The following is a 57671-nucleotide window of genomic DNA, read 5'->3' on the forward strand; positions in this document are numbered from 1 at the left end:
CGGCGGACCGCACGGCATTGGCCCGCGGATCCAGCACCAGGCCCAGCGCGGCCAGGCCGTCGATCGCCGCCTCGCGGACCTGGTGGGCGTTCTCGCCCACACCGGCCGTGAAGGTCACCGCGTCCACCCGCCCGAGCACCGCCGCGTAGGCCCCGATGTACTTCTTCAGCCGGTGGACGTACGCGGCGAAGGCGAGGCTCGCCGCCTCGTCGCCCTCGCCCGCGCGCCGCAGCACCGCGCGCATGTCGTTGTCGCCGCACATGCCCAGCAGACCGCTCTTCTTGTTCAGGAGCGAATCGATCTCATCCACCGAGAAGCCGGCCACCCGCGCCAGGTGGAAGACGACCGCCGGATCGACATCGCCCGAACGGGTTCCCATGACCAGCCCCTCCAGCGGGGTCAGGCCCATGGAGGTCTCCACGCACACCCCGCCCCGCACGGCCGAGGCGGAGGCGCCGTTGCCCAGGTGCAGCACGATCACGTTCACGTCCTCCACCGGCCTGCCGAGCAGCCGGGCCGTCGCCCGCGAGACGTAGGCGTGGGAGGTGCCGTGGAAGCCGTACCGCCGGATGGAGTACGCGTCGGCGGTCGCGGCGTCGATCGCGTACCGCGCCACGTGCTCCGGCATCGTCGAGTGGAAGGCCGTGTCGAAGACGGCGACCTGCGGGAGATCCGCGCGCAGCGCGCGCGCCACCTCGATGCCCGTCACGTTCGCCGGGTTGTGCAGCGGGGCCAGCGGGATCAGGCTCCGGATCTCCGCCAGCACCTCGTCGTCGATCACGGTCGGCCGGGTGAAGCGCGTCCCGCCGTGCACCACCCGGTGCCCCACCGCCGCCAGTTCGGGCGAGTCCAGGCCCATCCCGTCCGCGGCGAGCTCGGCGGCCACGGCCTTCAGCGCGGCCCCGTGGTCCGCGATCGGGCCGACCTGCTCGCGCTTGCCGCCGGCCGCGCCCGGACCCACGAGCGGCTCGTGCACCAGCCGGGAGGTCTCCTCGCCGATGCGCTCCACCAGGCCGGAGGCGAGCCGGGACCGGTCCGCCATGTCGAGGAGCTGGTACTTGACCGACGAGGAGCCGGAGTTGAGGACGAGTACGCGCGATGCGGTCACGATGAGGGTCTTTCCTGGTCGCGGGCGGTGGGGGAGGAGGGGCGGGGTGGGGCGGATCAGGCGGTGGGCGCGGTCGCGGGCCCGGGCGAGCCCTGCGCCTGGATCGCGGTGATGGCCACGGTGGTGACGATGTCCTGGACCAGCGCACCGCGCGAGAGGTCGTTGACCGGCTTGCGCAGACCCTGCAGGACCGGGCCGACCGCCACCGCGCCCGCCGAACGCTGCACGGCCTTGTACGTGTTGTTGCCGGTGTTGAGGTCGGGGAAGATCAGCACCGTCGCGCGGCCGGCCACCTGGGACCCGGGCAGCTTGGTCGCCGCGACCGAGGGCTCCACGGCCGCGTCGTACTGGATCGGCCCCTCGATCTGCAGGTCCGGGCGCTGCGCACGGACCAGCTCGGTGGCCTTGCGGACCTTGTCGACGTCCGCGCCGCTGCCGGAGGTGCCGGTCGAGTACGAGAGCATCGCGATCCGCGGCTCGACGCCGAAGGCGGCCGCGGTGGTCGCCGACTGGACGGCGATGTCGGCGAGCTGCTCGGCGTTCGGGTCCGGGTTGACCGCGCAGTCGCCGTAGACGAGGACCCGGTCGGCCAGGCACATGAAGAAGACCGAGGAGACGATGGACGCCTCCGGCTTCGTCTTGATGATCTCGAAGGCCGGGCGGATGGTCGCCGCGGTGGAGTGCACGGCCCCCGAGACCATGCCGTCGGCCAGGCCCCGCTGGACCATCAGGGTGCCGAAGTAGTTGACGTCCGTGACCACGTCGCCCGCCAGCTCGACGGTCATCCCCTTGTGGGCGCGGACCTGGGCGTAGTACTCGGAGAAACCTTCCCGCAGCGGGGAGGTCGCCGGGTCGATCAGCTGCGCGCCCGAGATGTCGACGCCGAGGTCGGCGGCCTTCTTCAGGATCGCCTGCTCGTCGCCCAGCAGGGTCAGGTCGCAGACCCTCCGGCGCAGCACCACGTCCGCGGCGCGCAGCACCCGCTCCTCGGTGCCCTCGGGCAGGACGACGCGGCGGCGGTCCGAGCGGGCCCGCTCCAGCAGCTCGTGCTCGAACATCATGGGGGTGACGCGCTCCGAGCGGGCCACCGACAGCAGGTCGCGCAGCTCGCCGGTGTCCACGTGCCGCTCGAACAGACCGAGCGCGGTCTCCAGCTTGCGCGGGGTCGCGGAGTTCAACCGGCTCTGCAGCGAGAAGAGTTCGGTGGCGGTCGGGAAGCTGTTGCCGGCCACCGACACCACCGGCGTGCCCGGCGCCAGTTTCGAGGCCAGCGTCAGGATGTCCTGGCTCGGGCGCTCGTTCAGGGTCAGCAGCACACCGGCGATCGGCGGGGTGCCGGAGGTGTGCGCGGCCAGCGCGCCGATGACCAGGTCGGAGCGGTCCCCCGGGGTGACGACCAGGCAGCCGGGGGTCAGGGCGTTCAGGAAGTTCGGCAGCATGGCGCCGCCGAAGACGAAGTCCAGGGCGTCGCGGGCCAGCCCGGCCTCGTCGCCGAGGAGGACCTCGCCGCCGAGCGCCCGGGTGATCTGGGCGACGGTCGGGGCGGAGAGCGACTTGTCGTCCGGCAGCACGTAGCAGGGCACGGGCAGCCGGGCGGCCAGCCGCTCGGCTATGACGTCGCGGTCCTCGGCGGCCACCCGGTTCACGACCATCGCGACGACGTGGCAGCCCAGGGTCTCGTAGGCGCGGTAGGCGTTGCGGGCCTCGGCGCGCACGGCCTCGGCCTGGTGCTTGGTGCCGCCCACCACGGGGACGACGACCGCGCCCAGCTCGTTGGCGAGGCGGGCGTTGAGCGCCAGCTCGTCGGGGAGGTTGGTCTCCGCGTAGTCGGTGCCGAGGACGAGCATGACCTCGTAGTCGCGGGCCACCCGGTGGTAGCTGTCGACCAGCCGCGAGACCAGCTCGTCGGTGCCCTTCTCGGCCAGGATCGCCGAGGCCTCCTCGTAGGACATGCCGTAGGCCGCCGCGGCGTCCTGATCGATCCGGTAGCGGGCCTTGAGGAGGTCGAAGAGCTGGTCCGGTGCGTCGTGCAGCAGCGGACGGTAGACGCCGACCCGGCCCGTCTGCCGGGTCAGCAGCTCCATGATGCCCAGCTCGACGACCTGCCGGCCGTCCCCCCGCTCGATACCGGTCACGTACACGCTGCGCGTCACGCCCGCTCTCCGTCCCATGCTGTGAATGTCATTTTGGTCTGGCTCGACCTCTTGACAATACCTCTGTCAATGGTTAGGACGCCCCCCGGGAAAAGGCCTGGCCGGGAGGGCCGAAAGGCCTCCGGGTCCCGGCCGCCGAAAACGTGCGGCCCCCCGGGCCCGTGGAACAATCGGACAGGCTTCACCATTACGCCCTTCATTTGTACGGCAGGAGACACAGCACGATGCGTATCGGAGTTCTCACCGCAGGCGGCGACTGTCCGGGCCTCAACGCTGTCATCCGGTCGGTCGTACACCGTGCCGTGGTCGGGCACGGAGATGAGGTCATCGGCTTCGAGGACGGCTTCAAGGGCCTCCTCGACGGCCACTTCCGCCCCCTCGACATCAATGAAGTCAGTGGCATCCTCGCCCGCGGCGGCACGATCCTCGGTTCGGCGCGCATGGAACGCGCCCGTCTCCACGAAGCCGCCGAGAACGCCCAGGAGCTGGCGACGCGCTACGGCATCGACGCCCTCATCCCGATCGGCGGCGAGGGCACCCTCACCGCCTCGCGGATGCTGTCGGACGCCGGGATGCCGGTCGTCGGCGTACCGAAGACCATCGACAACGACATCTCCTCCACCGACCGCACGTTCGGCTTCGACACCGCCGTCATGGTCGCCACCGAGGCGATCGACCGCCTCAAGACCACCGCCGAATCGCACCAGCGCGTGATGGTCGTCGAGGTCATGGGCCGGCACGCGGGCTGGATCGCCCTGGAGTCCGGCATGGCCGGCGGCGCGCACGGGATCTGCCTGCCGGAACGCCCCTTCGAGGTGGAGGCCCTGGTGAAGATGGTGGAGGAACGCTTCGCCCGCGGTAAGAAGTTCGCCGTGATCTGCGTCGCCGAGGGCGCGCACCCGGCCGAGGGCTCCATGCCGTACGAGAAGGGCGCGATCGACGCCTACGGCCACGAGCGCTTCGCCGGTATCGGCAACCGCCTCGCCATCGAGCTGGAGCACCGCCTGGGCAAGGAGGCCCGTCCGGTCATCCTCGGCCACGTCCAGCGCGGCGGCACCCCCACCGCCTACGACCGCGTCCTCGCGACCCGCTTCGGCTGGCACGCCGTGGAGGCGGTGCACCGCGGCGAATACGGCAACATGACCGCCCTGCGCGGCACCGACATCGTGATGGCCCCGCTCGCCCACGCGGTCACCGAGCTGAAGACCGTTCCCGAGAACCGCATGTACGAGGCCGAATCGGTCTTCTGACCCCGGCCCGGGTGGGAGGTGGGGCCTGCGGCCCGCCCTGCCCGGCCGGTGGGTCTGCGCCCGACGCCGTCGTCCTACGCCGCACCGCCCGCGAGGTCCCAGAACCGGTCCACGATCTCGGCGAGGAATTCCCGGCCCGCGTCCCCGCTGCCGGCCTCGCCCTGGCCGCCGCCCCAGCTGAGCGTCGCCACCATGCGCGACTGGTAGTCGCCGTGCAGCCGCTCCAGCACCGACTCCAGATGGTGCTTGGGGATCGGCAGCAGCTTGCCCAGCGGCTTCACGTACGCCTGCCAGCGCGTGGTCACCGCACTGCGCAGCAGCTCGGCGAGCTCCTCGTGCTTGCCGGTCGCCGTCACGAACTGGGCCAGTGTCAGACCCAGCACCGTGGCCAGGGCGGCGGACTGCCGTTCGTTGCCGCGCCAGCGCCCGGTGTCCTCCATCTTCTGGTACGAACTCGTCTCCAGCCCGATCCGCCGGGCCAGGTCGTCCGCCCCGAGCCCCCGGGCGACCCGGTGCTCCCGCAGGGTGACCGGCTCGGCGAGCAGTTCGCCGGGCGAACACCACAGAACGCCCGCGAGCGCCGTGAGCTCGGCGGAGGAAGGTGATATCTCGCCACGCTCCCAGGCCATCACGGTCTCGGGCGCGACGACGAGTCCGTACTGGGCACGCAGGCCGTAGGCGACATGTCCGGGAGCCATGCCCAGGGCCGCGCGCAGGCGACGCGCGGCGGGGGCATTGAAAGGTGGGCTGGAGTGCACACCGCACACCGTAGAAGTGGCCAGGCTGCGGCGCCTACAGACCAAACAAACAAGCCCATACCTCGTAGGAACGTCCTATGAAGTTAAGGCCTTTCGTCGGGTTTCCGCGCGACTGTCCGGTAATCGGTGAGCCCGAAGATCCTTTCCCTGCATACGGTTCCAGCCAATGCCCGCCGACGCAATACCCCTCACAGTCCCCGCACAATGTGAACCGGAAGGCCATTTTCTGCGTGATCCTTTCCGGGGCCCTCGCGCACGGGGGTGGCGAGGGCCCTGCCCCGCTCTCCCTCCCCTTTTCCTCCCTTGCCTTGACGTCGGCGTCAAGGAATACGGTCGCCCCATGCGCATCGGCGAACTGGCGGAGCGGGCCGGGACCAGCACCCGGACGCTCAGGTACTACGAGTCGCGCGGGCTGCTCCCCGCACGGCGGGACGGCAACGGCCACCGGACCTACGACGAGGACGACCTGCGGCTGCTGCGTCAGATCCGCATGCTCCAGGACTTCGGCTTCGAGCTGGAGGAGACCCGGCCCTTCGTGGACTGCCTGCGGGCCGGCCACCCGGCCGGGGACTCCTGCCCCGCCTCGCTCGCCGTCTACCGGCGCAAGCTCGCCGAGCTGGACGGCCTGATCGGCCGGCTGGCCGACGTGCGCGACCAGCTCGGGCGCCAGCTGGCCGACGCGGAACTGGCGGCCGGCGAAGCGGCCGTGCCGAAGTGCGAGATGACCGGATGACCGGATGGACGAGAGGGACGGCGACATGAAGGCTCATGGTGTGGCACAGGTGACCGACGCCGATTTCGAGGCCGAGGTGCTCGGGGAGCGGGGACGGCCCGTCCTCGTGGAGTTCACGGCGGACTGGTGCGGCCCCTGCCGCCGGCTCGCCCCCGTACTCTCCTCGATCGCCGCCGAGGAGGCCGACCGGCTCAAGGTCGTGCAGATCGACGCGGACGGCAACCCCGGGGCCGTCACCCGGTACGGGGTGCTGTCCATGCCGACCCTGCTCGTCTTCCGTGACGGCGAGCCCGTCCGGCAGATGGTCGGGGCCCGGGCCAAGCGCAAGCTGCTCCAGGAACTGGAGTCGCACCTCGCCACGGCCTGAGCCCCGTCGCTCGGCCCCCGGCGTCAGCCCTGCGGCCGGAACCAGACCGTCGCCAGCGGCGGGAGGGTCATCCGCAGGCTCGCCGGGCGGCCCTGCGCCGGCACCGGCTCCGGCCGCAGCGGCTGGGTGTGGTGGATGCCGCTGCCGCCGTAGACCTCCAGGTCGGTGTTGAGCACCTCCCGCCACAGCGGTACCTCCTCGGGCACCCCGATCCGGTAGCCGTGCCGGACCACGGGCGAGAAGTTCGACACCGCCAGGAGCTGCGAGCCGTCCTGCGCGTACCGCAGGAACGCGAAGACGTTGTCGTCCGCGGCGTCCGCCTCCACCCAGGCGAAGCCCTCCGGCACCGTGTCCCGCTCCCACAGGGCGGGCGCCGCCGTGTACGTGCGGTTCAGGTCGCGCACGAGATCCCGTACACCGCGGTGGTCACCGGCCGCCGCGTAGGAGGAGTCCAGCAGCCACCAGTCCGGCCCGTACACCTCCGACCACTCCGACCCCTGGGCGAACTCCTGCCCCATGAAGAGCAGTTGCTTGCCCGGGTGGGCCCACATGAAGCCGAGGTACGCCCGGTGCGCGGCCCGCCGCTGCCACCAGTCCTCCCCGGGCATCCGCGACACCAGCGAACCCTTGCCGTGCACCACCTCGTCGTGCGAGATCGGCAGCACGTAGTTCTCGCTGAAGGCGTAGATCATCCCGAAGGTCATGTCGTGGTGGTGGTACTTGCGGTGCACCGGCTCCTTCGACATGTAGCGCAGGGTGTCGTGCATCCAGCCCATGTTCCACTTCAGGCCGAAGCCGAGCCCGCCCGAGTCCGTCGGCCGGGTCACGCCCGTCCACGCCGTGGACTCCTCCGCGATGGTCACCACCCCCGGGCAGCGCCGGTACACGGTCGCGTTCATCTCCTGGAGGAAGGCCACCGCGTCCAGGTTCTCCCGCCCGCCGTGCTCGTTGGGCGACCACTCGCCCTCCTTGCGCGAGTAGTCGAGGTAGAGCATCGAGGCCACCGCGTCCACGCGCAGGCCGTCCACGTGGAACTCCTCGCACCAGTACACGGCGTTGGCGACGAGGAAGTTGCGGACCTCCTTGCGGCCGTAGTCGAACTCCAGCGTCCCCCAGTCCGGGTGCGCGGCCCGCCGCGGGTCCTGGTGCTCGTACAGCGACCGCCCGTCGAACTCGGCGAGGGCCCAGTCGTCGCGCGGGAAGTGCGCGGGCACCCAGTCGACGATCACCCCGATCCCGGCCCGGTGCAGCGAGTCCACGAGGAAACGGAAGTCGTCCGGGGTGCCCATCCGCGAGGTCGGCGCGTAGAAACCGGTGACCTGGTAGCCCCACGAACCGCCGAACGGGTGCTCGGCGACCGGCATCAGCTCCACGTGCGTGAAGCCCAGCTCCTTGACGTACGCGGGGAGCTGCTCGGCGAGCTGCCGGTAGGAGAGCCCGGGCCGCCAGGACGCCAGGTGCAGCTCGTACACCGAGAAGGGGGCCTGGTGCGGGGGCCGGGTGCCGCGCTCGGCCATCCACGCCGCGTCCTGCCACTCGTACCGCGAGGCGGTGACCACCGAGGCGTTCGCCGGCGGGACCTCCGCGGAGCGGGCCATCGGGTCGGCGCGCAGGGTGTGGCTGCCGTCCGGGCGGGTGATGTCGTACTTGTAGAGCGTGCCGGCGCCCACCCCGGGCAGGAACAGCTCCCACACGCCCGTGGAGCCGAGCGACCGCATCGGGTAGGCGACGGAGTCCCAGTACGAGAAGTCCCCGGTGACCCGGACCCCCTGGGCGTTCGGCGCCCACACCGTGAACCGGGTCCCGGCCACGCCCTGGTGCTCCATCGGCTGGGCGCCCAGCGCCGTCCACAGCTCCTCGTGGCGGCCCTCGCCGATCAGGTGCAGGTCCAGCTCGCCGAGGGCCGGCAGGAACCGGTACGGGTCGTGGATCTCGATCTCGTCGCTGTCGTAGGTGACCAGCAGCCGGTACTCCGGCACCTCGGCCAGCGGCAGCAGCCCCGAGAACAGGCCGTCCCCGTCGTCGAGGAGCTCGGCCCGCAGCCCCTTGGCGACGACCGTGACCGCCGTGGCGTACGGGCGCAGCACCCGGAAGGCCACCCCGCCCCGCTGGGCACGGGCCCCCAGCACCGCGTGCGGATCGTGGTGGCGGCCCTCCAGCAGCCGGGCCCGTTCGTCGGCCCCGAGTGCGGGCGCCGGCCGGACACCGCGCGGCGGGGTGGCGCGGCGGGCCCGGGGAGCGCGGGCCTTCTTCACCGGCGCCGGGGCGGTTGCGGCTTCGTCGCGGACGGTCGGTGACGGCTGTCGTGCGGCGCTCACGCGAGCGGCCTCCTCGGGGGCTTCGGGTGGGGGTGCGGGGAGATGGATCCGGGGGCGGACGGGGTCGGCGGCACGCGGTGGGCGGGCCGTACGGGCTCCGACAGCCGCCGGATCGCGGCCATCGGGACGTGCAGCCAGTCGGGGCGGTGCCGGGACTCGTAACGGGCCTCGTACACCGCCTTGTCGGTCTCGTACGCCCGCAGCAGCACGGGATCCTCGCGGGGGTCCCGGCCGGTGGTGCGGGCGTAGCCCTCGCAGAAGGCGGCCCGGCAGTCGTCCGCCCAGGCGGGGGCGAACGGCCGGTGCGAACGGGCCGCGTAGTCGAAGGAGCGCAGTATCCCGGCGATGTCGCGCACCGCCGGTTCGGGACGGCGCCGGTCGGCCAACGGCCGGGCCGGCTCGCCCTCGAAATCGATCAACGACCAGCTGCCGTCGAGGGTGCGCAGGGTCTGACCCAGATGGAGGTCCCCATGGATCCGCTGGGCGGGCACCCCCGCCCCCCGGGAGGCGGCCAGCGCGTCGAAGGCGCCCCGCAGCCCCGCCTCGTAGGGCCGCAGCGCCGCCACCTCGCGGGCGGTGGCGGCCAGCCGGGCCGTCATCCCCGCCGCGAGCCGGGCGGTCTGCTCCGGGCCGAGCGCGACCGTGGGCAGCGCCGAGGCCAGCGCGCTGTGCACCTCGGCGGTGGCCCGGCCGAGCGCGTGGGCCTCGGCGGTGAAGTCGGCCCCGGCGCCGAGCCGGCGCAGCGCGAGCTGCCAGCCGTCGTCTGAGCCGCGCAGGTACGGCTGGAGCACGCCCAGGGTCAGCGGTTCGCTGCCGGGCGGCTCGGCCTCGTACCAGGCGACGGGGGCCGGAACCCGGGTGCAGCCGGCGGCGGCCAGCGCCCTGGGCAGTTCCAGGTCCGGGTTGACGCCGGGGCCGACCCGGCGGAAGACCTTCAGGATGAACGAATCTCCGTAGATGAGGGAGGAGTTCGTCTGCTCCCCGGAGATCGGCCGGGGGGTGAGCCCCGCCGGGATCGGCGTGGCCGGGTCCCGGTCGAAGCGCAGCGGGCCGAGCGCCCCGGGGGAGCGCAGCCGTTCGAGCAGCATGGCCGCGAGCCGGGGATCGCCCAGCGCCTCGTAGACCGCCCGGCCCGCGTACGGCCCGTCCTCGGCATGGCCGATCAGGGTGGGTGCGAGGGCGGGTGGCAGGGACGGGCGGATGCCCAGCAGCAGTTGGTAGCAGTCCCCGTCGACGTCGAGGAGCAGGTGGAGCAGTCCGGGGGTGGATCCCGGCGGCAGCAGCTCGGCCGCCGAGACGGTCCTGAGCCTGCTGATGGCGCGGCCCTTGCCCGCGAACCAGCGCTGTGCGGGCAGCCAGGCCCTCAGCATCGGCTCCAGTGGAGCGATCCCGGCGGCCCGGTCGGCCGTCAGCCGGCTCCGGGCGGATGCAGCCTCCGACATGGCGTCGCGTCCTTTCCCCGGGCCGTCACAGAATGCGCAGAGTGTCCCGGATGCGCGGCAGTTGCTTCTCCGGCATGTGCGAGTGTCGGGTCAGGATGGTCCGTACAGGGGCGGGCGATTGACCCATTCGAGCTGCCCGCCCCGTCCTCGGCCCGCTACTTCGCGCGTTTGTCGACGCGCTGTTCGGCCCGCAGTCGGAACCAGTAGAAGCCGTGGCCCGCCAGGGTCAGCAGGTACGGCCACTCGCCGATCGGCGGGAAGCGCACATCACCCGTGAGCTCCACCGGGACCCGTCCGTTGAACGACCGCAGATCGAGCTCGGTGGGCTGCGCGAAGCGCGAGAAGTTGTGCACGCACAGCACCAGGTCGTCCCCGTGCTCCCGCAGGAACGCGAGCACCGCCGGGTTCGACGACGGCAGTTCGGTGTACGAGCCGAGTCCGAAGGCCGGGTTCGCCTTGCGGATCTCGATCAGTCGCCGGGTCCAGTGCAGCAGCGAGGAGGGCGACGCCATGGCCGCCTCGACATTGGTGACCTGGTACCCGTGGACCGGGTCCATGATGACCGGCAGGTTCAGCCTGCCCGGATCGCACGAGGAGAAACCGGCGTTGCGGTCCGGGGTCCACTGCATCGGCGTGCGGACGCCGTCACGGTCGCCCAGCCAGATGTTGTCGCCCATGCCGATCTCGTCGCCGTAGTAGAGCACCGGCGAGCCGGGCAGCGACAGCAGCAGGGCCGTGAACAGCTCCATCTGGTTGCGGTCGTTGTCCAGGAGCGGGGCGAGCCGGCGCCGGATGCCGATGTTGGCCCGCATCCGCGGGTCCTTGGCGTACTCGGCGTACATGTAGTCACGCTCTTCGTCCGTGACCATTTCGAGGGTGAGCTCGTCGTGGTTGCGCAGGAAGATGCCCCACTGGCAGCGGTCCGGGATCGCCGGGGTCTTGGCCAGGATTTCGGAGACGGGGTAGCGGGACTCTCTTCGTACGGCCATGAAGATGCGTGGCATGACGGGGAAGTGGAAGGCCATGTGGCACTCGTCCCCGCCCTTCTCGTAGTCGCCGAAGTAGTCGACGACGTCCTCGGGCCACTGGTTGGCCTCGGCGAGCAGCACGGTGTCCGGGTAGTGCGCGTCGATCTCGGCCCGGACCCGCTTGAGGAGCTGATGGGTGCGGGGCAGGTTCTCGCAGTTGGTGCCCTCCTCGGCGTACAGGTAGGGCACCGCGTCGAGGCGGAAGCCGTCGATGCCGAGGTCGAGCCAGAAGCGCAGCGCGGAGACGATCTCCTCCACCACGGCCGGGTTCTCGTAGTTGAGGTCCGGCTGGTGGGAGAAGAATCTGTGCCAGTAGTACTGCTTGCGTACCGGGTCGTACGTCCAGTTGGAGGTCTCGGTGTCGACGAAGATGATGCGGGCGTCCTGGTACTGCTTGTCGTTGTCGGCCCACATGTAGTAGTCGCCGTACGGACCGTCCGGGTCCTTGCGCGACTGCTGGAACCACTCGTGCTGATCGCTGGTGTGGTTCATGACGAAGTCGATGATCACCCGCATGCCGCGGGTGTGCGCGGCGTCCACGAACTCCACGAAGTCGGCGAGGTCGCCGAACTCGGGGAGCACGGAGGTGTAGTCGGCGACGTCGTAACCCCCGTCGCGCAGGGGTGAGGCGAAGAACGGCGGCAGCCACAGGCAGTCGACACCGAGCCACTGGAGGTAGTCCAGTTTGCTGGTGAGCCCCTTGAGGTCGCCGACGCCGTCGCCGTTGCTGTCGTGGAAGGAGCGGACGAGGACCTCGTAGAAGACCGCTCGCTTGAACCAGTCGGGATCGCGGTCCTTGGCGGGGGTGTCCTCGAAGGTGTCGTGGACGGGATCGTTGATCATCATGTGGTGGGTGACCCTCCGGTGGGCGGGGACGGTCGCAGAGCGGCCAGTACGTGCGCGGGCGTGCGGCCCGGCTCTAGGCGCACGTAGTTCGCCCTGCCCCAGTGATAGGTCTCGCCGGTGAGCTCGTCGCGCACCGCGAGGGACCCGTGCCAGTCGAGGCCGAGTACCGGCATGTCCAACGACACTGTCGCCTCCTGGGTGTGGTGCGGATCGAGGTTGACGACCACCAGTACGGAATTGGCTCCGGCGTGCTTCGAATAGGCGATCACCTGTTCGTTGTCGGTCGAGTGGAAGTGGATGTCGCGCAGCTGCTGGAGCGCGGGGTTGCGGCGGCGCAGCCGGTTCAGGGAGGTGATCAGCGGGGCGATGGTCTCGCCGGTGCGATCGGCGCCGGCCCAGTCGCGCGGCCGGAACTCGTACTTCTCTGAGTTCAGGTACTCCTCGCTGCCCTCGCGCACCGGGGTGTTCTCGCAGAGCTCGTAGCCCGCGTAGACCCCCCAGGCGGGGGAGAGGGTGGCGGCCAGGACGGCCCTGACCTCGAAGGCGGGGCGGCCCCCGTGCTGCAGGTACTCGTGCAGGATGTCCGGGGTGTTGACGAAGAAGTTCGGCCGCATGACCGAGGCGGACGGGGTGTCCGCCAGCTCGGTCAGGTACTCGGTCAGCTCGGCCTTGGTGTTGCGCCAGGTGAAGTAGGTGTACGACTGCTGGAAGCCGACGGCGGCCAGCGCCCGCATCATCGCGGGCCGGGTGAACGCCTCCGCCAGGAAGATCACGTCCGGGTCCGACTTGTTGATGTCCGCGATCACCTTCTGCCAGAAGACGACCGGCTTGGTGTGCGGATTGTCGACCCGGAAGATCCGGACGCCGTGGTCCATCCAGTGCCGCAGGATCCGGCAGGTCTCCTTGACGATGCCGGCCATGTCGGTGTCGAAGTGGATCGGGTAGATGTCCTGGTACTTCTTCGGCGGGTTCTCGGCGTACGCGATCGTCCCGTCCGCCCGGTGGCGGAACCACTCCGGGTGCTTCTCCACCCACGGGTGGTCGGGGGAGCACTGCAGGGCGAAGTCCAGCGCGATCTCCATGCCCAGCTCGCGGGCGCGCCCGACGAAGGCGTCGAAGTCCTCGATGGTGCCGAGCTCCGGGTGGACCGCGTCGTGCCCGCCCTCGGTGGAACCGATGGCCCACGGCACGCCCGGGTCCCAACTACCGGCGGAAAGGGTGTTGTTCGGACCCTTGCGGTAGGTGGACCCGATCGGGTGGATGGGCGGCAGGTAGACCACGTCGAAGCCCATCGCGGCGATCGCGGGCAGCCGCTCGGCGGCGGTCCGGAAGGTCCCGCTGACCGGGGCCTCGTCGGGCTCCAGCACCGCTCCCTCGGAGCGCGGGAACATCTCGTACCAGGAGCCGAAGAGGGCCCGCTTGCGCTCCACCAGGAGCGGCAGGGGCTTGGAGGCGGTGACCAGCTCCCGGTACGGGCGCCTGGCGAACGCGGCGTCCACGGCCGGATCGAGGGCGGCCTCGTACCGTTCGGCGGCGGGCAGGTCCTCGTCGCGCATGGTGCCGGCGGCGGTCAGGACGGCCTCGCGCCCGTCGCGCTTGGGGATCCGGGCCCCGGCCCGCTCGTAGAGCTCCGCGCCCTCCAGCAGCATGAGGCCGGTGTCGATCCCGGCGGGGATCTTGATCGCGGCATGGGCCCGCCAGGTGGCGACCGGATCGCTCCACGCCTCGACGGTGTACGTCCACCTCCCCTCGACGTCGACGGAGATCTTGGTCCCCCACCGGTCGGTGCCGGGGGCGAGTTCGCTCAGCGGCACGGGGGCCCGCAACCGCCCGCCCGGATCACGCAGGACGAGGTGGGCGGCGACGGCGTCGTGTCCTTCGCGGAACACGGTGGCGGAGATCTCGAAGACCTCGTCCACGACCGCCTTTGCGGGTCTGGCGCCGCAGTCGACGGCGGGGCGGACGTCCAGCACGGGAATGCGACCGATCATGATGGGATCACCTGGGGGCAGTTCGCAGGGCTCGGTGACAACAGGCCAGCCGGAATCACGGCTGGTAGTGCACGCTCTGTTCGCTCTGTTTCTAGCCGCTCAGTGGACGGCTGGGCTGCGGGCATGGCCGCTCCTGTCCGCGTTCACTCGGGTGGCGGGGAGAGGGTTTGTGGGCGGAGGCGCCGTGCGTGTACGCGTGTACCCGGGGAGCCCTTCCCACTATCACCCCGCCCAACCCGGGTGCTCGGTTAACTACTCGTACGTAGTGGCACGGGCGATACCAAGCACCCGCTCGACATCCGCCGGGGCTCCGTCAAGTCGGCCGGGACTAGGTGACGTACGGGCTCACGCGGCGTGGAGCCGGGGCGCGGACGGGTCGGGAACCACCCGTCCCACGGGCCCCGCGCGCCCCTTCCTGAGGGTCGGTCACCGGCTGCCCGGGAGGGCGGAACGACCGCGCCCGGGCCTCGGCGGGGCCGCCGGTCCCAGCCGCGCGGCTCGTCGGGTACCCGGTCCGGCGAGCCACCGCTCGCCGGCCTCGGTGTCCCGGACGAGCCGGCTCCGCCCGAAGGCGTCCCCGAGCAACAGTCCCGCGAGGCTTCCCCGGCCGCGTCCACCGTCTCGTCCGTACGGGCGACGATGCCACAAGTGTTCCCGGATGCCGTGCGAATCGATCGGCGCCGGGCGGCACGGGAGGTGGCGGCCGTACCCGGGTGACCTGTCGGAGGAGGACCGTCCTCGCTAGCCTTCCGGGGGTGATGCGCGGGTGCACAGCGTGGTGAGCCCGCTCCGATCCGCAATCCCCTGCGAAGGTGGAACGTGTGAAGGCTATCCGTCGATTCACCGTGCGCCCCGTCCTCCCGGAGCCCCTCCTGCCGCTCACCGACCTCGCGCGCAATCTGCGCTGGTCGTGGCATTCCGAGACCCGTGACCTCTTCCAATCCGTCGACCCCGAGGGCTGGCAGGCCGCCGGCGGCGATCCCGTCCGGCTGCTCGGCGCCGTCTCCGCGGCCCGGCCCGCCGAACTGGCCGCGGCCCGCCGGTTCCTGCGCCGACTCGCCGTCGCCGCCGCCGACCTCGATGACTACGTGAACGGCGGGAGGTGGTACCAGAGCCAGGAGAACGGCGCGGAACTGCCCGCCGCCATCGCCTATTTCTCCCCCGAATTCGGTATCACCGCGGCCCTGCCGCAGTACTCCGGCGGCCTCGGCATCCTCGCCGGGGACCACCTCAAGGCCGCCAGCGACCTCGGCGTCCCGCTCATCGGGGTGGGCCTGCTGTACCGCCACGGCTACTTCCGCCAGTCGCTCTCCCGCGACGGCTGGCAGCAGGAGCACTATCCCGTCCTCGACCCCAACGAACTCCCGCTCGGCCTGCTCCGCCAGGACGACGGCACCCCCGCCCGCGTCTCGCTGACCATGCCCGGCGGACGCACCCTGCACGCCCACATCTGGCAGGCCCGCGTCGGCCGGGTGCCGCTGCTGCTCCTGGACTCCGACGTCGAGGACAACGACGCCGCGGCCCGCGAGGTGACCGACCGGCTCTACGGCGGCGGCAGCGACCACCGGCTGCTCCAGGAGATGCTGCTCGGCATCGGCGGTGTGCGCGCGGTCCGCACGTACTGCCGGATCACCGGTCACCCCGACCCCGAGGTCTTCCACACCAACGAGGGCCATGCCGGCTTCCTCGGGCTCGAACGCATAAGGGAACTGGAGCGGGAGCGGGGCCTCGGCTTCGACGCCGCCGTCGAGGCGGTGCGCGCCGGGACCGTGTTCACCACGCACACCCCCGTCCCGGCCGGGATCGACCGCTTCGAGCGGGCCCTGGTCGCCCGGCACTTCGGGGAGGGCGGGGAACTGGCCGGCGTACCGGTCGAGCGGATCCTGGAACTGGGCGCGGAGACCTATCCCGGCGGCGACCCCGGCGTGTTCAACATGGCCGTGATGGGCCTGCGCCTGGCCCAGCGGGCCAACGGGGTGTCCACCCTGCACGGCGCGGTCAGCCGGGAGATGTTCGCCGGGCTGTGGCCCGGCTTCGACCCGGCCGACGTGCCCATCACCTCCGTGACCAACGGGGTGCACGCCCCCACCTGGGTGGCCCCCGAGGTGGTCCGGCTCGGCGCCCGCCAGATCGGCGCGGGCCGCACCGAGGACGCCCTGTCGGTCGGCGGCTCCCCGCGCTGGGACGCGGTCGCCGAGATCCCGGACCAGGACGTGTGGGACCTGCGGCGGGTGCTGCGCGAGCAGCTGGTGCAGGAGGTACGGGACCGGCTGCGGGCCTCGTGGCGCCAGCGCGGCGCCGCCGCGGCCGAGCTGGGCTGGGTCGACTCCGTACTCGACCCCGACGTGCTGACCATCGGCTTCGCCCGGCGCGTGCCCTCGTACAAGCGGCTGACGCTGATGCTGCGCGACCCGGAGCGGCTGCGCAGGCTGCTGCTGGACCCGGAGCGGCCGGTGCAGATCGTGGTCGCGGGCAAGGCGCATCCGGCCGACGACGGCGGGAAGCGGCTCGTGCAGGAACTGGTGCGCTTCGCAGACGACCCGCGGGTGCGCCACCGGATCGTCTTCCTGCCCGACTACGGCATGGCCATGGCGCAGAAGCTCTACCCGGGCTGTGACGTCTGGCTGAACAACCCGCTGCGGCCCCTGGAGGCCTGCGGCACGAGCGGGATGAAGGCCGCGCTGAACGGCTGCCTCAACCTGTCCGTGCTCGACGGCTGGTGGGACGAGTGGTTCGAGCCGGACTTCGGTTGGGCCATCCCGACCGCCGACGGGCTCGGCGCGGACGAGGACCGGCGCGACCACCTGGAGGCCACCGCCCTCTACGAGCTGATCGAGAACCGGGTCGCGCCCCGCTTCTACGACCGGGTCGGACGCACCGGGCTCCCGGTGCGGTGGATCGAGATGGTCCGGCGCACGCTCGTCTCGCTGGGGCCGAAGGTGCTCGCCGGGCGCATGGTCCGGGAGTACGTGGAGCGGCTGTACACGCCGGCCGCGCTCGCCCACCGGGCCCTGGACGCCGCGGCGGCGCGCGACCTCGCCTGGTGGAAGGGGCGGGTCCGGGCGGCCTGGCCGCGGGTCTCCGTCGAACACGTGGAGACGCTGGCCGCGGCTCCGGTCAACGGCACCGCCGAACTGGGTGCCACCCTCACCCTGCGCGTGCAGGTGGCGCTGGACGCGCTCACCCCCGAGGACGTGGAGGTACAGGCCTTCGGCGGCCGGGTGGACCCGCAGGACGTGATCCGGGACGGGCGGAGCTTCCCGCTCAAGCCGGCCGCGGGGCCCGATCTGGAGGGCCGCTGGGTGTACGAGGGCCCGCTCGCCCTCGACCGTACGGGGCCCTTCGGATACACGGTGCGGATCCTGCCCGCGCACCCGCTGCTGGCGACCCCGGCGGAACTGGGCCTGGTCGCGGCCCCGGTGGAGACGGACGCGGGCGGCGGGGTACTCCTGCGGTAGGCGCCGTGGCGGCAGCGGTTCAGGGGGCGGGCGGTGGATCCACCAGCCGCTCGCCCTCCACGAGCATCCCGGCCCGCTTGACGCTGCGCAGGGCCGGGATCACCTCCACCTGCCCCACGCCGTCCACCGCGCCGATCCTCTCGGTCAGGTACGTGTAGAGCGCGTCGGTGTCCCGGCACACGACCACCGCCATCAGGGAGGCCGCCCCGGTCACGGCCGCCGCGAACGGCACCTCGCGGTGGCTCGCCAGCGCGGCCCCCACCTCCGCCAGCCGGGCGGGCGGGACGGTCAGCACCATCGTCGCCTCGGCCTCGTAGCCGAAGAGCGAGGGGACGAACTCCACGTCGAAGAAGAGCGCCCCGAGATCGCGCAGCCGTTCCACCTTCCGACGCGCGGTCGACTCCGACAGCCCGGTGGCGCGGGCCAGTTCCGGATACCCGGCGCGGCCGTCCCGGCCCAGCACCGCGAGCAGCGCGAACTCCGTCTCGTCCAGGGCGTACCGGTCCGGCCCGGGCGGGGCCGCAGGCCGTTCCAGGGCCGCGATCTGATCCGGGCGCAGCACGTCCACGCCCGCCCACGAGTCGGGCCCGCCGAAGAACTTCCGCAGGATGGTGTGGGCGCTGATGCCGGTCACCCGGCGGGTGCGCGGCAGCTTCTCCAGAAGCAGGGTGTCCCGGTCCCTGCGGGTACGGGCCCGTGTCATGCAGTGGACCTCCGTGCCGCCCGAGTTCAGCGTCACCCATGCGATGTCCGGGCGGCGGGCGAGCGCCTCGGCCACCGGGAGCGCGGCGTCGGGGGCGCACTGCACCCGAAGCCAAGACTCGAACAGTCCGACGCGGCTGCCCTGCGGCAGCCCGACCACCCGGACCAGACCGGCGGTCCGCAGCCGCCGGTAGCGGCGTACGACGGTCTGGTCCGAGACCTCCAGCACCTCGGCGAGCCGGCTGAAGGAGGCCCGGCCGTCGATCACGAGGGCGTGCACCAGGGACTGGTCGAGTGCGTCCAGCTGCGTCTCGTTCATGGTTTCCATCATGGCAGGGGACCTGATGAAGGAAATCCGGCAGGAGCGGGCCGCTGGATGGGGGAAGGGAGGTGGGTGGTGGGACCTTGGGGTCACCGCGGACCCGCCCGCGACCCCGCCCCTGCGCACACCCGAGGAGAACTCCCATGCGCAAATGGCTGCCCCTGACGGCCGTCTGCCTCGGGGCATTCATGCTCCTGGTCGACGTCACGATCGTGACCGTCGCCCTGCCCGACATGTCCGCCGACATGGCCGGCGACTCTTCCTTCGGCGGATTCGCCGGCCTCCAGTGGGTGATGGACGTCTACGCCCTGGCCCTGGCCGCCCTGCTGCTGGGAGCGGGCTCGCTCGCCGACCGGATCGGCCGCCGCCGCGTCTACCTCATCGGGCTCGGGCTCTTCGCCGCCGCCTCGCTCGCCTGCGGGCTGGCTTCCGGCCCGGCCGAGCTGATCGCCTTCCGCGCCGTCCAGGGCATCGGCGGAGCCGCCATGTTCGCCACCACCATGGCCCTGCTCAGCGCGTCCTACCAGGGCCGCGACCGCGGGGTGGCCTTCGGCGTCTGGGGCGCGGTCAACGGCGCCGCTGCCGCGGCCGGGCCGATCATCGGAGGGCTGCTCACCGAGAACTTCGGCTGGCGCTGGATCTTCTTCATCAACCTGCCCGTCAGCGCGCTGGCCGTGTACGTCACCCTCAAGGCGGTGGCGGAGTCGCGCAACCCGCACGCCGAGCGCCTCGACCTGCCCGGCATGGCCACCTTCACCGCGGGCGCCGCGGCCGTCACCTACGCCGTGATCCGCGTCGGCGAGAACGGCTGGGGCTCGTCCGCCACCCTCGGCCTGCTCGGCCTGGGCGTGGCCGCCTTCGCCGCCTTCGTCCTCGTCGAACTGCGCAGCACCCGCCCGATGCTGGACCTCTCGCTCTTCCGCAGCCGAACCTTCGTCGCCGTCATGGCCGCCGGACTGCTGCTGTCGGGCGCCGCGTTCTCGTACCTCATGTACGTCTCCCTCTGGCTGCAGTCCGCCGAGGGGATGACCCCGGTCGGCGCGGGCCTGGTGCTGCTGCCGCTCAGCGCGGCCGGCTTCGTCGTCGCCGCGGTGGCCGGACGGCTGCTGCACGCGGTCCCGCCCCGGCTGACCATCGGCGGCGGACTGCTGCTGATCGGCTTCGGCGCGCTGCTCCAGGCCTGGATGCTCGACGCCGGGGACGGCTGGACCGCCCTGGTGCCGGGGCTGCTCGTGACCGGCGTGGGGGTGGGCGCCGCGACCCCGGCGCTGGCCGCCACCGCGATGGGGGCCGTGGCCCCGGCCCGGGCGGGCATGGCGGGCGGCGCCCTGAACACCGCGCGCCAGCTGGGCACCGCCCTCGGCATCGCCGTGCTCGGCGCGGTCTTCCACGCGGGGCTGCGCTCCGAGCTCGGTGAGGGCGGCCGGGGGCTGGCGGAGCCGCTGGCCGCCGGCGGCGCCGGGCAGGTGCTCGCCGAAGCCCCGGCGGGCGCGGCCCGCGAGGCGCTGACGGGGCTGGTGGAGGCCGCCTTCTCCAGCGGTCTGCGCGAGACGTTCCTGGTCTCGGCCGCGATGGGGCTGGCCGGTGCACTGGCGGTCTTCCTCCTGCTCCGCGGTGGGACGCCGGCCGCCGCAGCTCCGCTCCCGCGGCCCCGCACGCAGTCCACCGGAGCCGAGGACCCGGCGGGGGCACCGGCCGTACGGAACTGAGGCCGTACGCGGCGAGACGGTGCGGAGGGCCGTACGGCTGGGACCTCACGGGTGAACCTTCGAACGTACTGGGCATGCCGAAGCGATTCAGAGGACTTCTCCGCTCCTACGCTGCCCGAGGATGCCACCGGACAGGTATCCGCGGAACCCGAGGAACGGACTCCCCATGCTTCTTCGCTCGACCGCCGCCGTGTTCGTCGGCGCTCTCGCCCTCGCCCTGCCCACCGCCGGGCCGTCGATGGCCGACGACCACGGCGAACGCGCCCTCGGCACCCTGCACTACCGCTACCTGGACGCGGCAAGCGTCGAGAGAGCCGGTCAGATCCGGCCCGCCGACAACGACACCTGCTACCTGCTGACGCGCACCTCCCGCGACGAGCCCGCCATCGAGGTGCACAACGAGACGGAGTCGCTGGCGGTCCTCTTCGACAACCGCAGCTGCGACGGCGAGGCGGAGAAGGTCCTGAAGCCGGGGGAGAAGGCGAAGCGGGTGGAGGTCGTCTCGGTCTACTTCAAGCCGGTGGACGGGGAGGACGCGGGCCGGGGCGACAACGGAGGCAACGGCGGGAACGGCGGTAATGGCGGGAACGGCACCTGGCCGGGCCGGGACGACCAGTCGCGCGACGACGAGGACCAGACCGAGGGCGGCAACGGCGGCAACGGCGGCAACGGCGGGAACGGCGGGAACGGCACCTGGCCGGGCCGGGACGACCAGTCGCGCGACGACCAGACCGACCAGAGCGGCCGGCCGGACCAGAACCAGAACCAGAACCAGAACCGCGACGACGAGGCAGAAGAGGAGGAGGACCTCCTCACCGCCATCTTCCGCTCCCTGGGCCGCCCCGGGGCCTGAGGTCCCGGCCGCGCGGCGGCGCCCATGGAACAGGGCCGCCCGGGGAGGATTCCTCCCGGGCGGCCCCGTGTCTATCTGCTCAGCTGACGTTCACTCTGCCCCGCCGGGGTCAGAAGGTGAGCTTCCAGCTGTTGATGTAGCCGGTGTCCAGGCTGGCGGCGTCCCGGACGCGGAGCTTCCAGGTGCCGTTCGCGACCTCGGAGGAGGCGTTCACGGTGAACTGCTGGACGATGTTGTCCGCGCTGCCGCCGCTGCGGTTGCGCAGGTTGTAGACGCTGCCGTCGGGGGCGACCAGGTCGACGACCAGGTCACCGACGTAGGTGTGGACGATGTTCACGTCCACCTTGAGGGCGCTCGGGGCGTTGCCCGATCGCGTCACGTTGATCGGGGACTCGACGGTCGCGTTGTCCGCGATCTGGTAGTCCGTGGTGTTCTCGAAGACGCTCGGCTGCGTGGTGCCGACCGTCCAGGTGAACGCCGCGGTGCCGGTCTGGTTCTGCGAGTCGGTCACCGTGACGGTCACGTTGGACGTGCCCGCGGTGGTGGCGGTGCCCGAGATCAGGCCGTTGGAGGCGTTGATCGACAGGCCGGCCGGCAGGCCGGTCGCCGCGTAGCTCAGCGCACCCGGGTTCGTGCTGGTGGCCTGGACCTGCAGGCTCACCGCGCCGCCCGTGACGGTGTTCTGGTTGGCGATCGGGGTGACCGAGACGCCGTTGGAGATGCGGGATCCGACGGCGATGCCGGCCCACGCGTTGGCGACGTTGTTGTAGATGGTCGAGCCCTGACCGTAGAGGTCGGCGGCGGCCTTCAGCGTCTGGACGCGGGCGTCGGCGTAGTTGGTGTTCGACTTGAAGTAGCCGACCGTCAGCGCACGGAACCAGATCTTCGAGGCGGCGTCACGGCCGATCGCGGTGACGGGCAGGCCGTCCGCGGTCGGCGAGTTGTAGCTCACGCCGTTGATGACCTTGGCGCCGGAGCCCTCGGAGGCCAGGTAGTACCAGTGGTTGGCCGGACCCGAGGAGTAGTGGACGTCGATGCCACCGAGGCCCGAGTACCAGCTGTCCTTGGACGCGCCGTCCTTGCTGGGCTTGTCCATGTAGCGCAGCGGGGTGCCGTCGCCGTTGATGTCGATCTTCTCGCCGACCAGGTAGTCGCCGACGTCCTGCGGGTTGTTGGCGTAGAACTCGACGGCCGCCGCCATGATGTCGGAGGTCGCCTCGTTCAGACCGCCGGGCTCACCGCTGTAGGTCATGTTGCCGGTGACCGAGGTCAGGCCGTGGGTCATCTCGTGCGCGGCCACGTCGGTGGAGGTGAGCGGCTTGTTGTTGCCCTCACCGTCGCCGTACGTCATGCAGAAGCAGGAGTCGCTCCAGAACGCGTTGACGTAGGCGTTGCCGTAGTGGACCCGGGTGTACGGGGCCACGCCGTCGTTGCGCAGGCCGTTGCGGCCGTGCACGTTCTTGTAGTAGTCCCACGTGGCGGCGGCGCCGTAGTGGGCGTCCGCGCCGGCGGTCTCCAGGTTGGCGGCGGTGCCGTTGCCCCAGATGTCGTCCGGGCCGGAGAACAGGGTGCCGGTGCCGGAGCCGGTGCCGCGGTTGAGGTTGTACGTCTTGTGGTTGCCGCGCGCGGCGTCGGTCAGGTTCCAGGTGCTGCCCGACTGGGTGGTCCCGAGGGTCACCTGGCCGCTGTACATCGTGTTGCCGGTGCCGGTCTCGATGGCCTGCCACTCGGTGATCTTGGCGCCGGTCTTGGCGTTGGTCACCACGTGGAGCTCGTTCGGCGTGCCGTCGTGCTGGAGGCCGCCGACGACGGTCTCGAACGCGAGGACCGGCGCGCCCTCGGCCGCCCAGATCACCTTGCGGGCGTTCTTGGACGGCTTGGCCTCCTTGGAGCCCTCGGCGCTCGCGGCGGAGACGGCCTGGCTCTCGGCGGCCGCCGGCGTCACGGTGGCGCTGGTGTCGGCGACCTTGATCTCGTGGTTGGTCGCCTTCGTCACACTCTTGGTGACGCCGTCCTTGGCGTGGACGGTGAGGTCACCACCGAGGACGGGGAGTCCGTCGTAGGTGCGCTCGTAGGTGGTGTGCGTGGTGCCGTCCGCATCCTGGACCACGTCGCGGACGACGAGCTTCTCGCCACTGCCGAGGCCGAGCGCCTTGGCGGCCTGCACGGTGGTCGAGTTGGCATCGGCCAGGAGCGTCGCACGCTCCGAGGCGCTGAGTGCGCGGTTGGCCGCGCCCGGGTTGGGCTGGGCGGCCTTGGAGGCCTGCGACGCGGTGGCGTCGGCGGTCGCGGTGCCGGTCTGTATACCTACGGCGAGCAGGGCTGCCGCGGCAACGAGCGCGCCGGCAGCGGTGGCACGCCTCTGGGGGGTGGACCTCAACGCAGACTCCTTCTGCAAGGGGGGTTCCGGATGGCTGGGTGGGCCTCCGGGCAGAACAGGGCTGGTGCGATGAACGGTCGAAGATTGCCACTCGCAGCGGCAGATGTCAGGGCCGCGTCAAAAGGTTGGCCGGAAACAGTCCGTTGTCCGAAGATACGTATCCGCTATCCGGACCATTCGCCTCCGTGTGCTTCCTGGGTCGTTCGACATGCGGAACGCCTGATACCGGTTGCTAACACTTGCGCAACAAGAGGCTGCTTTGACCCAAACGGCATTTACCGTACGGGTGTTTGTCGTACTGTTTGCCGGTGCGGCAGATGTACGTTGCCAGGGGAAGCCATGGACACCTGCCACTGTCATAGACCACGTGCCAGGGGGGCCCATGAGGCATGTCCATATTCCTGCGCAAAGAGTGGCCCGAGCGGCCCGGGAGTCCCTTGCGCCCGCACGGCGCCTCGGGGACAAGGCCCGTTGGTACCGTCCGGCCGCAATCACCGCCGACTTCCTCGGCGCCGCTATCCCGGTAGGACTCGTCTTCGACGCGGCGCAGCAGGTCCGGCCCGTGTACTGCGCCCTGGCCGCCGCCGTGGCGTGGACCGGGGTGCAGGCGCTGCGCCGGCGCTACGCGACCCGGACGCTCGGGGAGTCCCGCGGCGTACTGCCGGTCGTCCATGACTGGCTGATTCTGATCGGCGTGCTGGCCGTGGCGCGTGTGGTGACCGAAGAGGCCACCCCCCGACTGTCCGCGCTCGGGGCCCTGTTGCCCGCTCTGCTCATCACCACCGCCGTCCACAAGCTGACCTACCGCCACCTCTCGGCCGCCCGCCGCGAGGCCCAGGCCGTCAGCCGGGTCCTCGTCGTCGGCGAGCCCGACGCGGCCGAGGACGTCATCGCGCACCTCGCCGCCCGCACCGACCACCCGTACGTCGTCGTCGGTGTGGTCCCGGTCGGTGCCGGGCCGCTCGCCAGTGGGGTGCCCGTGGCGGCGCGGCTCGACGGATCGGCCTCCGAGGCCCCGAACGGCGACGCCGCGGCCGTGCTCGGCGCCGTCGCCAGCCACCACGCCGACCTGGTGCTGGTGGCCCCCGGCGTGCGGATCACGGGGGAGCGGCTGCGCCGCATCGCCTGGGCCCTGCACGACAAGGGTCTGGAACTCGCGGTCTTCCCCGGGCTGGTGGAGGTCTCCGTCAAGCGGCTGGAGACCCTGTCCGCGGGCGGGCTCGCCGTGCTGCGGGTGGCGCCGCCCGTCAGCCGCGGGGTGCAGACCCTGCTCAAGTCGGCCCTGGACCGGGTCGGAGCCGCGGCCGGACTGCTGCTGCTCTCCCCGATCCTCCTGGGGATCGTCCTGGCCATACGTCTGGGCTCGCGTGGCCCGGCCTTCTACCGGCAGCGGCGGATCGGCCGCGACGGGGTCCCGTTCGTCATGTGGAAGTTCCGCACGATGGTCGTGGACGCCGACGCCCTCAAGGCCGAGCTGTCCGGGGCCAACGAGAACGACGGTCTGATGTTCAAGATGCGCCGCGACCCCCGGGTGACCCGGGTGGGCCGGCTGCTGCGCCGTACCTCGCTGGACGAGCTCCCGCAGCTCATCAACGTGCTGATCGGCAACATGTCGCTGGTCGGCCCGCGCCCGCCGCTTCCCGAGGAGGTGGCGAAGTACGACGACGTCGAGCTGCGCCGGCTCACCGTACGGCCCGGGATGACGGGATTGTGGCAGATCAGCGGCAGGTCCGACCTGTCCTGGGACGAAACGATCCAGCTCGACCTGCAGTACGTCGACAACTGGTCCTTCACCAGCGATGTCGACGTCATGGGCCGCACGCTCCGCGCCGTCGTAGACGGTCGCGGAGCGTACTGAGGGGCCTGGGCCGCCTGTGCGATCAGCTCTGCTCGCGCCACCACTTGTACGTGGCGGCGATGCCGTCCCGCAGCGGGACGGCGGGCTTCCACCCGAGCGACGTCAGGCGGCTCACGTCCAGCAGCTTGCGCGGGGTCCCGTCCGGCTTGGACGTGTCCCAGGCGAGCTCGCCGCGGAAGCCGGTCACCTCGGCGACCGTCTCGGCCAGTTCCTTGATGGTCAGGTCCTCGCCGCAGCCGATGTTGACGGGCTCGTCGCCGTCGTAGGAGTTCAGCAGTACGGCGCAGGCCGCGGCCAGGTCGTCCACGTGCAGGAACTCCCGGCGCGGGGTGCCCGAGCCCCACAGCGTGACCTCGTCACGGCCCTCGGCGGCGGCCTCGTGGAAGCGCCGGACGAGCGCCGGCAGGACGTGCGAGGTCTCCAGGTCGAAGTTGTCGCCCGGGCCGTAGAGGTTCGTCGGCATCGCCGAGATGTACGAGGCGCCGTACTGCTTGCGGTACGACTGGACCTGGACGATGCCGGCGATCTTGGCGAGGGCGTAGGCCTCGTTGGTCGGCTCCAACGGGCCGGTCAGCAGGGCGTCCTCGCGGATCGGCTGCGGGGCCAGCTTCGGGTAGATGCAGGACGATCCCAGGAACAGCAGCCGGCCCACGCCGGCGGCATGGGCGCCGCCGATCACGCTGAGCTGGATCTGGAGGTTCTCCTCCAGGAACTGCACCGGGTACGTGCTGTTGGCCATGATCCCGCCGACCTTGGCCGCGGCCAGCACCACGGCGTCCGGGCGGACGTCCTTCAGGTACGCCGCGGTCGCGGCGGCGTCGCGCAGGTCGAGGTCGGCACGACCCCGGGTCAGCACCTCATGGCCGTCGGCGGTGAGCCGCCGGGCGACCGCGGATCCCACGAGGCCGCGGTGGCCCGCGACGAAGACGCGGGCGTTCGGGGGCAGGAGCGGCAGCGAACTTGTCATACCGCCGATGATGCCAGTCCGCACCCGCGGGTCCGGCACGGGTCCACCGGCCCGGCTTCCCGGCCGCCGGCCGGGGCCCGAGCCGGTGGACCGCCCGGGCCACGGCGGCGCTCCGGCGCCGTCCGGAACCGGGGCCGGGCCGGCCCGCGTCCGCTTCGGTCAGGGGCGTCCGCCCCGCCGGGGCGGTCCGGGAGCGGCCGTGTACGGTAACGCAATCCGGCCCCCGGGCCGCGGCCGGGCCGCTCGGTGCGACGCCTGACGGCCCGCTCCGCACCCACTCCGAGGCGCAGCCTCACCACGACAGACAGAAACCACCAACAAGGGGACCCCATGGGCAAGACCGCACTGATCACCGGAGTCACCGGACAGGACGGCTCGTACCTCGCCGAGCTCCTGCTCTCCAAGGGCTACACGGTGCACGGGCTCGTGCGGCGGTCCTCCAGCTTCAACACGGAGCGGGTCGACCACATCTACCAGGACCCGCAGACCGCCAACCGGTCCTTCGTCCTGCACCACGCCGACCTCTCCGACGGCGTCGCGCTCGTGAACCTGCTCCGTGACATACGCCCCGACGAGGTCTACAACCTCGGCGCGCAGTCCCACGTCCGCGTCTCCTTCGACGCCCCGCTCTACACGGGCGACGTGACCGGCCTCGGCGCGCTGCGGCTGCTGGAGGCGATCCGGGCCAGCGGTGTCGACACCCGTATCTACCAGGCCTCGTCCTCCGAGATGTTCGGGTCCACCCCGCCGCCGCAGAACGAGCAGACCCCGTTCCACCCGCGCAGCCCGTACGGTGCCGCGAAGGTGTTCGCGTACTGGACCACGGTGAACTACCGCGAGGCGTACGACATGTTCGCCGTCAACGGGATCCTCTTCAACCACGAGTCCCCGCGCCGCGGCGAGACCTTCGTGACCCGCAAGATCACCCGCGCGGTGGCCCGTATCAAGGCCGGTCTCCAGGACCACCTCTACCTCGGCAACCTCGACGCGGTGCGCGACTGGGGCTACGCCCCCGAATACGTGGACGCCATGTGGCGGATGCTCCAGCAGGACGAGCCCACCGACTACGTCGTCGCCACCGGAGTGGCCGCGACCGTCCGCGAGTTCGTCGAGTCCTCCTTCACGCACGCCGGCCTCGACTGGACGGACCACGTGCGCTACGACCCCAAGTACGAGCGCCCCAGCGAGGTCGACGCCCTCATCGGTGACGCGTCCAAGGCGCATGAGCTGCTTGGCTGGAAGCCGACGGTCCTGGTGGCGGAGCTTGCGCAGATCATGGTCGACGCCGACATCCGCCAGGTCGAGGACCAACTGGCGGGCGTGACAGTCCGCATCGACCGCTGAGGCCTTATATTTCCCCTACGGTTTGCCGTGTTCCGGCCATACTCCGCAGCTCTGCAGGGGTGCGGCCGGGGTAAACCTGCCGTATGTCCCTTGTGCACCCTCCAGGCTGAACCTGTTGATTCCAAGTTGGTATGCAATGGGTCAAGAGAGGTGACCGGGCCTTCGTATGAGCCCTAGTCTGCGCCAGTACATATGGCTGTTCGGATAGATCCAGCCATCAAACCGGGCAATTGCCCTGGGGGGCTCATGCGTAGATCCAGAGGGCTGACTGCCGCCCTCGTACTGTCACTGGCCGGTGCGGGCACCGGCATAGGCCTGGTGCTGATGCCTGAGGCGTCCGCCATCACGGCGCCGGTGGCATTCACCGCCGACGAACTGCCGACCTGGCAGACGAACGGCGTCGTCTGGGCGATGGCCCAGGCCAACGGCACCGTCTTCGCCGGCGGTACCTTCTCGGCCGTCCGCCCGCCCGAGGGCGCGGCAGGCGCGGAGCAGAACGCCGTGAACTTCGTGGCGCTCGACGCCGCTACCGGCAATCCCACCTCCTGCAAGCTGGCCTTCACCATCGGCGAAGGCACGGCGACCGTCCGTACGCTGGTCGTCTCGAAGGACAAGAAGACCCTCTACGCGGGCGGTTCCTTCGGCGCCGTCAACGGCACCCCGGTGTCCAGCCTCGCCGCGATCGACATCGCGAGCTGCACCCCCAAGGCATCGTTCCACCCGAGCTTCCCCGCCACCGTGCGCGCGCTCGCCGTCACCGACGACACCCTGTACGCGGGTGGCGACTTCAACACCGTCGAGGGCCAGACCCGCGAGCGGTTCGCCGCCGTGGACGCCTCCTCCGGTGCGCTGAAGCCCTTCGTCGCCAACGTCGACGAGCCGGGCCGCGCGGTCGAGGTCACCCCCGACGGCAAGAACGTGCTCCTCGGCGGCGACTTCTTCACCGTCAACGGCTCCAACAGCCACGCCCTCGCCGTGGTCAACGCCACCACGGGCGCGGTCACCAAGACGTACGGCAACATCCCGTCGAACTCGGTCGTCAAGGACATCTCCACCGACGACACCGGCTTCTACACCGGTCACGAGGGCTCCGGCGGCGGCGTCTTCGACGGCCGCATCGGCCTGCGCCTGAGCGACTTCACCGAGAAGTGGCGTGACCGCTGCCTCGGCGCCACCCAGTTCGTCCTGCCCTACGAGGGAGTGCTCTACAGCTCCTCGCACGGGCACGACTGCTCCACCGAGCTGGAGTTCCCCGACGGCAAGCGGAACTTCCTGCTGGCCCAGCCGACCAACCACGAAGGCGCCGCCCCCGCGCCCGTGGACGGCTTCGTGCGCGGCCCGGGCAAGCTCGGCTGGCACCCCACGGCCAACGACGGCATGGACGGCACCGAGGGCATCGGCCCGCGCGTCATGGCCGTGGCCGAGAAGAACGACGTCAAGTACATGTGGGTCGGCGGTGAGTTCACCCTCATCAACGGCAAGCCGCAGTGGGGTCTGACCCGCTTCGCCTCCACCGGCGACGTCGGCGCCCCGACCACCCCGGTGGCCAGCGCCTCCAGCGTCAAGCCCGGCGAGGTCCAGGTCCGCTGGCGCACCAGCTACGACGCGGACGACAGCAAGCTGACGTACCGCATCTACCGCAACGGCTCCGCCACCCCCGCCGCCACGGTCACCGCCGGCTCGCTGGAGTGGGAGCGCCCGCAGGCCTCCTGGAACGACGCCACCGTCAAGGCCGGTCAGAGCTACACCTACCGGGTGACCGCGACCGACGCCGCCGGTAACACCAGCGCCCTGTCGGCCGTCGCCTCGGTGACCGTCCCGACCTCGGTCCAGTCCTACCCGAACCAGGTCCGTACCGACGGCGCCGACCTCTACTGGCGCTACGACGACGCGGTCAGCCCGTACGTCGCCGACTCCTCGGTGTCCGGCAACCGCAGCGGCGTCCAGCTCAACGCCCCCGCCCTGAAGCAGTCCCCGGGTGCCGTCTCCGGCAGCACGGCGATGGGCTTCAACGGGACCAGCCAGCAGGTGTACAGCGACCGCCGTCAGACGGTCGGCAACGCGTTCACCGTCGAGACCTGGTTCAAGACGAACACCACGCGTGGCGGCAAGCTCATCGGCTTCGGCAACAACACCGCGCGCAACAGCGGCACGTACGACCGCCAGATCTACATGACCAACACCGGTCGCCTGGTCTTCGGCGTCCACAACGGCTCGACCCGCACCGTCTCCACGGGCCTGTTCGAGACGTACAACGACAACAAGTGGCACCACGTGGTCGGCACCCAGGGCCCCGGCGGCATCACGCTGTACGTCGACGGCCAGAACAAGGGCTCCCTGAACGCCACGAGCACCAGCAACATCGCGGGCTACTGGCACGTCGGCGGCGACAACCTCGCCAACTGGCCGACCCGTCCGACGAGCAACTTCTTCGCGGGTCAGCTCGACGAGACGGCCGTCTACCCGTCGGCGCTCAGCCAGGCCCAGGTCAAGAGCCACTTCGACCTGGCCAAGGCGCCCACCGACACGGTCTCCGCGGTCAAGACGACCGAGGACACCTACATCAACCAGGGCGCCCCGAGCACCGCCTACGGCACGTCGACCTCGCTCGCGGTCCGCGGCAGCGGCTCGCTGTACGAGACGTACATGCGCTTCAACCTGCCGGCCGCCCCGGCCGGCCAGGTCCTGAAGTCCGCCTCGCTGCAGATCAAGACCAGCACGCAGGCGAACGCCGGTACCACCGACACCGTGAAGGTGCTCCCGGTCACCGGTAACTGGACGGGCGCGGGTACGACCTTCAACACCAAGCCCACCCTCGGCACCACCCCGCTCGGCACCCTCGCGGGCGTGCCGGAGGGCTCCGCGGTGCACAACGTGGAGCTCGACACCGCCGCGGTCACCGCGGCGCTGGGCACCAGTTACGGCCTGGGCCTGACGAGCACGGGCACCGACCCGCTGTGGATCTGGTCCTCCGAGGCCACGGCGGCGGAGGGTACTCCGCAGCTGGTCCTCACCTTCGGCGCGAAGTAAGCGACGAAGACCGAAACAACCGCCTTACGGCGTGCGGGGTCCGGCTCTCTGTGGCCGGGCCCCGCTGCACACCCCCTTGAGTACGGGAGCCATCCGATGTACCGACGCTCCGCAGCGGCTGCTGTCCTGCTGGCCGCCGCCCTGACGCTGACCGCCTGCAGTTCGGGCGGGGACAAGGCCGAATCCGGCGCCTCGCCGAAGCCCCCGGCCTCGTCGTCGGCCCCCGACCCGGCGGACGCTCCGCAGCCGTCGACCGACCCCGACGCGAAGCCGACCGGCCCCGTGGTGCCCGACGCGAAGCTCACCCCGAAGACGGGCAGCTTCACGGCGGAGGAGAAGAAGTACCTGAGCGGGCGGGTCCCCGACAAGGTGGACCCGGCGTCCGTGCTGCAGAGCGGGCAGGACTCCTGCCAGCGGGTGCAGCGCACCGCGAAGCACGACAAGGACGCGGCGACCGGAGCCGTCATCACCGGCGAGATCCCGGGCGCCAAGGACGCGATCACCCTCCTGTGCCCGGACCAGAAGCCGATCCTCGCCGCGGCGGAGAAGGGCTTCCCCGAAGGCCCCCGGACCTCGCCCGCGGCGGGTACCTACCGCGCGCTCACCCAGGCCACCAACTGCACCTGGGAGGCCAAGGGCAAGGACGGCGGCACCCTCGCCTCGGGCCCCGAGACCCCGCCCAAGGCGGGCGACAAGATCACGGCGACGATCCCGGCCGGCACCGCGGAGTTCAACTCCTCGGGCTGCTACGCCTGGATCCCGGCGTAGGTCGTCTCCGCAGGAGACGGCCCGGCCGAGCCGACCACGCCCCCGGGGACCGGACTTCCGGCCCACGGGGGCGTTTTCGCGCCCGGAACCCGGGTACCCGCGCCGTCACAGCCCCGACGGCGGAAGGCGGATCCATGGGCATCGGCGGATGCATCGTCCTGATCGTGGTGGGTGCGATCCTCACCTTCGCGAGCGACTGGGAGCTGGAGAGCGTCAACCTCGACCTGGTCGGTCTGATCATGATGGCGGTCGGCGGGATCGGCCTCGCCGTGTACACGAGCGTCTACAAGCGCCGCCGCACCGCGGGCGGCGCGATCCCGGTGGTCGAGGAGCGCCGGGACATCCACTGAACCCGCCCCGGACCCGCGGGCCCGCACCGCACCGGTGCGGGCCCGCGGCCTCAGCGGCGGACGCCTTCGTAGACCGGGAGCAGGGTGTCCAGGACCGCGTCCATGGAGAAGGACTTCGCGGCCAGCTCGCGGGCCGACAGCGAGGCCCCGCGGTTCGCCGCCGGGTCCAGGAGCTCCAGGACGGCCGCGGACACGCCCGCCGGGCCGGGGTCGACCGCACGGCCCGCACTGGCGCGGGCGATGTCGCGGGCCAGGCCGTTGGAGTGGGTCACCACCGACGGGACGCCCACCGCGAGCGCCTCCAGCACCGACATGGGGAACGGCTCGTCCACCGACGGCAGTACGTAGACGTGGGCCCGGCGCAACTCCGCCAGGACCTCCGCGCCGGACAGGGCTCCCGGGACCGTGAACCGGTCGGTCAGGCCCAGCGTCCCGATCCGCGCCCGTACGGCGGCCAGCTCGCCCTCGTCCGGCCCCGCGACCACGAACTGCGCGTCCGGGTGCGCCGCGAGGACCGCCGGGGCCGCGTCCACGAAGTCCACCGGCCGCTTACGGGCCTGCAGGCGCGCCGAGTACAGGATGCGCGGCGGGCCCTCGGGCGCGGGCCGCTCCTCCTGCGCCGGGGTTCCGTTGACGAGCCGGACCGCCTGCGCCAAGGGCGGGGCGCCGACCACCGCGTCCAGCCCCTCCCGCTCGTGCGGGGTCAGGTACAGCACCGCGTCCGCGCCGCGCAGCAGCCGGCGTACCGCCACCGCGTCCAGCACCTTCGCCAGCAGCTTCTCGCTCGGGTCCACCATGCCGTGGGTCTGCAGCACCAGCGGCTTGCCCGCCCGCAGCGCCGCCAGGGCCACCGGCAGCGTCACCAGGTCCCGGGCCAGGTGGACGTGCACGACGTCGGCGTCCCGCACCAGGCGCCCGGCCGAGGCCAGGAGCGCCGGCGAGGTCATCCCGCTGAAGCCGAGGGGGAGGAGGCGACGGGCCGGGAAGAGCTTCGCCGGAACGCCCTCCACCTCGGTCGGCCACGGATCGAAGCCCTCGCCGAGCGCCAGCAGCCGCGCCTCGTGGCCCCGGGCCCGCAGTCCCTTCGCCAGGTTGAGCGCGACCCGGACCGGACCGCCGAAGGCGTGCGAGGGGGAGTGCAGGGTGACGGCGTGCAGGACTCTCACTTGGGCTCCTCCACCGGGCGGCGCTGCCCGTCCTGCGTCTGCAGGGTCAGTGCGGGAAGGTTTCTGTGGACCACCGAACCGGCGCCCGCGACCGCGCAGCGGCCCACCGTGACCCCGGCGAGCACGGTCGCCCGTACGGCCACCCACGCACCGTCCTCGACCACGATCGGGGCGTTGCGGTAGCGGAAGTCGGCGGCCCGGTGGTCGTGCGAGCCGGTGCACAGCATGGCTTCCTGCGAGACGCACACGTTCGCCCCGATGGTCACCGGCTCCAGGTTCAGCAGCCAGGCGCCCTCACCGATCCAGGTGTGGTCCCCGATGTCGAGCTTCCACGGCCACAGCACCCGCACCCGGTGCCGGATCAGAACGCCCGCACCGATCTTCGCCCCGAAGGCGCGCAGCAGCGCCACCCGCAGCCGCGCCGGACAGAACCAGCTCATGAACAGCGTGTTCATCACGGCGAACCAGAGCGCCTGCGTCAGCAGCCCGCGCCCCTTGTCGTACCCGGCCAGCGTGAAGGAAGGAAGATCCCGCAACTGTCGCCCCCATCTGCTCCCCGGACTCCGTCCGGGGGACCCCCGCGCCGCGGCCTCCCCGGGCGTGGCCCGCTCAGACTAGACTGCGCGCGGACCAGGCACATCGGGTGGGGGCGGCAGTGACGACGGACATACGCAAGCCCTCCGCGACGCCCGCGAAGCCGCCCGTTCCCTCGCCCTTCGAGGACGAGAACCTGTGGGGCCGGGCCACCCTCCCGCGCACCCTCCTCTCGCGCGCGCTGTCCGTTCCGCTCGCGCTCGGATTCACCGTCTTCCTGCCGCTGTTCGTCGCCCTCCAGACGGGTGCCGGAGTCCGCGACGCGGCCTTCTGGCTCCAACTGCTGCTCACCATGTACGCGGGCGCCCGGCTCTCCGCGATGGTGCTCACCAGCCGCCGCAAGCTGCTCCAGGGCTCCTTCTGGCTCTTCGTCTACATGGCCATGGGCGTGGCCCCGCTCGCCCAGGCCGTCCTCGGCCAGGTCCCGACCCCGGTCGTCGGCCCGCGCTCCGACCTGACCGTCGCCATCGGGCTCGTCCTGCTCGGCTGCTTGGCCTTCGACGTCGGCGTGCTGCTGGCCCGACACCGGCCGGCCGGGCGGGCGGGCGGCTCCCAGAAGGAGTCGCGGCCCGTCATGACGCACCGGCGCCGCCTCCAACTGCTGACGGTCCTGTCGTTCCTGTGCAGCGCCGTCTTCATCATGAAGCTCGGTGGCCCGGCGGTCTTCTTCTCCAGCCGCCAGGAGATCATCGCGGGCATCGAGGAGGCGGGCGTCTCCAACGGTGACGGCCAGGCCGGCCAGGCCCTGCTGCGCGGCTTCGGCACCGTACCGGCGCTGCTCGCGCTGCTCCTGTACACCCGCTGGCTGATCACCTCGAAGTTCGCCCGCCGCAAGGTGTCGATCATCGTCATGTGGGCGGCGCTCGCCGGGCTCAACCTGATCGTCAACAACCCGATCTCGAACCCGCGGTACTGGTTCCTGACGGTCATGTTCGCGCTGCTGTTCACCGTCTTCCCGGTGAGCGCGGCGATGTACCGGGTCGCGCTGTCCATGGCGGTGGTCGTCGCGCTGCTGATCTTCCCGTTCGCGGACCGCTTCCGCTACGACGAGAAGAACTACCGGCCGGTCGAGACCACGTCCTTCCTGGAGCCGATGGCGCTCAAGGACTACGACCAGATCGGCATGTTCGCGAACACCATCACCTTCTCGAACTCCGGGCCCGGCCACTACTACGGCCGCCAGCTCGCGGGATCGATCTTCTTCGCGGTGCCCCGCGCGGTGTGGCCGGGCAAGCCGAGGGACACCGGTGTGATGGTCGGCCAGTGGATGGGCACGGTCAACACCAACCTCTCCTCCCCGATCTGGGCGGAGCTGTGGCTCGACTTCGGGCCGCTGGGGATGGGCGCGGGGCTGCTGGGCATGGGGTACGCCTCCGCCCGCGTGGACCGGCGCTACGCGAAGCGGGCCACACGGCGCAGTCCACCGGGCAGCCTGATCTCGGTGGTGGTCCCGCTGGTCGCGGGGTACTCGTTCATCCTGCTGCGCGGGCCGCTGCTCCAGGCCTCGGGCCGGGTGGCGATCGCAGCCATCTGCTTGGCGCTGGTCGCGACCTACCGCTCGGACAAGTCCACCACCTTGCGCTGACGCACTGACCGCACGGCACCGGTCTCGGGCGGCGATGTCCCCGGTGAGGGCGCCCCGGCGGTGACGGGGCCACCGGTGGGGGCCCGTACGAGGTGGTGCGGGCACCGGGGGAGCGCCGAGGCGGTCCCGGAGCTCTCGTTTCCGGGCGCCGTCCCTACGGCCCGGGCCGGATCCGCCCTCCGTACCGGCCCTTTCCCCCTGCCCGTCCGGGTGCCGCCGAGCCGTTCGGGTGGTCGGTCGCGCATCCGGTGGCGCAGGTGTGTGGCGGGCGCACCTGGGCACGGACCGGCCCCGGCGCGCACGGTGGAGGTGGCCCGCGGAAGGCAGCGGGCTCGCCGACGCAGGGGGAGACGCGCAGATGCACCTCGTTCACGACCGACCGTTCACGCACCGGGTGCCGGACAGCATGCTGAGTGAGTTGTGCGCGGAGATCTTCGCCCAGCTGCCGCGCAGCGACCAGCGGCGCAAGGGCGAGTTGTACCTCCGGGGGCTGCTGTCGGTCGGCGGCCGCAAGTCCGTGCGCAACATCGCGACGCATGTCGGGGACCGCGCGGCCGAACAGAGCCTGCACCACTTCATCTCCGCCTCCACCTGGGACTGGAACACGGTCCGCGCGGCTCTCGGCCGCCACCTGGAGCGTTCGGTGCGGCCCCGCGCCTGGGTGGTCCATCCGGTGGTCATTCCCAAGGCGGGCCGCCACTCCGTGGGGGTCGGCCCGCGGTTCGTGCCCAGCCTGGGGCAGGTGGTCAACAGCCAGCACGCCGTCGGTGTCTGGGCCGCGAACGAGGAGCGGAGCGGCCCGGTCAACTGGCGTCTCTCGCTCGGTGACGACTGGCGCGACGCACCCCTGCCGGGGTACCCGCAGGTGCCGGAGCCGGAGCTGGCGGCGACGGATCTGGAGTGCGCGGCCGGCGCCGCGGTCGAGCTGCAGGGCTGGGTGGGCGGCCCCCCGCGGCCCGTCGTGCTCGACCTCCCGCAGGTGGATCCGGCCGCCCTGGCCCGGCGCTTCGCCGCGGCGGGCATGCCGTTCGTGGCGGCCGTCCCCGGATCCACCCCCGTCACCCCGGTGGGGCCGGCCCTGGTGGGTCACGACGGCCGCGGCACGTCGGCCCATCAGCTCCTGCGGATGGTACGGACACTGCGGCGCATGGTGACCTGGACCGACCCGGTGAGCCTGACGACCCGCACGAGCCTGGTGGCTGGGATCCCGGTCCAGCTGCCCGGCACCCGCCGGCCCCTGGTCCTGCTCGGCGAGTGGACGGGCAAGGACAGCTGGCCGCAGCGCTGCTGGCTCAGCGACCTGGCCGACACCCCCTGGGGTCCGCTGCTGCGGCTGGCCAAGTTGAGCCTGCGGGTCGGCGCCGACTTCGCGGCGGTCTCCACGGAGGTCGGCATGGTCGACTTCGAGGGCCGGTCGTTCGGGGGCTGGCACCGGCACACGACGCTGGCCTCGGCCGCGCACGCGCTCACCGTCGAGTACCGGCCTCGGACGCTGGCGCGGCCCGCTTGATCGCGGCGGCACCGCGCAGGACCCGGCGCGTGCGCTGCATCTGGACGGCCAGCTGGACCTCCAGCGCCCGGGCGGGCTCCAGCCAGTCGGGCCCCAGCAGTTCACTGATGCGTTCGAGCCGGCGGGAGACGGTGTTGGGATGGACGTGCAGCGTCTCGGCGGCGCGCGTCGGGCTTCCGGCGGAGGCGAAGTACGCCTCCAGGGTGCTCGTGAGTTCGGTGCGCTGCTGGGCGTCGTAGTCGAGGACCGGACCGATGGTGCGGTGGATGAACTCCAGGGTGTCGGGGCTCCGGGAGAGCAGCAGACCGAGAAAGCCGAGGTCCCGGGAGGAGGCGGTGCCGCCGGCGCCGCCGAGCGCGGTCAGCGCGTCCAGGCAGCAGCGCGCCTCCTGGTAGGCGGCACCGACGGACGACAGGTCCGTGACCGGGCCGGCCGTCCCCACGGTCACCGGGTGGTCGAGGGCCGAGGACAGCGCCGAGGACGCGGCCCGTGCCACGACCGCGGCGTCGGTTCCCGGCAGCATCAGGATGATGGAGTCGCCCTCGACGCTCTTGAACCCGGAGCGCTGGACGGCGTACGAGGACGCCAGGACGACGGCGCGCGCCAGGGAGCCGCCCTCGGGGCGGGCGACCAGGACGACGTGCGAGGTGTGGGGGTCCATCCCGATGCGGTGCGCGCGTTCGGCGAGTCTGGCGGCCGGGGCCTTCCCCTTGAGGAGTTCGTCGAACAGTTCGTCGCGTACCTGGCCCTCGGCCGCCGCCGCGCTGCGCTGCATCAGCAGCACCAGGGCGGTGGTCTGCGCCACCAGCGCCAGCAACTGGACCGTGTACGAGGTGTCGGACTCCGCGTCGGAGCCCTCCGCCGGGGCCAGCAGGAGCGTGCCGAGCATCTCCCGGCCCGCGACGACCGGGGCGACCCAGACGCCTTCGCTGGTGCGGACCGGCCGGCGCTCGGTGTGCGCGTCGAGGGAGACCGAACCGATCTCGCTCTCGTCCAGTTCGGGGAACCGGGCGGGGGAGACGAGGTCGCGTCCGGCCTGGTCGCGTACGAGCAGGTCCCCGTCGAGGAGGCCCGCGGCCTCCTCGACCAGGGTGTGCAGGCCGCCGCCGGCCAGCACCACGTCGATCAGCTCGCCGTGCACCTGGCGCAGTTGGCGGGCGGCGGCGGAGGAGCTCATCGCGCGGGACGTGTTCAGTTCCAGACCGACGACCTCGTTGCGGACCTGGTCCAGCAGCCGGGTCTTCTCGATCGCGACGGCCGCGAGGTCGGCGAGCGAACTCATCAACGACAGCTCGTCCGGGTCGAAGTACCGGATGCCGCGGCCCGCGATGTACAGGTTCCCCAGCTCGGTGTCCTCGTGCCGCAGGGGCACCGCCATGAGCGCGTGCAGGCCCTCGGCGCGCACCACGTCGTCGATCAGTTCGGAGTGCGCGAAGCTGTCGTCGCGGAGGTAGTCGGCCGTCCAGAAGGGCGCGGAGCGCTGCCGGGCCTGCTGGCCGACGCCCCGGCCCATCGGGACGGCGAAACCGACCGTGATGGCCGAGGTGTGGCCGTCGGCGGCACGGACGATCGAGCGGCCGGCCTCGAACGAGTGGAAGGTCACCCAGGACATGTCGAGACCCAGCAGCAGCCGGGCCCGCCGGGTGATGACCTTGAGCAGGGTGTCCAGGTTGTACGGGAGGGTCAGGTCCCGGGCGGTGTCGACCAGCGCGCTCAGGCCCGCCTCGCGCTGTTGGCGGCGGGCGAAGAGCGCCCGGATGCTCAGGGAGAGGTCCTTCGCCCGTTCCAGCCGGGCGAGGTCGGCCTCGTCCGCGCCCGCCTCGCGTGCCGCCCGTACGACGCGTTCGAACTCCTCGGTACGTGCCTCCCGCGCCAGCAGCACGAGCATCTCGGACACGTCCGTATCGGACCGCCGGTCCTCCGACTTCACAGTCGCCCCCTCAGGTTCCGCATGCGCGGTTCAACATTTTGTTGATCCTAGACTGCCAGGTCAGGTGGGGTGTGCTGTGCCTGGGTCACCACTCTGTGTGAATGACGCTGTTGCCGGGCCACCTTCTGGACGGGCCCGGCCGGCGGATAGACCTGTCTTCGGGGCCTCGACCGGGCGCCGTTCACATCGCTTGTACGAGGGGTCCGATGTCGCAGGTCCAGAGTTTCGAACGCTCCATCCACCGCAGTCGCATGTCGCTGACCAGACCCGACCGGCCGAAGACGTTCACGATGTACGGACGTGAGTGGGATCTGCTGGACGCGGTCTTCGCCCCCGTGTTCTCCCCCTCCACCGGGGTCGCCCTGGAGTTCCTCGAACTGGCCGACGCGCCCGCCCGCCCGGCGGCCGGCCGTTCCTCCTTCCTGGAGGTCGGCTGCGGCACCGGCGTGATCGCGGTGACGGCGGCCCTCGCCGGATACGGCCGGGTCGTCGCCGCGGACATCAGCCCGCAGGCGGTGGAGAACGCGGCCGTCAACGCCGAGCGCCACGGGGTGGGGGACCGGCTGAGCGCCGTGCACAGCGACCTGTTCTCCGGCCTGCCCGAGAACGAGCGCTTCGACACCGTCTTCTGGAGCTCCAACTACGTGCTGGCTCCCGAGTCCTACGAGTACAAGTCGGTGCACGAGCGCGCCTACGTGGACACCGGCTACCGGGCCCACCGCCGATACCTGGAGCAGGCACCTCGCTGGCTGGCCCCGGACGGGGTCGTCCTGCTGCACTTCAGCGATCGCGGCGATCTGCCCGCACTCCACCGGATCGCCGAGGAGTGCGGCCGGGAACTGCGCGTCCTGCGCAGCCTCCAGGTGCGCGAAGGCGAGTACGGCGAGGACATGGTCGAGCACATGCTGCTCCAGGTCCTGCCGGTACGGGCGTAACCGCGGGCCGGGGGACGACATGCGCACGCTTCTGATCGACAACTACGACTCGTTCACCTACAACCTCTTCCACCAGATCACCGAGGCGGCCGGCCGCGAACCGGAAGTCGTCCGCAACGACGATCCGCGCTGGAGCGCCCGCCTGCTGGCCGACTTCGACAACGTGGTCGTCTCACCCGGCCCGGGGACCCCCCTCGAAGCCCGCGACCTGGGCATTTCCCGCGAGATCCTCGCGACGACACGGCTTCCGGCGCTCGGCATCTGCCTGGGCCACCAGGCGATCGGCGCGCTCCACGGCGCCACCGTGGGGCGGGCGCCGACCCCCCTGCACGGGCGGATCTCCCGCGTACGGCACGACGGGAAGGGCCTGTTCGCCGGGCTGCCGTCGCCGATGGAGGTCGTGCGCTACCACTCGCTGGCGGTCACCGACCTGCCGCCCGCGCTGGAGGCCACGGCCTGGACGGCGGACGGGATCCTGATGGGACTGCGGCACCGCACCCGGCCGATGTGGGGGGTGCAGTTCCACCCGGAGTCGATCTGCGCCGAGTACGGGGTGGAACTCCTGCGCAACTTCATGGACCTGAGCGCGCTCGCGGCACGGCCGCCCCGCCGGCTCACCGAGGTCCGGTCGGAGGTGCGGTCGGCCGCCGTCGCCGCCGCACCCGCGCCGGCCTCGTCCGCCGGCACGCGCCGACTGCGGGTGCTCACCCACGAGCTGCCCACCGGCTGGGACGCGGAGCGGGCCTACGACCTGCTCTTCCGGGGAAACCCGTACTCCTTCTGGCTCGACAGCAGCCGTCCGGACGCAACCGGCGGGCGATTCTCGATCATGGGCGACGCCTCGGGTCCGCTGGCGCGAGTGGCCCGCGCCGATGTGTGGAGCGGCACGGTCCGCGTGGACTCCGCCTCGGACACGGAAATCGTCTCAGGCCCGTTCCTGGACTGGCTCGACCAGGACCTGCGCGCGATCGACACCGATGTCCCCGCCTTACCCTTCGACTTCGCCCTCGGCTGGACCGGGTACCTCGGCTACGAGCTGAAGTCCGAGTGCGGCGGTGAACTCGCCCACCGGTCCGAGGACCCCGACGCCGTGATGGTCTTCACCGACCGGGCCCTCGTCCTCGACCACCACACCGGCACCACCCACCTGCTGGCGCTCGCGGACGACGGCGTCGAGGGATCCGAGGCCACCGCGCGCCGCAGGCTCGACGAACTGGCCGACCGGCTCGCCCTTCTGCCGGCGGGCGCGGCGCCCGCCCCCGAAGGCTCGGTCCCGATGACCGGCGAGATCCGGCTGCGCCACGACCGCGCCTCCTATCTCGGCCTCATCGCCGCCGCCCACGAGGAGATAGCGGCCGGTGAGACCTACGAGGTCTGCCTCACCAACACGGCCGAGGTACGCGGCCGGCTCGACCCGTGGGCCGGCTACCTGCACCTGCGCCGCACCCACCCGGCCCCGTTCGGCGCCCTGCTCCGGTTCGGGGACCTGTCCGTGCTGAGCACCTCGCCCGAGAGGTTCCTGCGCATCGACCGGGACGGTCTGGTCGAGTCCAGGCCGATCAAGGGCACCCGCCCCCGGGGCGCCACGCCCGCCGAGGACGCGGCCCTGGTGGCGGACCTGCTGACCTGCGAGAAGGACCGCGCCGAGAACCTGATGATCGTGGACCTGGTCCGCAACGACCTCGGGCGCTGCGCCGAGCCCGGTTCCGTGGAGGCCACCGACATCTTCCGCGTCGAGAGCTTCGCCGGCGCCCACCAGCTCGTGAGCACCGTCCGGGCGCGCCTGCGCCGCGACAGCAGCGCGGTGCAGTGCGTACGGGCCGCCTTCCCCGGAGGCTCGATGACCGGCGCCCCCAAGGTGCGGACCATGAGCATCATCGACCGGCTGGAGGCCGGCCCGCGCGGGGTGTACTCCGGCGCCCTCGGGTACTTCTCGCTCTCCGGCGCCGCCGATCTGAGCATCGTCATCCGCACGGCCCTCGTCACCGAGGACAAGGTCCGCTACGGCACCGGAGGAGCGATCATCGCCCTCTCGGACGCGGCGGCGGAGTTCGAGGAGACCGCGGTCAAGGCGGGACCGCTGCTCTCGCTGACCACGGCCCCGTTCCCGGGGCGATCCGCCGTGCGCGACCGCCGCATGGAGGACGTCAGGACGTGAACGGCCAGGCCTGACGGAGGCGGGACAGCTCCGCCGCCTCCAGGTCCCGGGCGACGTCCCGCATCCGGATGCCGAGCCCTTCGAGGGCCTCCCACGCACGCCGGGCCTCCCCGTGGGCGTTCAGCAGGGTGTCACCCCGCAGGCCGCCGCGCGCGCCGGCCGCCTCCAGCACCTCCAGGGAGGCGGCCTGCGCGGTGTTCCAGCCGACCAACTCACCGACGTGCCACGGCCCGACCCCCGTCCACACGAGTAACGGGGGCTCGGCCCCGGCGGCGCGCAGCACCCGCCACCAGTCACCGCTCAACCGCTGCTCCCGCAGCCGGTGGAGCTGCCGGGCCAGCGCCACGGCGGCCGTACCCCGCAGGCCCGCCGCCGGTCCTGCGGGCGTCGCCGACTCCGGCAGCCGACGGTCCACCTCCGCGTCCAGGACGCCCACCGGCACCGAGGCCGCGGCGGTGATCCGGCCGAGCGGCCGGCCGGCCGCCAGGGCCCGCTCCATTCCGGTGAGATACGCGTCGAGGAACTCCTCGTACCGTTCCGTGGAGAAGACGAGGTCCGCGTCCACGCTGATGGACATCGCCAGGCAGTCCGCCATCGCGGAGAGTCCGGCCGTCGTCGCCGGCACCCGGATCAGCAGATTGGGCCGCCCCACCTCACCGCTCGCCGTACGGGCCGCCGCCACCAGGGCCGACGCGTCGTGCGCCGAGCGCGGATCCACCGGCACGGACACCCGGCCCTGCAGTCCCCCGCTCGCCGCGAAGGCGCCCCGCAGGGCGTCGCAGGCCCGGCGCACGGCGGCCGGATCGGCGGCCGGCGCGACCGCGCCCCGCAGGAGCGCGGCGGCGCGGCAGGACGGCGAGGGGGGCATGATCTCCCGCGCACCCGTGGCGAGCAGCCAGGGTGACACGCCCTCGGCCGCCAGCTGTTCCAGCAGCTGGGCGGCGGGTTGGCTCAACATGCGCAGAGCGTAGGGCTCCCGCCGCGGCCCCCGGCAGCTCGCAGCCGAGTCCTTGTCAGGTCGGCGGTCGCACGAGGAGAGGGCCGGCCATTTCTCGCCCGTCTCACCCCTTTGCGGCCACGAACACCGCGACTTGACCAAGTGCGATGCCACCTGACGAAGTGGCACAGGCCTCCTGGTGACCCCGGCACCGCGCTTCACAGACTCCTCGGCATCGCCATGTCGGCAGGTCCATCACTGGGAGAGACCACGTGCAAGAGATTGCAGTCTGGAAATCGCTAGCCGCAGGACAACAGCCGCAGTGGCCTGATCGGGCCGCCCTGCGGAAGGTCCGCGAAGAACTGTCGGACGCCCCCGCCCTGGTGAACGGCGCGGACGTACGAGCCCTGCGCGCCCTGCTCGCCGAAGCCGCCGCCGGCACCGTCCAGATCGTCCAGAGCGGGGACTGCGCCGAGGACCCGGCCGAGGCCACACCCGGGCACGTGGCGCGCAAGGCGGCGCTGCTGGACATCCTCGCCGGCGTCATGAAGACCCGCTCGCACAAGCCCGTGCTGCGCGTGGGCCGCCTCGCCGGCCAGTTCGGCAAGCCGCGCTCCAGCGACACCGAGATCGTGGGTGGTATCGAACTGCCCTCGTACCGCGGCCACATGGTCAACAGCCCGGAACCGGACCCGGTCCTGCGCCGCCCCGACCCCCAGCGGCTGCTCCTGGGCTACCGGGCGGCCGCCGACGTCATGGAGCTGCTCGGCCGACGCGGCGAGCGACGCCCCAGCGCGGCCGAGGCCCCGGTGTGGACCAGCCACGAGGCCCTTCTGCTCGACTACGAGGGCCCCCTGGTCCGTACCGAGCCGGACGGCTCGCTCCTGCTGACCTCGACGCACTGGCCGTGGATCGGCGAGCGCACCCGCGAGCTCGACGGCGCGCACGTCGCGTTCTTCGCCGCGCTCGCCAACCCGATCGCCACGAAGGTCGGCCCGAAGACCACCCCCGAGCAACTGCTCGCGCTGTGCGAGCGGCTCGACCCGGACCGGGACCCCGGCCGCCTCACCCTCATCTCCCGGATGGGCGCGGGGACCGCCGCCGAACGCCTGCCCGCCCTGGTGCGCGCCGTGCGGGACGCCGGATTCCCGGTCCTGTGGATGTGCGACCCGATGCACGGCAACACGGTGAACGCACCCGGCGGTTACAAGACCCGCTACATCGAGACCGTCGTCCGCGAGGTCGAGGAGTTCCAGAACGCGGTCTGCGACAACGGCGGCGTCGCGGCCGGACTGCACCTGGAAACGACCCCGGACGCCGTCCGCGAATGCGTCGCGGACGCCTCCCGCGTCGGGGAGCTGGGAGAGAAGTACACCAGCTTCTGCGACCCCCGGCTCAACCCCGAGCAGGCGATCCAGGTCGCCTCCGCCTGGCGCGTCTGAAGAAGGGAGTTCAACGATCATGGAAGGAAAGACCGCTCTGGTCACCGGCGCGGCCGGCGGCATCGGAGAGGCCGTCGTCCGGGCGCTGGCGGCCAAGGGCGTGCGGGTCGCGGCCGTCGATCGTGACGCCGAGCGGCTGCGCGTGTCGGTGAAAGCGGCGGCCGAGGCGGGGCACGAGGTCACGGCCTTCCCCGCCGACGTCACCGTCAGCTCCGACGTCGACGCGGTGGTGGCCGAGGTCGAATCGGTCCTGGGACCGCTCGACTTCCTCGTCAACGCCGCCGGCGTGCTGCGCCTGGGCCAGGCGCGCGCCCTGACGGACGAGGAGTGGGCCACCACCTTCGCCGTCAACACCACCGGCGTCTTCTTCATGTCCCGCGCCGTCGTGAACCACATGGTGCCGCGCCGCAGCGGCGCCATCGTCACCGTGGCCTCCAACGCGGCGGGCACCGCCCGCGCGGAGATGTCCGCGTACGCCGCCTCCAAGGCGGCCGCGACCATGTTCACCAAGTGCCTCGGCCTGGAGGTGGCCGGATTCAACATCCGGGCCAACCTCGTCGCACCGGGCTCCACGGACACCCCGATGCTGACGTCGATGTGGCAGGACAGCGCCGGCGCACAGGCCTCGATCGAGGGTTCGCCCGAGAAGTACCGGGTCGGAATCCCGCTGGGCAAGCTGGCCCAGCCGCAGGACGTCGCCGACGCCGTGTGCTTCCTGCTCTCCGACCAGGCGTCCCACATCACCATGCACGACCTGACGGTGGACGGGGGTGCGGCGCTCGGTGTCTAGTTCCGACGCACAACCCCGGTTCATCCCCGAGGTCAGCGCCTACCCGATGCCGGCGGCGGGCGACCTGCCCACCGGCCCGGCGCGGTGGACGGTGGACCCGGACCGCGCGGTCCTGCTCCTCCACGACATGCAGAAGTTCTTCCTGGCCCCCTTCCCGGCGGGCGAACAGCCCGTCACCGATCTCGTGGCCAACTCCACGCTGCTGCGCGAGCGCTGCGCGGCGCTCGGCATCCCCGTGGCGTACACCGCGCAGCCAGGCGGCATGACGCCGCGGCAGCGGGGCCTGCTGAAGGACTTCTGGGGCCCGGGCATGCGGCCGAGCCCGGAGCACCGGCAGGTCGTCGAGCCCCTGACACCGGCCGACGGCGACTGGGTGTTCACCAAGTGGCGCTACAGCGCCTTCCACCACACCGACCTGCTGGAGCGCATGCGCTCCGCCGGGCGCGACCAGCTGATCATCTGCGGCGTGTACGCGCACGTCGGGGTGCTGATGACGGCCGTCGACGCCTTCAGCCACGACATCCAACCCTTCCTGGTCGGCGACGCGGTCGCCGACTTCAGCTGGAACGACCAGCGGATGGCCCTGGAGTACGCGGCCGCCCGGTGCGCCACGGTCGTCGCCACCAAGGGGCTCCTCGCCGACCTCGCCGACCTCGCCGACCTCGACGAGCCTGCCGCGGACACGAGGGGACGGGAGGAGCGATGAGCGAGGACCTGTTGGGCCGGGTACTGGGGGACCGGCCCCCCGCCTTCCTGCTCGTGCACCGACCCGAAACGGCCGGGCCCGACCACGCCGAGCTGTTCCTCGGCGACATGACCGAGGTCGCGGACCTGGCCGGCGTAGCGCTCGCGGACCTCGCGGCCGACGGCACCGCGCGCCAGGACACCCTCGTCCTGGTCCCGTACCGGCAGCTCGCCGAGCGCGGCTACGAGGCACCCGACGACGGTACGCCGCTGCTCGCGATGACCATCGCCGAACGGTGCGAGCTGCCGCTGGCCGAGGTGCTGACCCGCATCCCCGACGCCCCCGTGCACCTGGCGGAAGGGGGCGCCTTCGACACCGACGACGAGGCCTACGCGGCCATCGTCCGCCAGGTCGTCACGGACGAGATCGGCACCGGCGAGGGCGCGAACTTCGTCATCAAGCGCTCCTTCGTCGCCGACATCACGGACTACAGCGTCGGCTCCGCGCTGCGCTTCTTCCGCCGCCTGCTGGAGCGCGAGAAGGGCGCGTACTGGACGTTCGTCGTGCACACCGGCGACCGGACGCTGGTCGGGGCCTCGCCCGAGCGGCACGTGAGCGTCGCCGACGGCCGGGCCGTCATGAACCCGATCAGCGGCACCTACCGCTATCCCGCGTCGGGTCCGACCCTCTCGGGCGTCCTGGACTTCCTCGCCGACGCCAAGGAGTCCGACGAGCTGTACATGGTCGTCGACGAGGAACTCAAGATGATGGCCCGGGTGTGCGAGACGGGCGGCCGGGTCACCGGCCCCCACCTCAAGGAGATGGCCCGGCTCGCGCACACCGAGTACTTCATCGAGGGCCGTACCTCCCTCGACCCGCGCGAGATCCTCCACGAGACGCTCTTCGCACCGACCGTCACCGGCTCGCCGCTGGAGAGCGCCGGCAAGGTCGTGGCCCGCCACGAGCCCCAGGGCCGCGGTTACTACAGCGGCGTACTCGCCCTCATCGGACAGGACGGACGGGGCGCGCGCACCCTGGACTCGGCGATCCTCATCCGCACCGCCGACATCGACGCCGGCGGCCGCATGCGGATCGGCGTGGGAGCCACCCTCGTACGTCACTCCGACCCGCTCTCCGAGGTCGCCGAGACCCGAGCCAAGGCCGCCGGCCTGCTGGCCGTGCTCGGTGACGCCGGTCCCACCCGGTTCGGCGACCATCCGGCGGTACGCCGGGCCCTGGCCCGGCGCAACGAGAACATCTCCGGATTCTGGCTGGCGGACGAGGGGGCCCGGCGGCGCGCGGTGTCCGCGCTGGCGGGCCGCAAGGTGCTGGTGGTCGACGCCGAGGACACCTTCACGGCGATGATCGAGCACCAACTACGCGCCTTCGCAGCCGAGGTGACGGTACGCCGGTTCGACGAGCCCTACGCCTTCGACCCGTACGACCTCGTCGTCATGGGTCCGGGCCCCGGAGACCCGCAAGAGGCCGACCACCCCAAGATCGCGCATCTGCGCGGGGCCGTCGAGACCCTGCTGACCGAGGGGCGGCCCTTCCTGGCCGTCTGCCTCAGCCACCAGGTGCTCAGCAGGAGGCTCGGCCTCGACCTGGTCCGCCGCGAGCACCCCAATCAGGGCGTGCAACGCCGGATCGACCTGTTCGGGCGGGCCGAGCGGGTGGGCTTCTACAACACCTTCGCCGCGCACAGCCGCGAGGACAAGGGCGAGAGCGACTTCGGGGTGTTCGAGATCAGCCGCGACCCGGAGAACGGCGAGGTCCACGCCCTGCGCGGGCCGGGCTTCCGCTCCCTGCAGTTCCACCCGGAATCGGTGCTGACCGAGGACGGGCCGCGGATCGTCGGCGAGGCGCTCGTCGGCCTGCTCGGGGAGGGGACACCGTGAAGGCCGCCGTCGTGTGGTGGGACCTGGCCGGCACCGGGCGGACCATCGAGTCGATGCGCGCGTTCCTGCGCGACGAGGCCGTCGACCTGTTCGCCGGGGTCGAGGGCCTGCGCCTGAAGTTCTGGATCTCCGATCCGGCGACCGAGCGGTGGGGCGCGGTCCTCCTGTGGGAGTCGGCGCGGGCCGCCGCCGCGCCGCTGCCGGCCCGCGCGGCCCAACTCATCGGGCGTCCGCCCGTGCAGCGCACGTTGTTCGACGTGGAGGCCACCGTGGAGGGCGTCTTCACCCTCCCCGGGCTCTCCGGACACGGCCTCGCGTTGGAACCCTTCGGCACCTGACGAAGTACCGCGACGCGACTGCCCCGCGAAGGGCGGCCCGTTGCAGGGTGTGGTGCGGCCCGCGCGGCCCCACCACACCCCCTCACTCCCTTCCCCGATTCCACCAAGGAGCCCTGAGCAGCCGTGAGTACCCCACCGCAGAGCGAGACCGGACGCTTTGAATGGAGTGAGCTGGACCGCCGGACCGTGGACGTGGCGCGCGCACTGGCCGTCGACGCCGTCGAGGCCGCCGGGCACGGCCACCCGGGCACCGCCATGAGCCTCGCCCCGGCCGCCTACCTGCTCTTCCAGCGGCTGCTGCGGCACGACCCCGCCGACCCGCGGTGGGCCGGGCGCGACCGGTTCGTCCTGTCCTGCGGCCACTCCAGCCTGACCCTCTACAACCAGCTCTACCTCAGCGGCTACGGCCTCGAACTCGACGACATCAAGGCCCTGCGCACCGCCGACAGCCTGACCCCCGCGCACCCCGAGTACGGGCACACCCCCGGCGTGGAGACCACGACCGGGCCGCTCGGCCAAGGGCTCGCCAACGGCGTCGGCATGGCCATGGCCGCCCGCCGCGAGCGCGGCCTGTTCGACCCCGACGCCGCCCCGGGGACAAGTCCCTTCGACCACACCGTGTGGGTCTTCGCCTCCGACGGCGACCTGGAGGAGGGCATCAGCCACGAGGCCAGCTCGCTGGCCGGCCACCAGAAGCTCGGCAACCTCGTCGTCCTCCACGACGACAACCACATCTCCATCGAGGACGACACGCAGATCGCCCAGTCCGAGGACATCGCCGCCCGCTACCGGGCGTACGGCTGGCACGTGCAGCAGGTCGACTGGACCGCGACCGGCTCCTACGTGGAGGACGTCGAGGCCCTGCACACCGCCCTGGCGGCCGCCCGCGCCGAGACCGACCGACCCTCGCTCGTCGCCCTGCGCACCGTCATCGGCTGGCCCTCGCCCGGCAAGCAGAACACCGGCAAGATCCACGGAGCGGCGCTCGGCGCCGCCGAGGCGGCCGCCACCAAGGCCGCGCTCGGCCTGGACCCTGAGCTGAGCTTCCAGGTCCCGGCCGACGTGCTCGCGCACGCCCGCCGGGTCGGCGAGCGCGCCCGCGCCGCCCGCGCCGCGTGGGACAAGCGGGAGCGGGACTGGCGCGCCGCCCACCCCGAGCGCGCCGCCGAGTTCGACCGCCTCTCCGCACGCGAACTCCCGCCCGGCTGGGAGGAGTCGCTGCCCGTCTTCGCCCCCGGCACCTCCGTCGCCACCCGCAAGGCCTCGGGCGAGGTCCTCTCCGCCCTGGCCGGGGTGCTGCCCGAGCTGTGGGGCGGCTCCGCCGACCTGGCGGAGAGCAACAACACCACGATGGCGGGCGAGCCCTCCTTCATCCCCGAGGAACTGTCCACCGAGGCCTTCACCGGCCACCGCTACGGCCGCACCCTGCACTTCGGCATCCGCGAGCACGCCATGGGCGCGATCCTCAACGGCATCGCCCTGCACGGCGGCACCCGCCCCTACGGCGGCACCTTCCTGGTCTTCTCCGACTACATGCGCCCCGCCGTACGGCTCGCCGCCATGATGAAGCTGCCCGTCACCTACGTCTGGACGCACGACTCGATCGGCCTCGGCGAGGACGGCCCCACCCACCAGCCCGTGGAACACCTCTGGGCCCTGCGCCTCATCCCCGGGCTGGACGTCGTACGCCCCGCCGACGCCAACGAGACCGCGGCGGTCTGGGCAGCGCTGCTGCGGCGCACCGACCGGCCCGCCGGCCTGTGCCTGTCCCGGCAGAACCTGCCCGTCCTGGACCGCTCCCCGGAGTCGGACATCGAGTCCGCGGCGGGCGCCGCACGCGGTGGCTACATCCTCGCGGAGGCCACCGGCGGCGAGCCCGAGGTCCTCCTGCTGGCCACCGGCAGCGAGGTGCACATCGCCCTCGACGCCCGCCGCATCCTGCAGCGCGACGGCATCCCCACCCGCGTGGTGTCCCTGCCCTGCCTGGAGTGGTTCGGCGAGCAGAGCCAGGAGTACCGCGACCGGGTGCTGCCGCCGCGGACGCGGGCCCGGGTGTCGGTGGAGGCCGGATCGGTCCTCGGCTGGTACGCCCTCGTCGGCGAGGCCGGCCACACGGTCGGACTCGACCACTTCGGCGCCTCGGCCTCCGGCGCCTCCCTCTACGAGCGCTACGGACTGACCGCCGAGCGGGTGGCGGCCGCCGCCCGCGCGAGCGCGGCCCGAACCGCCGGGCGCTCATGAACCAGCTCACCACCCCGCTGATCGCCCACATCCCGGGATCCAAGAGCATCACCAACCGGGCCCTGCTCCTGGCCGCCGCCTCCGCCGGGGACACCCGGCTGAGCGCGCCGCTCATCAGCGAGGACACCCTCGCCTTCCGCACCGCGCTGACCGACCTCGGCATCCGGATCACCGACGCCGACACGGGCTGGGACGTCCGGGGCGGCGGCCGCGGCCCCACCGTCGGCGCCACCACCTCGGTGGCGTGCGCCGACGCGGGCACCGCCGCGCGGTTCCTGCCGCCCTTCGCGGCCACCGGTCGGGGCGAGTTCGTCTTCGACGGCAGCGACCAACTGCGGGCGCGCCCGCTGCGCCCGCTGGTCGACGCCCTCGGCGCGCTCGGCGCCCGGGTGTCCTGCGGCCCGGCCGGCGCACTGCCCCTGACGATCACCGCGGACGGCCTGGACGGCGGCGACCTCGACCTCGACTCCTCCTTCAGCAGCCAGTACCTCACCGGGCTGCTGATGGCGGCCCCGCTGATGCGCCGAGCCCTGACCGTACGGGCGAAGGCCCTGGTCAGCCGCCCGTACATCGATATGACCCTGGCGCTCATGCGCCACTTCGGTGCCACCGCCGAGGAGCACGGGGACGGCACGATCACCGTGCGTCCCGGCGGCTACCGCGCGGCCGACCTGACCGTCGAACCGGACGCCTCCACCGCCTCGTACGTCTTCGCGGCCGCGGCCGTGACCGGGCGCAGCGTGACGGTACCGGGCCTGGGCGGCACCAGCCTCCAAGGAGACCTCGGCTTCGCCCACGTGCTGCGGCGCACCGGCGCGCACGTGACGGTCACCGACGCGGGAACCACGGTCACCGGCAGCCCGGACGGGGCCCTGACCGGGGGTTTCGCCGTCGACATGGGTGACATCTCGGACACCTTCATGACCCTGGCGGCCATCGCACCACTCGCCGACGCCCCGATCACCATCCACGGCATCGGTCACGCCCGGTTCAAGGAGTCCGACCGGATCGAGGCCGTCGCCCGCAACCTGGGCGCCCTCGGCATCCGTACCGAGCAGGGCCCGGACCGGATCACCATCCACCCCGGCGCCACCGGGCCCGCCGCGATCGCCTGCTACCGCGACCACCGGATCGCCATGGCCTTCTCCGTGCTGGGGCTGCGCGCGGGCGGCATCACCCTCGACGACCCGTCCTGCGTCGGCAAGACCTTCCCCGGGTTCCACGCCGAACTGCGCCGCCTCTTCCCCGACCACACGACACCCCAAGGAATCTGAAGCACAGATGGCGAACATACTCATCGCCGGCGGCGGCATCGGCGGACTCGCCGCGGCACTCGGCATCGCCGGCCGCGGGCACCGGGTGACCGTCCTGGAGCGCCGGGACTCCTTCACCGAACTCGGCGCGGGCATCCAGCTCGGCCCCAACGCCTTCCACGCGCTCGACCTGCTCGGCGCGGGCTCCCCGGTCCGCGCCCGCGCCGTCTACATCGACGAACTGCGGTTCATGGACGGCACCACCGGCGAGCGGGTCGCCTCCATGCCGCTGACCGGCGACTACCGCACCCGCTTCGGCAACCCGTACGCCGTCGTGCAGCGCTCCGACCTGTACGAGCCGCTGCTGGAGAGCTGCCGCGCCCACCCGCTGATCGAGCTGCGCGGCAACAGCCAGGTCGTCTCCTACGAGCGGGGCGCCCAGGGCTCGGCCGAGGTGACCGCCGTCCTCGCCACCGGCGAGCGGCTCACCGGCGCCGCCCTGATCGGCGCCGACGGCATCCGGTCCGCGGTACGCCGCCAGATGGTCGGCGACGGGGACCCGCGGGTCTCCGGGCACACCATCTACCGCTCGGTGATCCCCATGGACCAGGTCGCCGAGGAGCTGCGGTGGAACACCGTCACCCTGTGGGCCGGCCCCAAGTGGCACTTCGTCCACTACCCGATCGGCGGCGGCGCGTACCTGAACCTGGCCGCGACCCGCGACGACGACGCGCAGGAGGTCGTCGTCGGCAGGCCGGCCGAGCGCGAGCACGTCCTGAACGAGTTCCCCGAGCTCGGTGAGACCGCGCGCCGCCTCCTCGAACTCGGCCGGGACTGGAAGTCCTGGGTGCTGTGCGACCGCGACCCCGTCGACGTGTGGACGGACGGGCGCGTGGCGCTCCTCGGCGACGCCGCTCACCCGATGCTCCAGTACGCGGCCCAGGGCGCCTGCCAGGCACTGGAGGACGCGGTGGTCATCGCGCAGCTGCTGGACGACTGCTCCGAGGACGACATCGTCCAGCGCCTGGAGAAGTACAGCGCGACGCGCCGCGAGCGTACGGCCGAGATCCAGCTGGTGGCCCGGGAGATGGGGCGTCGGCTCTACCACCCGGCGGGCCCGGACGCCGTCGAGCGCAACGCCATGCTGTCGGGTCTGTCCGCCGAGGACATGCACGACAAGGTCGCCTGGCTGCACGGTGAGCGGCTCGCATGACCAGGCTGCGACTGCTGTCCGCACGCGCACGACGCGGTGTGCTCGTGCGTCCGGACCACTTTCCCCGGCGCCCCGCCGGCCGCCAGGCCCGTGGCACCGAATCCATCTGAAGTACCCAGCAAGGGAGTTGTGCCCGTCATGACCAATGTCGCCGTCATCTACTATTCCTCGACCGGCAACGTCCACACGATGGCGAAGGCCGCCGCCGAATCCGCCGGGAAGGCCGGCGCCGCTGAGGTCCGCCTGCTGAAGGTCGCCGAACTCGCGCCCGCCGCGGTCGTCGAGGGCAACCCGGCGTGGGCCGCACACGCCGCCGCCACGGCGGACGTTCCCGAGGCGACTCTCGCCGACCTGGAATGGGCCGACGTCGTCCTCTTCGGCACCCCGACCCGTTACGGCCTGCCCGCGGCGCAGCTGAAGCAGTTCATCGACACCACCGGCGGCCTGTGGTTCCAGGGCAAGCTCGTGAACAAGGTCGTCTCCTCGTTCACCTCCACCTCGACCGCCCACGGCGGCCAGGAGAGCACGCTGCTGGCGCTGAACAACACCTTCTACCACTGGGGCTCGATCATCGTCGCGCCCGGTTTCGCCGACCCGGTGCAGTTCGACCCGGCCAACGGCAACCCGTACGGCGCGAGCAGCGTTTCGGGCAACAACCCGAACAACGTGGCCGACGTGAACGTCGCCTCCGTCGAGTTCCAGGCCCGCCGGGCCGTCGAGATCGCCGCCGCGCTGAAGCGCGGTCTCGCGACCGTCTGACCGGTCCCACCACGCGGTGTCAGGGGACCGGGGCACCCCGCCCCGGTCCCCTGACCCGTACCCCCACCCGAACCTTCCGCGGAGGACGGACATGAGAAAGAGACCCCGACCCCTGAGGTACGCGATCGCACTCGTCGCGGCCCTCACGGCGGTGACCGTGCCGGCGAGCGCGGCCGAAGGACCGGCCGTCGCGGGCGGCTACGACATCGTCTGGGACGACTTCCGCGCGGGCTTCTCCCACACCGGCGAGAACGCCAAGTGGTCCCTGAACCGGACCGGCGCACTGCCCTACGGTGACGGCCGGCCGACGACCTCGGCGAGCGGCCTCACCGTCGTACCCACCGGCACCGACCCGGCCACCGGCAGCCCCGCCTTCGCCTTCACCAGCGGCCAGGAGTCGGCGGGCGGCATCGGCGACCGGGACCACCTCAAGTGGTACGCCGTCGCCAACCACCGGGCCTCCACCGGCGTCACCGGCTTCGACGCGGTCCCCGGCCAGGTGCTGACCTGCCGCACCCAGCTCGCCTCGCGCACCACCGGCGCCGACCGCCATCCCTTCGGCACGGCGGTCACCGACGCCCAGGACGACCTGAGGCTCGGCGCCGGAGCCATGTCCGTCATCGACTTCGAGACGAACCTGGTCTTCGACTTCTTCGTCACGAACGAGCGCGTCTACGCCTTCTACGAGCGGCTCCCCACGCCCGGCTCCACCTACGCGGCGTTCTCCTACGCCCTGCCGGTCGCCACCCGGCACCCCGGCCGGCGGCACGACCTGGCCGTCGCCTTCGACAGGGCGGCGGGCAAGGCCGTCTGGAAGGTCGACGGCCGCGAGGTCCTCGCCGTCGACGACCTCGGCCACGTTCCGGCCGACCGGAGCCATCTGATCCTCGACCACGGCGGGACCGAGGAGACCGTCTCGCCGCGCCAGCTGTCCTGCGGCATCGGCATGTTCACGCTGCTCGACGCGGCGGGCCCCGACGGCCGCGGCCTGGTGAGGCTCAGCGACGGACCCGACTACTACTACGACCCGGCCCGCGGCGCCCCGCGCCCCGAGCGGTTCCTCGACGAGGCGAGCCGGCCCGACAACCGGCTGTGGGGGCAGGGCGTGAAGCTGGAGGTCGGCAAGGTCGCCATCGCCTCCCGGCCGGGAACGCTCTGACACCCTCCCGCCCGGCGACCCCGCCACGCCGCAGGGGCGGCATCCGGCCCGACGGGCCCGATGCCGCCCCCGCGCGCGTTCGGCAGGATCCGGAAGCCACCCCCTACCGCGCCGGAGCCCGCCACTTCAGCAGTCCGGCCACCAGGGCCGCGAACAACGATCCCGAGACCGGGGCCAGTACGTAGACCCACAACAGCCCGGTCGTGCCGGAGACCAGAGCGGGGCCGAACTGGCGCGCCGGGTTGGCGCCCCCGCCCGAGAGCGGCCCGAGGAAGACGATCACGGCGGCGACACAGGCCCCCACCACCGCGGGCAGGTACCTCAGCAGATGCGGGCGCGTCCCGGCGAAAGCCGTGATCAACATGATCACGGCCATGGCCGCGGCCTCCGCGGCGAACACCGCCCCGGTGCTCCAGTCGGCGCCCGGCCGTAGCGCGGCGTCCCCGACCCGGGCGGCCGCCTCCCCCCACACCAGGCGCGCCAGACCCACGCCGGCCACCGAGCCGGCCAACTGCGCCACGACGAACGGCGCCACCACCCGGGCGGGCACGACCCGCAGCAGCCACAGCCCGATGCTGACGGCCGGGTTCAGGTGCCCGGCGGTCTCCCGGCGCATGGACGGCCCGAGCACGAGCGCGACGATCACGCCGACCAGCAGCCCCATCGCCACGAGTTGGCCGGTCGGCGTCGGGAAGAGAGCCGCGAAGGGCGTGCCGGGTCCCGCCATCCAACGGACGGCCGTGACCACGGTGAACAGCATGGCGGTGGACAGCGCGAACTCGTAGAGGGCGACCTCCAGGAGGCGCGGCACCCGCCTGCGCGCGCGTACGGGGGGTCCTTCGGTCCGTGGACCGGTGTCGAGGGAAGTTCTGGTCATGATCGGAATGTGCGGCCCCGACCCGGCCCCGGCAACGCCGGCCGCACCACTTCGTCAGGTGCCCCGGACCTGAAGAAGTCCCGGTCACCTGACGAAGTGAACCGGCCCCGATGGACCGGCCTCGGCGCCCCCCGGCACATTCGTCGCAGTCGGCCAAGGACACCTGGCCCGGCCTCCCCCTTAATCGAGAGGAACCGATCACCTATGTGCGGCCTTGCCGGATGGGTTGACTTCGAGCGCGATCTGACGGCGCACACCGAGACCGCGTCGGCCATGACGGGCACCATGGAGTGCCGCGGCCCGGACGCGGGTGGGCTGTGGACCTCGACCCACGCGATCCTCGGCCATCGTCGCCTGGCGATCATCGACCTCGAGGGCGGAAAGCAGCCCATGGTCGCCGACGCGGACGACCACACGCAGCCGGTGATCACGTACACCGGCGAGGTGTACAACTTCCAGGAGCTGCGCGAAGAACTCCGCGGCCTGGGCCACGTGTTCCGCACCACCAGCGACACCGAGGTCGTGCTGCGCGCCTACGTCGAGTGGGGCGCCGGCTTCGCCGATCGCCTCAACGGCATCTACGCCTTCGCCATCTGGGACCCGCGCACCGAGGAACTCCTCCTCATCCGCGACCGGATGGGCGTCAAGCCCCTCTACTACTACCCCACCGCCGACGGCGTGCTCTTCGGCTCCGAGCCCAAGGCGATCCTCGCCCACGACGAGGCCGAGGCGGTCGTCGACGCCGAGGGCCTCAAGGAGATCTTCAGCATCGTCAAGACCCCCGGGCACGCCGTCTACCAGGGCATGTACGAGGTCAAGCCGGCCACGATCGTCCGCTTCACCCGCGAGGGCCGCAGCGAGGAGAAGTACTGGGAGCTCGAGGCCCGGCCGCACACCGACGACCTCGACACCACGATCGGCCACGTCCGCGAGCTGCTCGAGGACATCGTCGAGCGCCAGCTCGTCGCCGACGTCACCGTCGGCACCCTGCTCTCGGGCGGGCTGGACTCCAGCGCGGTGACCGCCCTCGCCGCCAAGGCCCTCACCAAGCAGGGCGTCGAGCAGCCCATCCGCGCCTTCTCCGTGGACTTCGTCGGCCACGACGAGCGCTTCGAGGCCAACGTCCAGTGGGCCGACCCGGACACCCCGTTCGCCGTCGAGGTCGCCGAGCGGGTCGGCGCGGAGCACATCATCGTCGAACTCGACAACGAGGACATCCTCGACCCCGAGGTGCGCGGCACCGTCCTGCGGGCCCAGGACCTGCCGGTCTCCACCGGCGACATGGAGTACTCGCTCCTCATCCTGTGCCGTGCGCTCAAGGAGCAGATGACCGTCGCGCTGTCCGGCGAGGCGGCGGACGAACTCTTCGGCGGCTACACCTGGTTCCACGACAAGGAGGCCGTCGAGTCGAACAGCTTCCCCTGGCACCACCCCTTCGAGAAGGCCGGCGGCATCGGCGCCCTGAAGACGGTGGGCCTATGGGACAAGCTCGGGCTCACCGAGTACGTCAAGGGACGCTACGCCGAAGCCCTGGACGAGGTGCCCCGCCTGGACGGCGAGAGCGGCCTCGAAGAGCGGATGCGCGAGGTCACGTACCTCAACCTGACCCGCTGGGAGAACTTCCTGCTGGACCGCAAGGACCGGATCAGCATGGCGGTCAGCCTGGAGGTGCGCGTCCCGTTCACCGACCACCGCCTCGTCGAGTACGTCTACAACACCCCCTGGGCGATGAAGACCTTCGACGGCCGGGAGAAGAGCCTGCTGCGCGCCTCCATGCGCGGCCTGCTGCCGGACTCGGTCCTCGACCGCAAGAAGAACCCGTACCCCTCCACCCAGGACCGCAGGTACGAACTGGCCCTGCGCGAGCAGGTCGAGGCCCTCCTCGTCGAAGGCGCCCCGGTGCTGCAGCTCGTCTCGGAGGCCGACATCCGCAAGCTGCTCGACGTGCCCGAGGGCTCCTACGGGGTCGGCGGCCCGTGGAGTGCCCGCGCCGTCCTGGAGCGCCTGATCGAGTTCAACACCTGGGTCGGCGCGTACGACGTCCGCGTCGAGCTCTGACCGGCGCGCGCCCGGCCGCCGTGCGGCGGCCGGGCCCGTACCCCGCACGCATGGAGCGGTACCCGTGAAGGACCTGAAGGACCTGTTGGACGTGAAGGACGTGGAGGAACGGACATGGTGAACGACACCGCCGCCCCGACGGTTACCGTCTGGTCGGACATCGGCTGCCCCTGGGCGAGTCTCGCCCTGCACACCCTGCACGCCGCCGCCGAGCGGCGGCAGGTCGCACTGGCCATCGATCACCGGGCCTTCCCGCTGGAGCTGTTCAACCGGGAACCCACCCCCAAGTTCATCGTGGACCCGGAGGTCCAGGCGATCGCCGCCCACCGGCCCGAGCTCGGCTGGCGGCTGTGGAACGGACCGGCGCACGCCTACCCCGTGACCACGCTGCCCGCACTGGAGGCGGTC

The 57671-nt window shown here is 72.0% G+C and carries 42 protein-coding genes (2 of these 42 cut by a window edge); 27 read left to right on the forward strand and 15 right to left on the reverse strand.

Annotated features, from left to right (window positions below; all coding sequences use genetic code 11):
* On the reverse strand, positions 1 to 1108 hold the 5' portion of the coding sequence (locus tag AB8A24_RS12705) for an acetate kinase (RefSeq protein WP_328961603.1). 107 nt of this gene lie to the left of the window's left edge; the window shows 1108 of its 1215 coding nt (coding positions 1-1108); it begins with the start codon at positions 1106 to 1108; the stop codon falls past the left edge of the window.
* Positions 1109 to 1164: 56 nt separating this feature from the next.
* Positions 1165 to 3261 carry a phosphate acetyltransferase gene (pta, locus tag AB8A24_RS12710; RefSeq protein ID WP_328961602.1) on the reverse strand — a complete coding sequence of 699 codons (2097 nt, stop codon included), beginning with the start codon at positions 3259 to 3261 and terminating at the stop codon, positions 1165 to 1167.
* Positions 3262 to 3485: 224 nt separating this feature from the next.
* Here pta and AB8A24_RS12715 point away from each other — a divergent pair, with 224 nt between their 5' ends.
* On the forward strand, positions 3486 to 4511 hold the full coding sequence (locus tag AB8A24_RS12715) for an ATP-dependent 6-phosphofructokinase (protein ID WP_266379750.1): 1026 nt from the start codon (positions 3486 to 3488) through the stop codon (positions 4509 to 4511).
* 74 nt (positions 4512 to 4585) lie between these two features.
* Here AB8A24_RS12715 and AB8A24_RS12720 read toward each other — a convergent pair whose 3' ends face one another.
* Positions 4586 to 5278, reverse strand: coding sequence for a helix-turn-helix domain-containing protein (locus tag AB8A24_RS12720; protein WP_266379747.1), 693 nt, complete (start codon positions 5276 to 5278; stop codon positions 4586 to 4588).
* A gap of 331 nt (positions 5279 to 5609) precedes the next feature.
* On the opposite strand from AB8A24_RS12720, the gene AB8A24_RS12725 reads away from it, so the two are divergent.
* Positions 5610 to 6002 carry a MerR family transcriptional regulator gene (locus tag AB8A24_RS12725; RefSeq protein WP_266482516.1) on the forward strand — a complete coding sequence of 131 codons (393 nt, stop codon included), beginning with the start codon at positions 5610 to 5612 and terminating at the stop codon, positions 6000 to 6002.
* A gap of 4 nt (positions 6003 to 6006) precedes the next feature.
* Positions 6007 to 6369: a thioredoxin family protein gene (locus AB8A24_RS12730; protein WP_369475599.1), complete on the forward strand. Its 363-nt coding sequence runs from the start codon at positions 6007 to 6009 to the stop codon at positions 6367 to 6369.
* Positions 6370 to 6392: 23 nt separating this feature from the next.
* Here the strand turns inward: AB8A24_RS12730 and glgB are convergent, their stop codons facing one another.
* From glgB to AB8A24_RS12750, 4 genes are all read right to left on the reverse strand, one after another.
* Positions 6393 to 8687, reverse strand: a complete 2295-nt coding sequence (gene glgB / locus AB8A24_RS12735) for a 1,4-alpha-glucan branching enzyme (protein WP_369475601.1) — start codon at positions 8685 to 8687, stop codon at positions 6393 to 6395.
* Positions 8684 to 10129, reverse strand: coding sequence for a phosphotransferase (locus AB8A24_RS12740; RefSeq protein ID WP_266379739.1), 1446 nt, complete (start codon positions 10127 to 10129; stop codon positions 8684 to 8686). The genes glgB and AB8A24_RS12740 overlap by 4 nt, the downstream gene beginning before the upstream one ends.
* A 155-nt stretch (positions 10130 to 10284) precedes the next feature.
* Positions 10285 to 12003: a maltose alpha-D-glucosyltransferase gene (gene treS / locus AB8A24_RS12745; protein WP_266379737.1), complete on the reverse strand. Its 1719-nt coding sequence runs from the start codon at positions 12001 to 12003 to the stop codon at positions 10285 to 10287.
* On the reverse strand, positions 12000 to 13994 hold the full coding sequence (locus tag AB8A24_RS12750) for a maltotransferase domain-containing protein (protein ID WP_369475604.1): 1995 nt from the start codon (positions 13992 to 13994) through the stop codon (positions 12000 to 12002). Before AB8A24_RS12750 ends, treS begins: the two co-directional genes overlap by 4 nt.
* A gap of 821 nt (positions 13995 to 14815) precedes the next feature.
* On the opposite strand from AB8A24_RS12750, the gene glgP reads away from it, so the two are divergent.
* The gene (glgP, locus tag AB8A24_RS12755) at positions 14816 to 17452 is read left to right on the forward strand and encodes an alpha-glucan family phosphorylase (RefSeq protein ID WP_369475606.1); all 2637 of its coding nucleotides are present in this window, start codon (positions 14816 to 14818) and stop codon (positions 17450 to 17452) included.
* Between the two features lie 19 nt (positions 17453 to 17471).
* Here the strand turns inward: glgP and AB8A24_RS12760 are convergent, their stop codons facing one another.
* Entirely contained in the window at positions 17472 to 18473 is a 1002-nt protein-coding gene (locus tag AB8A24_RS12760; protein ID WP_229876342.1) for an Lrp/AsnC family transcriptional regulator, read from the reverse strand.
* A gap of 146 nt (positions 18474 to 18619) precedes the next feature.
* On the opposite strand from AB8A24_RS12760, the gene AB8A24_RS12765 reads away from it, so the two are divergent.
* Positions 18620 to 20185, forward strand: coding sequence for a DHA2 family efflux MFS transporter permease subunit (locus AB8A24_RS12765; protein WP_328961596.1), 1566 nt, complete (start codon positions 18620 to 18622; stop codon positions 20183 to 20185).
* 166 nt (positions 20186 to 20351) lie between these two features.
* Positions 20352 to 21038 carry a hypothetical protein gene (locus AB8A24_RS12770; protein ID WP_369475609.1) on the forward strand — a complete coding sequence of 229 codons (687 nt, stop codon included), beginning with the start codon at positions 20352 to 20354 and terminating at the stop codon, positions 21036 to 21038.
* 109 nt (positions 21039 to 21147) lie between these two features.
* On the opposite strand, the gene AB8A24_RS12775 is transcribed toward AB8A24_RS12770, so the two are convergent.
* Positions 21148 to 23418, reverse strand: coding sequence for a M4 family metallopeptidase (locus AB8A24_RS12775; protein WP_328961594.1), 2271 nt, complete (start codon positions 23416 to 23418; stop codon positions 21148 to 21150).
* 382 nt (positions 23419 to 23800) lie between these two features.
* Between AB8A24_RS12775 and AB8A24_RS12780 the strand changes: the two genes are divergently transcribed.
* Positions 23801 to 25276, forward strand: a complete 1476-nt coding sequence (locus tag AB8A24_RS12780; protein WP_328961593.1) for a sugar transferase — start codon at positions 23801 to 23803, stop codon at positions 25274 to 25276.
* 22 nt (positions 25277 to 25298) lie between these two features.
* On the opposite strand, the gene AB8A24_RS12785 is transcribed toward AB8A24_RS12780, so the two are convergent.
* Positions 25299 to 26243 (reverse strand): GDP-L-fucose synthase, encoded by a 945-nt coding sequence (locus tag AB8A24_RS12785; protein ID WP_033218939.1) that lies wholly within the window; start codon positions 26241 to 26243, stop codon positions 25299 to 25301.
* A gap of 330 nt (positions 26244 to 26573) precedes the next feature.
* Here AB8A24_RS12785 and gmd point away from each other — a divergent pair, with 330 nt between their 5' ends.
* From gmd to AB8A24_RS12805, 4 genes are all read left to right on the forward strand, one after another.
* Positions 26574 to 27587: a GDP-mannose 4,6-dehydratase gene (gene gmd, locus AB8A24_RS12790; protein WP_266353326.1), complete on the forward strand. Its 1014-nt coding sequence runs from the start codon at positions 26574 to 26576 to the stop codon at positions 27585 to 27587.
* 246 nt (positions 27588 to 27833) lie between these two features.
* Positions 27834 to 30617, forward strand: coding sequence for a DNRLRE domain-containing protein (locus AB8A24_RS12795; protein ID WP_328961591.1), 2784 nt, complete (start codon positions 27834 to 27836; stop codon positions 30615 to 30617).
* Positions 30618 to 30713: 96 nt separating this feature from the next.
* Complete coding sequence (locus AB8A24_RS12800) at positions 30714 to 31385, forward strand: hypothetical protein (protein ID WP_266379709.1); 672 nt, start codon at positions 30714 to 30716, stop codon at positions 31383 to 31385.
* Positions 31386 to 31519: 134 nt separating this feature from the next.
* Positions 31520 to 31735 carry a hypothetical protein gene (locus AB8A24_RS12805; RefSeq protein ID WP_033218948.1) on the forward strand — a complete coding sequence of 72 codons (216 nt, stop codon included), beginning with the start codon at positions 31520 to 31522 and terminating at the stop codon, positions 31733 to 31735.
* Between the two features lie 50 nt (positions 31736 to 31785).
* Here the strand turns inward: AB8A24_RS12805 and AB8A24_RS12810 are convergent, their stop codons facing one another.
* On the reverse strand, positions 31786 to 32901 hold the full coding sequence (locus AB8A24_RS12810; protein ID WP_369475613.1) for a glycosyltransferase: 1116 nt from the start codon (positions 32899 to 32901) through the stop codon (positions 31786 to 31788).
* Positions 32898 to 33437: a WcaF family extracellular polysaccharide biosynthesis acetyltransferase gene (locus tag AB8A24_RS12815; protein ID WP_369475615.1), complete on the reverse strand. Its 540-nt coding sequence runs from the start codon at positions 33435 to 33437 to the stop codon at positions 32898 to 32900. The genes AB8A24_RS12810 and AB8A24_RS12815 overlap by 4 nt, the downstream gene beginning before the upstream one ends.
* Positions 33438 to 33631: 194 nt before the next feature.
* Here AB8A24_RS12815 and AB8A24_RS12820 point away from each other — a divergent pair, with 194 nt between their 5' ends.
* Positions 33632 to 35080 carry a hypothetical protein gene (locus tag AB8A24_RS12820; RefSeq protein ID WP_369475642.1) on the forward strand — a complete coding sequence of 483 codons (1449 nt, stop codon included), beginning with the start codon at positions 33632 to 33634 and terminating at the stop codon, positions 35078 to 35080.
* 358 nt (positions 35081 to 35438) lie between these two features.
* Entirely contained in the window at positions 35439 to 36590 is a 1152-nt protein-coding gene (locus AB8A24_RS12825) for an IS701 family transposase (RefSeq protein WP_369475617.1), read from the forward strand.
* Here AB8A24_RS12825 and AB8A24_RS12830 read toward each other — a convergent pair.
* Positions 36547 to 38478, reverse strand: coding sequence for a helix-turn-helix domain-containing protein (locus tag AB8A24_RS12830; RefSeq protein ID WP_369475644.1), 1932 nt, complete (start codon positions 38476 to 38478; stop codon positions 36547 to 36549). The two genes, AB8A24_RS12825 and AB8A24_RS12830, sit on opposite strands and share 44 nt — an antisense overlap.
* Positions 38479 to 38771: 293 nt before the next feature.
* Here AB8A24_RS12830 and AB8A24_RS12835 point away from each other — a divergent pair, with 293 nt between their 5' ends.
* The gene (locus AB8A24_RS12835) at positions 38772 to 39455 is read left to right on the forward strand and encodes a class I SAM-dependent methyltransferase (protein ID WP_328961588.1); all 684 of its coding nucleotides are present in this window, start codon (positions 38772 to 38774) and stop codon (positions 39453 to 39455) included.
* Positions 39456 to 39474: 19 nt separating this feature from the next.
* Positions 39475 to 41613 carry an aminodeoxychorismate synthase component I gene (pabB, locus tag AB8A24_RS12840; protein WP_369475620.1) on the forward strand — a complete coding sequence of 713 codons (2139 nt, stop codon included), beginning with the start codon at positions 39475 to 39477 and terminating at the stop codon, positions 41611 to 41613.
* Here the strand turns inward: pabB and AB8A24_RS12845 are convergent.
* On the reverse strand, positions 41603 to 42571 hold the full coding sequence (locus AB8A24_RS12845) for a transaldolase family protein (RefSeq protein ID WP_369475621.1): 969 nt from the start codon (positions 42569 to 42571) through the stop codon (positions 41603 to 41605). The genes pabB and AB8A24_RS12845 overlap by 11 nt on opposite strands.
* A 251-nt stretch (positions 42572 to 42822) precedes the next feature.
* Between AB8A24_RS12845 and AB8A24_RS12850 the strand changes: the two genes are divergently transcribed.
* From AB8A24_RS12850 to AB8A24_RS12895, 10 genes are all read left to right on the forward strand, one after another.
* Positions 42823 to 43992 (forward strand): 3-deoxy-7-phosphoheptulonate synthase, encoded by a 1170-nt coding sequence (locus AB8A24_RS12850; protein ID WP_369475623.1) that lies wholly within the window; start codon positions 42823 to 42825, stop codon positions 43990 to 43992.
* Between the two features lie 19 nt (positions 43993 to 44011).
* Positions 44012 to 44782, forward strand: coding sequence for a 2,3-dihydro-2,3-dihydroxybenzoate dehydrogenase (locus AB8A24_RS12855; protein WP_328961584.1), 771 nt, complete (start codon positions 44012 to 44014; stop codon positions 44780 to 44782).
* A gap of 46 nt (positions 44783 to 44828) precedes the next feature.
* Positions 44829 to 45488 carry an isochorismatase family protein gene (locus AB8A24_RS12860; RefSeq protein WP_369475646.1) on the forward strand — a complete coding sequence of 220 codons (660 nt, stop codon included), beginning with the start codon at positions 44829 to 44831 and terminating at the stop codon, positions 45486 to 45488.
* Positions 45485 to 47365, forward strand: a complete 1881-nt coding sequence (locus tag AB8A24_RS12865; RefSeq protein ID WP_369475625.1) for an anthranilate synthase family protein — start codon at positions 45485 to 45487, stop codon at positions 47363 to 47365. The genes AB8A24_RS12860 and AB8A24_RS12865 overlap by 4 nt, the downstream gene beginning before the upstream one ends.
* The gene (locus AB8A24_RS12870; protein WP_369475627.1) at positions 47362 to 47703 is read left to right on the forward strand and encodes a hypothetical protein; all 342 of its coding nucleotides are present in this window, start codon (positions 47362 to 47364) and stop codon (positions 47701 to 47703) included. Before AB8A24_RS12865 ends, AB8A24_RS12870 begins: the two co-directional genes overlap by 4 nt.
* A 123-nt stretch (positions 47704 to 47826) precedes the next feature.
* A complete protein-coding gene (gene tkt / locus AB8A24_RS12875) occupies positions 47827 to 49944 on the forward strand; it encodes a transketolase (protein ID WP_369475629.1) in 2118 nt (705 codons plus the stop codon).
* Entirely contained in the window at positions 49941 to 51218 is a 1278-nt protein-coding gene (aroA, locus tag AB8A24_RS12880; protein ID WP_328961581.1) for a 3-phosphoshikimate 1-carboxyvinyltransferase, read from the forward strand. The genes tkt and aroA overlap by 4 nt, the downstream gene beginning before the upstream one ends.
* Positions 51219 to 51225: 7 nt before the next feature.
* Positions 51226 to 52410: a 3-hydroxybenzoate 6-monooxygenase gene (locus AB8A24_RS12885; RefSeq protein ID WP_369475631.1), complete on the forward strand. Its 1185-nt coding sequence runs from the start codon at positions 51226 to 51228 to the stop codon at positions 52408 to 52410.
* A 138-nt stretch (positions 52411 to 52548) separates the two neighbouring features.
* Positions 52549 to 53169, forward strand: a complete 621-nt coding sequence (wrbA, locus tag AB8A24_RS12890; protein ID WP_328961579.1) for an NAD(P)H:quinone oxidoreductase — start codon at positions 52549 to 52551, stop codon at positions 53167 to 53169.
* 91 nt (positions 53170 to 53260) lie between these two features.
* Entirely contained in the window at positions 53261 to 54328 is a 1068-nt protein-coding gene (locus AB8A24_RS12895) for a DUF6081 family protein (RefSeq protein WP_369475634.1), read from the forward strand.
* Positions 54329 to 54431: 103 nt separating this feature from the next.
* Here the strand turns inward: AB8A24_RS12895 and AB8A24_RS12900 are convergent, their stop codons facing one another.
* Positions 54432 to 55205 (reverse strand): aquaporin, encoded by a 774-nt coding sequence (locus tag AB8A24_RS12900; RefSeq protein ID WP_369475636.1) that lies wholly within the window; start codon positions 55203 to 55205, stop codon positions 54432 to 54434.
* A 204-nt stretch (positions 55206 to 55409) separates the two neighbouring features.
* Between AB8A24_RS12900 and asnB the strand changes: the two genes are divergently transcribed.
* Positions 55410 to 57263 (forward strand): asparagine synthase (glutamine-hydrolyzing), encoded by a 1854-nt coding sequence (gene asnB / locus AB8A24_RS12905; RefSeq protein ID WP_369475638.1) that lies wholly within the window; start codon positions 55410 to 55412, stop codon positions 57261 to 57263.
* A 114-nt stretch (positions 57264 to 57377) separates the two neighbouring features.
* On the forward strand, positions 57378 to 57671 hold the 5' end (the start) of the coding sequence (locus AB8A24_RS12910) for a DsbA family protein (protein ID WP_328961575.1). 399 nt of this gene lie beyond the right edge of the window; 294 of the gene's 693 nt are visible here — the first part of the coding sequence; its start codon is at positions 57378 to 57380; its stop codon lies beyond the right edge, outside the window.

The sequence above is a fragment of the Streptomyces sp. BF23-19 genome (genome assembly GCF_041106355.1).
In the GTDB taxonomy this organism is placed as follows: domain Bacteria; phylum Actinomycetota; class Actinomycetes; order Streptomycetales; family Streptomycetaceae; genus Streptomyces; species Streptomyces virginiae_A.

Bases quoted from the DNA above. Each gene is read 5' to 3' on its own strand.
- AB8A24_RS12715 (WP_266379750.1), top strand. From the start codon at position 3,486: ATGCGTATCGGAGTTCTCACCGCAGGCGGCGACTGTCCGGGCCTCAAC.
- pabB (WP_369475620.1), top strand. From the start codon at position 39,475: ATGCGCACGCTTCTGATCGACAACTACGACTCGTTCACCTACAACCTC.
- AB8A24_RS12725 (WP_266482516.1), top strand. From the start codon at position 5,610: ATGCGCATCGGCGAACTGGCGGAGCGGGCCGGGACCAGCACCCGGACG.
- AB8A24_RS12895 (WP_369475634.1), top strand. From the start codon at position 53,261: ATGAGAAAGAGACCCCGACCCCTGAGGTACGCGATCGCACTCGTCGCG.
- AB8A24_RS12730 (WP_369475599.1), top strand. From the start codon at position 6,007: ATGGACGAGAGGGACGGCGACATGAAGGCTCATGGTGTGGCACAGGTG.
- AB8A24_RS12740 (WP_266379739.1), bottom strand. From the start codon at position 10,129: ATGTCGGAGGCTGCATCCGCCCGGAGCCGGCTGACGGCCGACCGGGCC.
- AB8A24_RS12825 (WP_369475617.1), top strand. From the start codon at position 35,439: ATGCACCTCGTTCACGACCGACCGTTCACGCACCGGGTGCCGGACAGC.
- AB8A24_RS12885 (WP_369475631.1), top strand. From the start codon at position 51,226: ATGGCGAACATACTCATCGCCGGCGGCGGCATCGGCGGACTCGCCGCG.
- AB8A24_RS12795 (WP_328961591.1), top strand. From the start codon at position 27,834: ATGCGTAGATCCAGAGGGCTGACTGCCGCCCTCGTACTGTCACTGGCC.
- AB8A24_RS12830 (WP_369475644.1), bottom strand. From the start codon at position 38,478: ATGCTCGTGCTGCTGGCGCGGGAGGCACGTACCGAGGAGTTCGAACGC.
- treS (WP_266379737.1), bottom strand. From the start codon at position 12,003: ATGATGATCAACGATCCCGTCCACGACACCTTCGAGGACACCCCCGCC.
- AB8A24_RS12845 (WP_369475621.1), bottom strand. From the start codon at position 42,571: ATGTTGAGCCAACCCGCCGCCCAGCTGCTGGAACAGCTGGCGGCCGAG.
- AB8A24_RS12770 (WP_369475609.1), top strand. From the start codon at position 20,352: ATGCTTCTTCGCTCGACCGCCGCCGTGTTCGTCGGCGCTCTCGCCCTC.
- AB8A24_RS12750 (WP_369475604.1), bottom strand. From the start codon at position 13,994: ATGATCGGTCGCATTCCCGTGCTGGACGTCCGCCCCGCCGTCGACTGC.
- AB8A24_RS12780 (WP_328961593.1), top strand. From the start codon at position 23,801: ATGAGGCATGTCCATATTCCTGCGCAAAGAGTGGCCCGAGCGGCCCGG.
- AB8A24_RS12760 (WP_229876342.1), bottom strand. From the start codon at position 18,473: ATGAACGAGACGCAGCTGGACGCACTCGACCAGTCCCTGGTGCACGCC.
- AB8A24_RS12800 (WP_266379709.1), top strand. From the start codon at position 30,714: ATGTACCGACGCTCCGCAGCGGCTGCTGTCCTGCTGGCCGCCGCCCTG.
- aroA (WP_328961581.1), top strand. From the start codon at position 49,941: ATGAACCAGCTCACCACCCCGCTGATCGCCCACATCCCGGGATCCAAG.
- AB8A24_RS12785 (WP_033218939.1), bottom strand. From the start codon at position 26,243: ATGACAAGTTCGCTGCCGCTCCTGCCCCCGAACGCCCGCGTCTTCGTC.
- AB8A24_RS12865 (WP_369475625.1), top strand. From the start codon at position 45,485: ATGAGCGAGGACCTGTTGGGCCGGGTACTGGGGGACCGGCCCCCCGCC.
- wrbA (WP_328961579.1), top strand. From the start codon at position 52,549: ATGACCAATGTCGCCGTCATCTACTATTCCTCGACCGGCAACGTCCAC.
- AB8A24_RS12900 (WP_369475636.1), bottom strand. From the start codon at position 55,205: ATGACCAGAACTTCCCTCGACACCGGTCCACGGACCGAAGGACCCCCC.
- AB8A24_RS12855 (WP_328961584.1), top strand. From the start codon at position 44,012: ATGGAAGGAAAGACCGCTCTGGTCACCGGCGCGGCCGGCGGCATCGGA.
- asnB (WP_369475638.1), top strand. From the start codon at position 55,410: ATGTGCGGCCTTGCCGGATGGGTTGACTTCGAGCGCGATCTGACGGCG.
- gmd (WP_266353326.1), top strand. From the start codon at position 26,574: ATGGGCAAGACCGCACTGATCACCGGAGTCACCGGACAGGACGGCTCG.
- AB8A24_RS12860 (WP_369475646.1), top strand. From the start codon at position 44,829: ATGCCGGCGGCGGGCGACCTGCCCACCGGCCCGGCGCGGTGGACGGTG.
- AB8A24_RS12805 (WP_033218948.1), top strand. From the start codon at position 31,520: ATGGGCATCGGCGGATGCATCGTCCTGATCGTGGTGGGTGCGATCCTC.
- AB8A24_RS12765 (WP_328961596.1), top strand. From the start codon at position 18,620: ATGCGCAAATGGCTGCCCCTGACGGCCGTCTGCCTCGGGGCATTCATG.
- AB8A24_RS12835 (WP_328961588.1), top strand. From the start codon at position 38,772: ATGTCGCTGACCAGACCCGACCGGCCGAAGACGTTCACGATGTACGGA.